General features: G+C 48.1%; 43 protein-coding genes and 2 pseudogenes (1 of these 45 running past the window's edge). 6 read left to right on the top strand and 39 right to left on the bottom strand.

Annotation, left to right across the window (positions count from 1 at the left end; translation table 11 throughout):
• On the bottom strand, window positions 1–376 hold the 5' portion of the coding sequence (locus ACJHWR_RS20735; protein WP_000085934.1) for a flavin reductase family protein. 194 nt of this gene lie to the left of the window's left edge; 376 of the gene's 570 nt are visible here — the first part of the coding sequence; its start codon is at window positions 374–376; its stop codon lies beyond the left edge, outside the window.
• Between the two features lie 174 nt (window positions 377–550).
• Here ACJHWR_RS20735 and nhoA point away from each other — a divergent pair, with 174 nt between their 5' ends.
• The gene (gene nhoA / locus ACJHWR_RS20730; RefSeq protein WP_000187886.1) at window positions 551–1,396 is read left to right on the top strand and encodes an N-hydroxyarylamine O-acetyltransferase; all 846 of its coding nucleotides are present in this window, start codon (window positions 551–553) and stop codon (window positions 1,394–1,396) included.
• A gap of 95 nt (window positions 1,397–1,491) precedes the next feature.
• On the opposite strand, the gene ACJHWR_RS20725 is transcribed toward nhoA, so the two are convergent.
• The 10 genes and pseudogenes from ACJHWR_RS20725 to yddG all read right to left on the bottom strand — a co-directional run bounded on the left by ACJHWR_RS20725 (window position 1,492) and on the right by yddG (window position 15,898).
• Window positions 1,492–2,385, bottom strand: a complete 894-nt coding sequence (locus ACJHWR_RS20725; protein WP_000804420.1) for a PhzF family isomerase — start codon at window positions 2,383–2,385, stop codon at window positions 1,492–1,494.
• Window positions 2,386–2,464: 79 nt separating this feature from the next.
• Window positions 2,465–3,145 carry a respiratory nitrate reductase subunit gamma gene (gene narI, locus ACJHWR_RS20720; RefSeq protein WP_000617121.1) on the bottom strand — a complete coding sequence of 227 codons (681 nt, stop codon included), beginning with the start codon at window positions 3,143–3,145 and terminating at the stop codon, window positions 2,465–2,467.
• Window positions 3,142–3,837, bottom strand: coding sequence for a nitrate reductase molybdenum cofactor assembly chaperone (narW, locus tag ACJHWR_RS20715; protein WP_001166367.1), 696 nt, complete (start codon window positions 3,835–3,837; stop codon window positions 3,142–3,144). Before narW ends, narI begins: the two co-directional genes overlap by 4 nt.
• Entirely contained in the window at window positions 3,837–5,381 is a 1,545-nt protein-coding gene (narH, locus tag ACJHWR_RS20710; protein WP_000702551.1) for a nitrate reductase subunit beta, read from the bottom strand. Before narH ends, narW begins: the two co-directional genes overlap by 1 nt.
• The gene (gene narZ, locus ACJHWR_RS20705) at window positions 5,378–9,118 is read right to left on the bottom strand and encodes a nitrate reductase Z subunit alpha (protein ID WP_012311848.1); all 3,741 of its coding nucleotides are present in this window, start codon (window positions 9,116–9,118) and stop codon (window positions 5,378–5,380) included. The genes narH and narZ overlap by 4 nt, the downstream gene beginning before the upstream one ends.
• 94 nt (window positions 9,119–9,212) lie before the next feature.
• Window positions 9,213–10,601, bottom strand: a complete 1,389-nt coding sequence (gene narU / locus ACJHWR_RS20700; RefSeq protein WP_001207900.1) for a nitrate/nitrite transporter NarU — start codon at window positions 10,599–10,601, stop codon at window positions 9,213–9,215.
• A gap of 309 nt (window positions 10,602–10,910) precedes the next feature.
• Window positions 10,911–12,167, bottom strand: a complete 1,257-nt coding sequence (locus tag ACJHWR_RS20695) for a leucine-rich repeat domain-containing protein (protein WP_000671670.1) — start codon at window positions 12,165–12,167, stop codon at window positions 10,911–10,913.
• 443 nt (window positions 12,168–12,610) lie between these two features.
• Window positions 12,611–12,898, bottom strand: a pseudogene (locus tag ACJHWR_RS20690) (leucine Rich Repeat family protein); the annotation flags it as partial.
• Between the two features lie 760 nt (window positions 12,899–13,658).
• Window positions 13,659–14,759, bottom strand: a complete 1,101-nt coding sequence (gene ompC, locus ACJHWR_RS20685) for a porin OmpC (protein ID WP_000768393.1) — start codon at window positions 14,757–14,759, stop codon at window positions 13,659–13,661.
• Window positions 14,760–15,016: 257 nt separating this feature from the next.
• Window positions 15,017–15,898 carry an aromatic amino acid efflux DMT transporter YddG gene (gene yddG / locus ACJHWR_RS20680; protein ID WP_000198203.1) on the bottom strand — a complete coding sequence of 294 codons (882 nt, stop codon included), beginning with the start codon at window positions 15,896–15,898 and terminating at the stop codon, window positions 15,017–15,019.
• A gap of 231 nt (window positions 15,899–16,129) precedes the next feature.
• Between yddG and fdnG the strand changes: the two genes are divergently transcribed.
• From fdnG to fdnI, 3 genes are read left to right on the top strand one after another with little or no spacing between them, the layout of a single operon-like run.
• Entirely contained in the window at window positions 16,130–19,177 is a 3,048-nt protein-coding gene (gene fdnG, locus ACJHWR_RS20675) for a formate dehydrogenase-N subunit alpha (RefSeq protein WP_012311994.1), read from the top strand.
• A gap of 12 nt (window positions 19,178–19,189) precedes the next feature.
• Window positions 19,190–20,074 (top strand): formate dehydrogenase N subunit beta, encoded by an 885-nt coding sequence (gene fdnH / locus ACJHWR_RS20670; RefSeq protein WP_001240581.1) that lies wholly within the window; start codon window positions 19,190–19,192, stop codon window positions 20,072–20,074.
• A complete protein-coding gene (fdnI, locus tag ACJHWR_RS20665; RefSeq protein WP_000045648.1) occupies window positions 20,067–20,720 on the top strand; it encodes a formate dehydrogenase-N subunit gamma in 654 nt (217 codons plus the stop codon). The genes fdnH and fdnI overlap by 8 nt, the downstream gene beginning before the upstream one ends.
• Before the next feature lie 50 nt (window positions 20,721–20,770).
• Here fdnI and ACJHWR_RS20660 read toward each other — a convergent pair whose 3' ends face one another.
• From ACJHWR_RS20660 to bdm, 5 genes are all read right to left on the bottom strand, one after another.
• A complete protein-coding gene (locus ACJHWR_RS20660) occupies window positions 20,771–21,055 on the bottom strand; it encodes a HigA family addiction module antitoxin (protein WP_000781370.1) in 285 nt (94 codons plus the stop codon).
• A 145-nt stretch (window positions 21,056–21,200) separates the two neighbouring features.
• Complete coding sequence (gene adhP, locus ACJHWR_RS20655) at window positions 21,201–22,211, bottom strand: alcohol dehydrogenase AdhP (RefSeq protein WP_000642407.1); 1,011 nt, start codon at window positions 22,209–22,211, stop codon at window positions 21,201–21,203.
• Between the two features lie 133 nt (window positions 22,212–22,344).
• The gene (maeA, locus tag ACJHWR_RS20650) at window positions 22,345–24,042 is read right to left on the bottom strand and encodes a malate dehydrogenase (RefSeq protein WP_000433471.1); all 1,698 of its coding nucleotides are present in this window, start codon (window positions 24,040–24,042) and stop codon (window positions 22,345–22,347) included.
• Between the two features lie 156 nt (window positions 24,043–24,198).
• Window positions 24,199–24,336 (bottom strand): stationary-phase-induced ribosome-associated protein, encoded by a 138-nt coding sequence (gene sra, locus ACJHWR_RS20645; RefSeq protein WP_000841554.1) that lies wholly within the window; start codon window positions 24,334–24,336, stop codon window positions 24,199–24,201.
• Window positions 24,337–24,437: 101 nt separating this feature from the next.
• A complete protein-coding gene (bdm, locus tag ACJHWR_RS20640; protein ID WP_000495766.1) occupies window positions 24,438–24,653 on the bottom strand; it encodes a biofilm-dependent modulation protein in 216 nt (71 codons plus the stop codon).
• Window positions 24,654–24,997: 344 nt separating this feature from the next.
• Between bdm and osmC the strand changes: the two genes are divergently transcribed.
• Complete coding sequence (gene osmC / locus ACJHWR_RS20635) at window positions 24,998–25,429, top strand: peroxiredoxin OsmC (protein ID WP_000152305.1); 432 nt, start codon at window positions 24,998–25,000, stop codon at window positions 25,427–25,429.
• A gap of 55 nt (window positions 25,430–25,484) precedes the next feature.
• On the opposite strand, the gene ACJHWR_RS20630 is transcribed toward osmC, so the two are convergent.
• The 14 genes from ACJHWR_RS20630 to ACJHWR_RS20565 form a co-directional block, all read right to left on the bottom strand.
• On the bottom strand, window positions 25,485–26,411 hold the full coding sequence (locus tag ACJHWR_RS20630) for an ABC transporter ATP-binding protein (RefSeq protein WP_001285547.1): 927 nt from the start codon (window positions 26,409–26,411) through the stop codon (window positions 25,485–25,487).
• Window positions 26,404–27,390 (bottom strand): ABC transporter ATP-binding protein, encoded by a 987-nt coding sequence (locus ACJHWR_RS20625; RefSeq protein ID WP_000193515.1) that lies wholly within the window; start codon window positions 27,388–27,390, stop codon window positions 26,404–26,406. The genes ACJHWR_RS20630 and ACJHWR_RS20625 overlap by 8 nt, the downstream gene beginning before the upstream one ends.
• Window positions 27,387–28,283: a D,D-dipeptide ABC transporter permease gene (gene ddpC / locus ACJHWR_RS20620; protein WP_000979593.1), complete on the bottom strand. Its 897-nt coding sequence runs from the start codon at window positions 28,281–28,283 to the stop codon at window positions 27,387–27,389. The genes ACJHWR_RS20625 and ddpC overlap by 4 nt, the downstream gene beginning before the upstream one ends.
• Window positions 28,280–29,302: an ABC transporter permease gene (locus ACJHWR_RS20615; protein WP_000145126.1), complete on the bottom strand. Its 1,023-nt coding sequence runs from the start codon at window positions 29,300–29,302 to the stop codon at window positions 28,280–28,282. The genes ddpC and ACJHWR_RS20615 overlap by 4 nt, the downstream gene beginning before the upstream one ends.
• Window position 29,303: 1 nt before the next feature.
• Window positions 29,304–30,854 (bottom strand): ABC transporter substrate-binding protein, encoded by a 1,551-nt coding sequence (locus ACJHWR_RS20610; protein WP_000830499.1) that lies wholly within the window; start codon window positions 30,852–30,854, stop codon window positions 29,304–29,306.
• 13 nt (window positions 30,855–30,867) lie between these two features.
• Window positions 30,868–31,449: a D-alanyl-D-alanine dipeptidase gene (gene ddpX / locus ACJHWR_RS20605; RefSeq protein ID WP_001285858.1), complete on the bottom strand. Its 582-nt coding sequence runs from the start codon at window positions 31,447–31,449 to the stop codon at window positions 30,868–30,870.
• A gap of 257 nt (window positions 31,450–31,706) precedes the next feature.
• Window positions 31,707–34,106 (bottom strand): oxygen-sensing cyclic-di-GMP phosphodiesterase DosP, encoded by a 2,400-nt coding sequence (gene dosP, locus ACJHWR_RS20600; RefSeq protein ID WP_024175807.1) that lies wholly within the window; start codon window positions 34,104–34,106, stop codon window positions 31,707–31,709.
• Window positions 34,107–34,130: 24 nt separating this feature from the next.
• A complete protein-coding gene (dosC, locus tag ACJHWR_RS20595; RefSeq protein ID WP_000426277.1) occupies window positions 34,131–35,513 on the bottom strand; it encodes a diguanylate cyclase DosC in 1,383 nt (460 codons plus the stop codon).
• A gap of 375 nt (window positions 35,514–35,888) precedes the next feature.
• The gene (locus ACJHWR_RS20590) at window positions 35,889–37,208 is read right to left on the bottom strand and encodes a family 10 glycosylhydrolase (protein WP_000350360.1); all 1,320 of its coding nucleotides are present in this window, start codon (window positions 37,206–37,208) and stop codon (window positions 35,889–35,891) included.
• Between the two features lie 130 nt (window positions 37,209–37,338).
• Entirely contained in the window at window positions 37,339–38,874 is a 1,536-nt protein-coding gene (gadC, locus tag ACJHWR_RS20585; protein ID WP_000246009.1) for an acid resistance gamma-aminobutyrate antiporter GadC, read from the bottom strand.
• A gap of 155 nt (window positions 38,875–39,029) precedes the next feature.
• Window positions 39,030–40,430, bottom strand: a complete 1,401-nt coding sequence (locus ACJHWR_RS20580; protein ID WP_000358930.1) for a glutamate decarboxylase — start codon at window positions 40,428–40,430, stop codon at window positions 39,030–39,032.
• A gap of 361 nt (window positions 40,431–40,791) precedes the next feature.
• Window positions 40,792–43,575 carry a M16 family metallopeptidase gene (locus ACJHWR_RS20575; protein ID WP_012311699.1) on the bottom strand — a complete coding sequence of 928 codons (2,784 nt, stop codon included), beginning with the start codon at window positions 43,573–43,575 and terminating at the stop codon, window positions 40,792–40,794.
• A 56-nt stretch (window positions 43,576–43,631) separates the two neighbouring features.
• Complete coding sequence (locus tag ACJHWR_RS20570) at window positions 43,632–46,004, bottom strand: TonB-dependent receptor plug domain-containing protein (protein ID WP_000832492.1); 2,373 nt, start codon at window positions 46,002–46,004, stop codon at window positions 43,632–43,634.
• 37 nt (window positions 46,005–46,041) lie between these two features.
• A complete protein-coding gene (locus ACJHWR_RS20565; protein ID WP_012311807.1) occupies window positions 46,042–47,727 on the bottom strand; it encodes an ABC transporter ATP-binding protein/permease in 1,686 nt (561 codons plus the stop codon).
• A gap of 199 nt (window positions 47,728–47,926) precedes the next feature.
• Here ACJHWR_RS20565 and ACJHWR_RS20560 point away from each other — a divergent pair, with 199 nt between their 5' ends.
• Window positions 47,927–48,052 carry a hypothetical protein gene (locus ACJHWR_RS20560; RefSeq protein WP_122083086.1) on the top strand — a complete coding sequence of 42 codons (126 nt, stop codon included), beginning with the start codon at window positions 47,927–47,929 and terminating at the stop codon, window positions 48,050–48,052.
• Here ACJHWR_RS20560 and ACJHWR_RS20555 read toward each other — a convergent pair.
• From ACJHWR_RS20555 to ACJHWR_RS20515, 9 genes and pseudogenes are all read right to left on the bottom strand, one after another.
• Window positions 48,018–49,175, bottom strand: a complete 1,158-nt coding sequence (locus ACJHWR_RS20555; RefSeq protein WP_012311810.1) for an anaerobic sulfatase maturase — start codon at window positions 49,173–49,175, stop codon at window positions 48,018–48,020. The two genes, ACJHWR_RS20560 and ACJHWR_RS20555, sit on opposite strands and share 35 nt — an antisense overlap.
• Window positions 49,176–49,226: 51 nt before the next feature.
• A complete protein-coding gene (locus ACJHWR_RS20550; RefSeq protein ID WP_001303114.1) occupies window positions 49,227–50,909 on the bottom strand; it encodes a sulfatase-like hydrolase/transferase in 1,683 nt (560 codons plus the stop codon).
• Between the two features lie 400 nt (window positions 50,910–51,309).
• Window positions 51,310–52,071: an acid stress response transcriptional regulator YdeO gene (ydeO, locus tag ACJHWR_RS20545; RefSeq protein WP_000060474.1), complete on the bottom strand. Its 762-nt coding sequence runs from the start codon at window positions 52,069–52,071 to the stop codon at window positions 51,310–51,312.
• A 74-nt stretch (window positions 52,072–52,145) separates the two neighbouring features.
• Window positions 52,146–52,343 carry a two-component system connector SafA gene (gene safA, locus ACJHWR_RS20540; protein WP_000543380.1) on the bottom strand — a complete coding sequence of 66 codons (198 nt, stop codon included), beginning with the start codon at window positions 52,341–52,343 and terminating at the stop codon, window positions 52,146–52,148.
• Window positions 52,344–52,590: 247 nt separating this feature from the next.
• Window positions 52,591–54,870 carry an acid resistance putative oxidoreductase YdeP gene (gene ydeP / locus ACJHWR_RS20535; RefSeq protein WP_000726712.1) on the bottom strand — a complete coding sequence of 760 codons (2,280 nt, stop codon included), beginning with the start codon at window positions 54,868–54,870 and terminating at the stop codon, window positions 52,591–52,593.
• 338 nt (window positions 54,871–55,208) lie between these two features.
• A complete protein-coding gene (locus tag ACJHWR_RS20530) occupies window positions 55,209–56,123 on the bottom strand; it encodes a fimbrial protein (protein ID WP_000520696.1) in 915 nt (304 codons plus the stop codon).
• 59 nt (window positions 56,124–56,182) lie between these two features.
• Complete coding sequence (locus ACJHWR_RS20525; RefSeq protein WP_000825443.1) at window positions 56,183–56,686, bottom strand: fimbrial protein; 504 nt, start codon at window positions 56,684–56,686, stop codon at window positions 56,183–56,185.
• 12 nt (window positions 56,687–56,698) lie between these two features.
• Window positions 56,699–57,229 carry a fimbrial protein gene (locus ACJHWR_RS20520; RefSeq protein WP_000876785.1) on the bottom strand — a complete coding sequence of 177 codons (531 nt, stop codon included), beginning with the start codon at window positions 57,227–57,229 and terminating at the stop codon, window positions 56,699–56,701.
• 13 nt (window positions 57,230–57,242) lie between these two features.
• Window positions 57,243–57,563, bottom strand: a pseudogene (locus ACJHWR_RS20515) (FimD/PapC C-terminal domain-containing protein); the annotation flags it as partial.
• Window positions 57,564–57,671: the final 108 nt, after the last annotated feature.

Below are 57,671 nucleotides of genomic sequence, written 5' to 3'. Positions count from 1 at the left end.
CCATCCACGCCAGACATTTTTCCTCGACCAGCGGCAAACCAAGCACCGGGCCTTTCACAACCGGAATACCATAGCAATTAAACTTATCTTCATCACGCCCCGACACACTTCCCACCGCCCACGTCCAGTTAGTTGCTGCAACGCCCGGGATAACGATGCCAAATTTACCGTTACGTTCAATCAACTCCCTGGTCCATGTCGATTTATCTACCACAATCGCGACGCGTGGCGGTTCAAACTCCACCGGCATTGACCAGGCTGCAGCCATAATGTTACGCCGCTGGGATTGCTCATCGAAACTGGTGATCATGACAGTTGGGCCATGATTTAACAGACGGCTGGCATGGTGTAATTCGACGGGGATGAATCGGCTCACGGTATCGCCTCGCTAAGAAGGGTGTTTTAAAAGCGTAGCTCGTAACGCTATAAGTAACGAAATTAACGGGATTGGCGATTTGCGAACGTGATGCATGTCCGCGATCGCACAAAATAGCCGGTGCAGCGTCTATTCCAGGTTATAAGTTGAGAAAACCACTAAGGGAAACGCCTGATGACGCCCATTCTGAATCATTATTTTGCCCGTATTAACTGGTCGGGAGCTGCTGCGGCCAATATTGATACGCTGCGTGCATTGCACCTGAAACACAATTGCACCATTCCATTTGAAAACCTCGACGTTTTGCTGCCAAGGGAAATACAGCTTGATGATCAATCGCTGGAAGAGAAACTGGTGACAGCCCGTCGTGGCGGTTACTGTTTTGAGCAGAATGGCGTGTTTGAGCGTGTGTTACGCGAGCTGGGGTTTAACGTTCGCAGCTTGTTAGGGCGCGTAGTGTTATCAAATCCGCCAGCATTACCGCCGCGCACCCATCGTTTGTTGTTGGTGGAACTGGAAGGGGAAAAATGGATTGCTGATGTCGGTTTCGGTGGACAGACGCTAACCGCGCCGATTCGGTTAGTTCCCGAGCTCGTGCAGACCACGCCACACGGAGAGTATCGGTTGTTGCAGGAGGGTGATGATTGGGTGTTGCAGTTTAATCATCATCAGCACTGGCAGTCGATGTACCGTTTTGATCTCTGCGAGCAGCAACAAAGCGATTATGTGATGGGCAATTTCTGGTCGGCGCATTGGCCGCAGTCGCATTTTCGCCATCATTTGCTGATGTGCCGCCATTTACCGGACGGCGGCAAGCTGACACTGACCAATTTTCATTTTACCCATTATGAAAATGGGCACGCAGTTGAGCAGCGAAATCTACCAGATGTGGCGTCGTTATATGCCGTGATGCAGGAACAGTTTGGTCTGGGCGTAGATGATGCGAAACATGGCTTTACTGTGGATGAGTTAGCGCTGGTGATGGCGGCGTTTGATACGCACCCGGAGGCGGGAAAATAATTTATGTCAGGTTGCCGGATGTGGCGTAAATGCCTAATCCGGCATACATTAGTCCGGTTGTAGGCCTGATAAGCGAAGCGCATCAGGCAACGGTTTCAGAGTTTAATTGCCCATTCGGCATGAAACAAAATCACCGCCGTGCCAGAAATGGTGACTTTCTCCGGTTGGTTATCACGAATTGTCACCGTCACTTCAATCACGCCGTCACGCCCTAATGCGCGCCCCTGATGGCCTTTAACACGCAACACGTTGCCATCGTGTGGCAATACGTTGTGATGTACTAACCATGCACCCATCGGGCCATTGGCATTGCCAGTCACCGGATCTTCCACAATACCAATCGCAGGCGAGAACATGCGACCATCGGTTTCGTTTTTGCCTGGGCGGATCTGGAACGGGAAGAAACCATTGCAGCCAATCTGTTTGCTGATTGTGGTCAGCGCAGCAAGGTCAGGCGAAAGGGCGTCGATATCCACTTCCGGCTTCAGTGGAATCATCACTTTTGAGTGTCCTGTGGTAGCCACCTGGATTGGCAAGCCTTGCAAAATATCGTCTTCAGTGAGATGAAGCGCGTTGATAATCGCTGCACGTGTTTCACCTTCCAGCGGTGGTTCAAAGCCCGGCGTACCTTGCTCCAGCGAAATACGATAATCATCATTTTGCTTTTCGATAGTCACACGATGTTTTCCTGCCAGCGACGTTTGCCAGACGGTGCAATTTCCTAAACCTAACACCTTTGCACGTACATAGTGCGCAGCTACTGTCGCGTGACCACAAATCGGAACTTCAACCGTTGGCGTAAAGTAGCGGATGCGCACATCGCTGTCGTCGCTGTGCAGCAGAAAAGCAGTTTCCGAATGACCTAACTCGCGGGCGATAAGCTGCATTTGCGCTTCGCTAAGATTATCGGCGGGGAAAACAACACCGGCAGAATTGCCGCGAAACGGTTGAGAGGTAAAAGCATCGACGTGGTAAACCTGCGGTTTCATTAATGTTCTCCTGTGGCTGGAGAACTATCATAGCCTGCAAGTGGCCGGAGAGCGAAGAGCTATCCGGCCCGCGAGAGAATTAACGCCGCGAACGCACAATCTGATACCGACGAGTAAAGTACTCAAACGGCGCGCTCCAGACATGCACCAGTCGGGTGAACGGGAAGAGCAGAAAGATGGTCATTCCAAGCACCAGATGAACGCGGAATATAAAGGCGACACCATCAAGATGCGTAGATGCACCGCCCTGGAAAGTGACAATGCTTTGCGCCCAGCCCACCAGCTTCATCATTTCACTGCCGTCCGGATGTTGTGCTGAAAAAGGAATGGTGGTTAACCCAAGAATGCACTGAATTAACAAAATGGCGAGGATCAGGATATCCGCACCAGAAGACGTCGCCCTGATACGCGGATTTGTTAAACGACGCACCAGTAGCCCCGCACCGCCAATCAGCGTCAATACCCCGCATATTCCGCCGAGGATCATCGCCATCTGCTGTTTTACCGCCACCGGCAGAAACCACGCGTACATCCAGTGCGGTGTTAACATGCCGAACAGGTGCCCGAAGAAAATCCCCAAAATGCCAATATGGAACAGATTCGACCATATCACCATCCCGCGTTTATCGAGCATTTGACTTGAGGAGGCGCGCCAGGTGTACTGCCCGTAGTCATAGCGCAGCCAGCTGCCAAGGAAAAACACCGTCGCACAAATGTACGGGTAGATATCGTAAAAAAAGACGTTCAGATACTGAATCATTTCCCACCTCCCGCACTGATGTCGACATATTGCGGCGCGACATCCTGGCTAAAGCGTCGCTGATATTGATTAAGCGGCGAGCTGTCACACGCCGTGGCGTTATCTTCAATAAACTTCACCTGTTCCTCTTCCCACACCGCATCCAGTGCCTGGCGGGTGTCATCGCGCTCCTCACTGTTCACCTGTTTTGTGACACTGTCACTTGAAAGTGTACTTCCTGCCAGTTGCAACAGGGTGTCAAATAACGCGTACCACGGTGCCTCGCGTTGTTTTAAGCGTCCGCCAAGCAGGGCGAGGATCGGCGCAACGTTGAGCAAGCCTTCTTTCGCCTGATCGTCCGGCAGTACGCTTAAGTACTCCAGATACAGCGGTAGATAATCGGGCAGTTCTCGACAATCCAACTGCAGGCCGACCTTTTCATACTCCGCCAGCAGGTCCACCATTGCCTGGCCGCGATCGCGGGACTCGGCATGAACATGTTCGAACAGCAGCAGCGATGTGGTACGTCCACGGTCAAACACTTCGCACCATTCGGCCTGTTTATCCAGCAGCGGCGCGTTAAGCAGGTTGCGGGTAAAATCCGTAAGCATCGGTGCGTCGCGGCGGATCAACGCCAGCGCGTCCTCCTTACATTCCCACAACAGCTCGTCCGGATACTCCATCAACAGGCCGATCACTTTGAGGATCTGCATTATTCGCCCTCCGCTTTGTCGCGCACTTCGGTGATGTTGATGGCATCGATACGGCTACTGTTGAACAGGTTGAATTTGCTGTCCGAGCCGTGGCAACCGTCGCCAAAGGTAAAACCGCAGCCGTTGCGTTCTGCGAAGGCATCGCCCGCCATTTCCCGATGGCTTGTCGGGATGACAAAACGGTCTTCATAGTTGGCAATGGCGAGGTAACGATACATCTCTTCGACCTGGGCGACGCTCAGACCTACTTCGTCGATGGCACGAGTATCAGTAACGCCTTCCACGGTTTGTGAACGCATATAGTGGCGCATCGCCATCATCCGTTTCAGCGCCCGCAGTACCGGACCGGTATCACCGGCACTCAACATATTGGCGAGATATTGCACCGGAATACGCAGGCTTTCGATGGCGGGCAGCACGCCTTCGCTTTTCGGCAAACCTCCCGCATCAGCGTAGGACTGAATCGGTGACAGCGGCGGAACGTACCAGACCATCGGCAGGGTGCGGTATTCAGGGTGCAGCGGTAGCGCCAGTTTCCAGTCCATTGCCATTTTGTAGACTGGCGAACGCTGGGCAGCGTCAATCACGTTTTGTGGAATACCTTGTTTCAGGGCTTCCTCGATCACCGAGGGATCGTGCGGATCGAGGAACACTTCGCACTGGCGTTCATAGAGGTCAACTTCGCGCTCGGTGCTCGCCGCTTCCTCGATGCGGTCGGCGTCGTAAAGCAGCACGCCCAGATATCGGATGCGACCCACGCAGGTTTCTGAGCACACGGTGGGTTGGCCTGACTCAATTCGTGGGTAACAGAAGATGCATTTTTCTGACTTGCCGCTTTTCCAGTTGAAGTAGATTTTTTTGTACGGACAACCGCTAATGCACAAACGCCAGCCACGGCATTTATCCTGATCAATCAGCACAATGCCGTCTTCTTCACGTTTGTAGATAGCACCGCTTGGGCAGGTCGCCACGCAGCTGGGATTGAGGCAGTGTTCGCACAGGCGCGGCAGGTACATCATGAACGTGTTTTCAAACTGCCCGTACATCTCCTTTTGCATGGCCTCGAAGTTGCGGTCGCGGGCGCGTTTTTCAAATTCGCCGCCCAACAATTCTTCCCAGTTTGGCCCCCAGATCACTTTGTCCATCCGTTTGCCGTCAATCAGTGAACGCGGGCGCGCAGTAGGAATATGTTTACCTTCTGGCGCGCTATGCAAATGTTCGTAGTCGAAGGTGAAAGGTTCGTAGTAATCATCAATCTGCGGCACCACCGGGTTGGCGAAGATTTTGGTAATCACGCCCATCTTGCTGCCCAGACGCGGGCGGATCTTGCCATTCACATCACGCACCCAGCCGCCTTGCCACTCTTCCTGATCTTCCCAGTTTTTCGGATAACCAATGCCCGGTTTGGTTTCGACGTTGTTAAACCATGCGTACTCCATGCCTTCGCGTCCGGTCCAGACGTTTTTACAGGTCACCGAACAGGTATGGCAGCCGATACATTTATCGAGGTTAAGCACCATGCCGACTTGCGAACGTATTTTCATTTTTTCGCCTCCTGAACCTGATCGCGACCTTCATCATCCAGCCAGTTAACGTTCTTCATCTTGCGGATCATGATGAATTCGTCGCGGTTCGAGCCGACGGTGCCGTAGTAGTTAAAGCCCCAGGCCAGCTGCGCGTAACCGCCAATCATATGCGTTGGTTTCGGACAAACGCGGGTGACCGAGTTATGAATGCCGCCGCGCATGCCAGTTACTTCCGAACCAGGAATATTCATAATGCGTTCCTGGGCGTGATACATCATGGTCATACCCGGCGGTACACGTTGGCTGACCACCGCGCGGGCAGTCAGCGCGCCGTTGGCGTTAAACACTTCCACCCAGTCGTTATCGACAATGGTCAGTTCACGGGCATCGGTTTCGCTGATCCAGACAATTGGTCCACCGCGAGAGAGCGTCAGCATTAGCAGGTTTTCACTGTAGGTTGAGTGAATGCCCCATTTCTGGTGCGGCGTCAGGAAGTTAAGTGCTTTTTCCGGGAAGCCGTTTGGCGGTATCTGGCGCATTTCACTGACGCTACGGGTGTCGATAGGCGGGCGATAAGCCACCAGGCTTTCACCAAAAGCACGCATCCACGGATGATCCTGATAGAGCTGCTGGCGTCCCGACAGCGTGCGCCACGGAATTAACTCATGAACGTTGGTGTATCCCGCGTTATAGGAAACGTGATCGCTTTCCAGACCGGACCATGTGGGGCTGGAGATAATTTTACGTGGCTGCGCCTGAATATCGCGAAAGCGAATCTTCTCGTCCTCTTTGTGCAGCGCCAGATGGGTATGTTCGCGTCCGGTGATCTCGCCCAGCGCCTGCCACGCTTTGACTGCAACATGACCGTTGGTTTCCGGTGCCAGCGCCAGAATCACTTCTGATGCGTCAATGGCGGTGTCAATCAGCGGACGCCCCTGTGCCGGGCCTTCACGCTTGGTGTAGTTGAGTTTGCCGAGGAAATCGATTTCATCCTGGGTATTCCACGAAATCCCTTTACCGCCGTTGCCAAGTTTGTCCATCAATGGCCCGAGCGAGGTAAAGCGTTCATAGGTAGCAGGGTAGTCGCGTTCCACCGCCACAATATTGGGCGCGGTTTTACCCGGGATCAGATCGCATTCGCCTTTGCGCCAGTCGAGCACTTCACACGGCTGGGAGAGTTCTGCCGGAGAGTCATGTAGCAGTGGTTGTAATACCACGTCGGTTTCTTTGCCAAGATGACCCACGCACAGTTGCGAAAATGCTTTGGCGATACCTTTGTAGATTTCCCAGTCGCTGCGTGATTCCCACGCCGGATCGACCGCCGCAGAAAGCGGATGAATAAACGGATGCATATCCGAGGTGTTCATATCGTCTTTTTCGTACCAGGTGGCGGTGGGCAGAACGATATCGGAGAACAGGCAGGTACTGGACATACGGAAGTCGAGCGTCACCAGCAGGTCGAGCTTGCCTTCAATCGCCGCAGTTTGCCACTCGACTTCTTCCGGTTTGATCCCGTCGCTGGCACCGAGTTCCTCGCCCTGAATCCCGCTTTCGGTCCCCAGCAGATACTTCTGCATATACTCGTGGCCTTTGCCGGAGGAACCAAGCAGGTTAGAACGCCAGACAAACAAATTACGCGGATGATTGCTGCCGCTATCGGGTTGTTCGCAGGCCATACGTAAATCGCCCGATTTCAACGCCTGGGCGGTGAATTCTGTGGGAGATAATCCGGCCTTGTCGGCTTCAGCTTTAATCCCGAGCGGATTACGCCCCAACTGCGGCGCAGAAGGTAGCCAGCCCATACGTTCGGCGCGAACGTTGAAATCAATCAGATGACCGCTGTACTTACTGGCATCGGCAAGCGGTGAAAGTAACTCCTGAGCAGAGACTTTTTCATAGCGCCATTGGCTGGAATGATTGTAGAAAAACGAGGTGCTGTTCATCTGGCGCGGTGGTCGGTTCCAGTCGAGCGCAAAGGCCAGAGGCAGCCAGCCGGTTTGCGGGCGCAGTTTTTCCTGACCGACATAGTGTGCCCAGCCGCCACCGCTTTGCCCGACACAACCGCAGAAGATCAGCATGTTGATCATCCCACGGTAGTTCATGTCCATGTGATACCAATGGTTGACGCCAGCACCGAGGATAATCATCGAACGCCCATGCGTTTTATGGGCGGTATCGGCAAATTCACGGGCGATGGTTTCAATATACTGGCGCGGCACGCCGGTAATTTGCTCACCCCAGGCTGGGGTGTACGGTTTGATTTCAGCGTAATCTTTCGCGCTGTTTTCATCTTCCAGCCCGCGATCGAGGCCATAATTCGCCAGTACCAAATCATAAACGCTGACGACCGGACAGGTGTTGCCATCGGCTAATGTCAGGTTTTTAACGGGCAATTGGCGCACCAGGACCGGATTGTGTTTTACGCGGCGAAAATGCGGATTTTCAATGCCGCCAAAGTAGGGGAAGGCCACGCCTGCAACGGCATCATGTTGACCGAGCAGAGTTAACGACAATTCGGTTTCCGTACCGGCGGCAATGGATTCCAGATTCCATTTGCCTTTTTCTCCCCAGCGAAAACCAATCGAACCGTTCGGCACCACCAGTTCACCTGCGGTATTAACTGCCACGGTTTTCCACTGCGGATTATTGCTTTCGCCCAGTCCATCCACCAGGTCAGATGCGCGGACCATGCGCCCGGGAACGTAGCTGCCGTCGTCGCGAGGTTCCAGCATTACCAGCATCGGCATGTCGCTGTAGCGGCGGCAGTAGTTGATAAAGTAGTCGCTGGGATTATCGAGATGAAACTCTTTTAAAATGACATGGCCCATTGCCATTGCCAGGGCACTATCAGTGCCTTGTTTCGGTGCCAGCCACTGGTCGCACAATTTGGCCACTTCAGAGTAGTCAGGGGTAATGGCGATGGTTTTAGTGCCTTTGTAGCGTACTTCGGTAAAGAAATGGGCGTCCGGCGTACGTGTCTGCGGTACGTTAGACCCCCAGGCGATGATGTAACTGGAGTTATACCAGTCGGCAGATTCCGGTACGTCGGTTTGCTCGCCCCAGGTCATCGGCGAGGCGGGCGGCAGGTCGCAATACCAGTCGTAGAAGCTTAAACAGGTGCCACCTAACAGCGACAGATAACGTGTTCCGGCGGCGTAAGAAACCATCGACATCGCCGGGATCGGCGAGAAACCGGCAACGCGATCCGGGCCGTAAGTTTTGATGGTCCAGACGTTAGCAGCGGCAATCAGCTGGTTTAGCTCCTGCCAGTTGGAGCGGATAAAGCCGCCGCGTCCACGTACTTGTTTGTAGCTCAGGCACTTTTGCGGATCGTTCATAATTGATGCCCACGCCAGTACCGGATCGCTGTGTTGCTTGAGGGCTTCGCGCCACAGTTCAATCAGTCGTTTACGAATGAGCGGGTATTTCAGGCGGTTAGCGCTGTAGAGATACCAGGAGTAACTTGCGCCACGCGGGCAGCCGCGAGGTTCGTGATTTGGCAGGTCAGGGCGAGTGCGCGGGTAGTCGGTCTGTTGGATTTCCCAGGTCACCAGACCATTTTTAACGTAGATTTTCCAGCTACAGGAGCCTGTACAGTTAACACCGTGGGTGGAACGCACGATTTTGTCGAACTGCCAACGCTGGCGATAGCTGTCCTCCCAGTCGCGGTTGCTATGCATCACCTGTCCGTGACCATCGGCAAAGGTATCGCCCTTTTGTTTGAAGTAGCGAAAGCGATCCAAAAGTTTACTCATGACATAACTCCTGCTCCAGGAATGAATTGGGATCTGATGCTTTGTCGGGTGCGACACGGTTGTAGCCTGATAAGACGTGTCAGGCATCGATCTCTTATTTTTGGCTGAACTTCCGCCGACCATAAACCAGCCAGGTCAGCAGCACACAAACGATGTAGAAGATTAAAAACACTTTCATCGCGCCCACCGGAGAGCCGGTCATATTGAGCGACATGCCAAACGCCTGCGGAATAAAAAAGCCGCCCACTGCGCCAATGGCTGAGATAAAGCCCAGAGCGGCTGCCGTTTCGGTGACGGCTTCTCTTTGAGCTTGCTCATCACTACCGCCTTTCATCTTCACCCGATAAATGGTTATCTGGCGAAAGATGACGGCGATCATCTGGAAAGTAGAACCACTTCCCAGACCCGCGGTCAGAAACAGCCCCATAAATACGGCGTAAAATGCGATGAAATTACCGGAGCCTGTGCCCGGTAAGGTAAGGAACAGCAGGGCGCTGAAAATCGCCATAAAAATGAAGTTGATCAACGTCACCCGCACGCCGCCGAATTTATCGGAAATAGCACCACCAAGCGATCGCGCGATGGCACCGATAAATGGGCCAAAGAACGCCAGGCGCAGAATATTCACATCCGGGAACTGAGTTTTCGCCAGCATGGCAAAACCCGCAGAAAAACCGATAAACGAACCGAAGGTGGCAAGGTAAAGCAGGCTCAGCAGCCAGAGATGCAGGCGTTGTAACACTGGCAGCTGGTCGGCAATTGACGCGCGTGAACTGGCGATATCATTCATCCCTGACCAGGCGGCGATCGTGGCAATCGCCAGTAATGGCACCCAAATCCATGCGGCATTCGCCAGCGACATTACCGAACCGTCGGCCTGCGGTACGCCATTGACGCCGAGAAAGGCAAATACGGGTACAAAAATGACCAGCGGTGCAACCAGCTGCATCACACTTACACCTAAGTTTCCTAATCCGCCATTAATCCCAAGTGCGCTCCCTTGTTTGGCTTTTGGGAAGAAGAAACTGATATTGCCCATGCTCGAAGCAAAGTTCGCACCTGCAAAACCGCATAGCAAAGCGATAACGATAAATATCCCAAAAGGAGTATTCGGATTCTGCACGGCAATTCCGAGCCAGACGCAAGGAATAATCAGGATTGCAGTACTAAAAACCGTCCATCGGCGTCCACCGAATATAGGCACCATAAAGGAGTAGGGGACACGCAATAATGCGCCAGAAACGGAGGGTAATGCGGTTAATAAAAAGAGTTGATCGGTAGTGAAATTAAAACCGATTTTATTGAGATTAACAGTAACTGCGCTAAATAGCATCCAGACACAGAAGGCAAGAAGTAGACAACTGACTGATATCCAGAGGTTTCTTCGTGCAATATGTTTTCCTTTATTTTCCCAGAAGGCCGGATTTTCTGGTTTCCAGTCGCGTAAAAGATAACGACTATTTTTCTCATTTTGCAGTGCCATATTGTTCCTCACATGCACACATTGGTAATGAAAAAAAGACAAAACAGGAGGTAAGGCGCAATAGCCAGTTATTAGAATTAAGGATGAATCAGGTGAAGTGCTGATTAGAAGAATAGATAAGAAAGCGTAACTGCGGGGGCAGAATGTGGATTAGACAGACAGATATGTGTTACTAAATGTAACCATTAAACGGGGGTTAATCTTTGAACGTATGTCATGTTTCAACCCTTCAGATCGTGAATCTAAAGGGTTGCATATTAACTATATTCTCAACAAGACCAGACACTTATAGAATTAGTGATGATTTATTCACTGAAAAGGCCATGAGCTGGAGGAAAACGATCTGCCCAGAAAGTCTATCGGTTCCTCTCTTATCGCCTCATTGTAATAATCGTTATTACAGTAAGTATTGTTTATTTCATCTAATGTCATATTTTTAATTTTTATATTCATCTGATTTACAACTTCTTCTGTTTTATAAGTGTGTATATTATATGGGGTATATGCTTCTTTAATAGTATAGTGAAACAATTCGTTATCCACATCTACTCCGTCAGAGTGAACTTCAAATGCACCAGGCGAAAGAATTGCCAGGCCAGTATTAAGCTTAAGTGCTGGGGAAAATAAATTAAATAACATGAGCTGCATAGTAGGGCAATTGTTCTTCCCAGAAACATTTAAAAAATTTAAGTTTTTGCTCTGTTTTATTATGGGGAATAAAGTTCCAATATCGGATGTATTCTTAGTGTCAATGCGGGTTATTTTATTATTGTCCAGCCTTAAACTTTTGATAGATGAAAGATAAGTCAGGAAATGAAGGTTTATTTTTTCCAACTGATTGTTCGCAGCGTTTAATGTCTGAACATTGCAGAAGTTGCTAAAGAATATTTTAATTTCAGAAAGCAAGTTGTTGTTGATAAGTAACGTATTCAAGTTGGGGAATAAGGCATTATGTAAACTTGTTAGTTTATTATGGGATAGATCCAGTAGTAAAAGTTCATCTTTATTTTCTGCCACAATATCAGTTAATTGATTGTGGCTGAGATTCAGGTACTGCAGCCTTTCGCAACATTCTAATTGCACAAACTCTAGTTGATTATGTGCCGCACTAAAATAAGTAATTGATGAAAGCCGATCTATATCAATATTTCTGAGAGAATTATTATTCATAGATATATGTGTAATGCTTACATTTCTACCTTGAGGAAAATTTATTGACTCAAGAGCATTACTATTCAGACTAAGCTTTACGAGTCTATCGTAGGTGGTTGTATCAAAATGTGTGAGTTGGTTATTATCAAGATTGATAGAGGTGAAGTTTTGCAGCCCTGGTGGTTGGGTAGTTAAATTAAGTCCTGATAAATCAATATCATTCTGTTTCGACAAAAAAGCACAATTTATCCTTTTAGCGGCTTCGTTTCGGCATTCCGGACGATGGATTTCACCTGTAAGTATGCGTTCTGCTTTCCATTGATTTAATTCGAGCATCCAGTTAAGTTCATTTTTTTCTGGATGTTGCTGTATGGATTGTGGATTTATTTTATTAAATATTAAAGGGAATTTCATAACTGCTCCGTAGTAATGCTTTATTTTAATGATTTATTACCCTTGATAAATCAGGATGTGTTTTATAACTCTGTTGTAAAGGATTGGCTTAACCAATTATTGGATGTTGGACCAAAACCTAAGGAAGGTTTATCCTCATTATGAATATAATAACAGACGGGTGTGCCCGTTGGGTCCTTTAGCCCCGAGTGTGAGGGTAGAGAAGAGGAATTTGACTTATAGTCACCAACCCCGTACATGCGACGCATAGGCAGAATAGCTTTTAGTTCTGCGTCAGAAAATATTGTTTCTTCTTCTATTAAGGCGTACTCTCTGGAATAATATTTTGATCTATAACGAATAGACATTGAGTCATTTTCTTTTATATGATTTCCTTCGGAATTCTCGCTTACTTCTACAAGATGTTCATCGCTGGTATCGATATTTGTGATTGCCAGGTTATAAGATAAATCAATGGTCACTTCATTAGTGTCATCAATTATATTTCTTACTGCAGTCCAGTACTGCATTTGGGCAAGTGGATCATTGTTGATGCCGTTAACTAATACATGCCAAAGATGTTTTGATGATATTAATTGATCAATGTCATCTGTTGGCAATAAATTGTTATTGCTTAAGTTTAAATATTCCAGTTTTGTAGTGGTTTTCGCGTTTAAATGTGCAATATGGTTGTCGTTTAAAGTGATTTTCTCCACTATGGGGTGATTGTGTAATATAAGGTCATTGATCATGTTGTGATGGGCACTTAACTCAATCAGAGATTCTTGCCGGGAGAGATCCAGCGATGCTAGTTTGTTATAATCAAGATTAAGAAATTTCAGTTTATAACTATCAGAAATATTAATTTTTGTCAGGTTGTTATTTTGCGCTTCCAGGTTAACCAATGAAAGCTGATTTTTTAAATCCAAATTTTCCAGATTATTGTGATCAATATAAATATTTTCCAGTTTTGATTGATTTGGAAAGGTTATCGTTTTAATTTTATTAAAGCTGAGGTTGATATTGACGAGGCTGGCATTGTCAGTAAAGTCAAGACAAGTGAGACAATTGTTTTCCAGATTTAACGTGTTAACTGTCGAGGGGATAGGGGGTAACTCACTCAAATCAAGATATGACAAATCAAGAGATGCCATGTTCGAATTGTAAGCTTCTTTAATTCGCTCCACGGCAATTGCTCTTTCTTCACCATTATTAAGCGACTTATTACCCCATTGTGCCAGTCGTTCACAAAAATTGCTGGAGATGGTTTCTTTGTTAGGTAATGCGTTATTTAATTGATAACTGGCATTATTTTTTACACAAGCTGTATTAATATTGGTCATAATCACTCATCAATAAATATTATAGTAAGATGTCCCCGGAGGGTATGGAATAATATTAATTGAGGTGAATGACCAGATATATCAAAAATTGCTCATTTTTACTTAAGGAGTCATACAGCAGCACTTAAATCAAAAACCAGCCCAGAGAAGGGCTGGTCAGGAGAGGATGTTAGAACTGATAGGTAATTCCCGTTGCGACGATGTTATCGGTGCGAATATCTACGGCACGGGTAAAGTCGCTTTCATCAATCAGGTTGATTTTATAATCAACATAGGTCGACATATTTTTGTTGAAGAAATACGTCGCACCAACGTCGATATACTCAATCATGTCCTGGTCGCCGTAGCGGCCCAGATCTCTGCCTTTCGATTTCAGGTAAGCGAGTGATGGGCGCAAGCCGAAGTCGAATTGATATTGTGCCACTACTTCAAAACTTTGTGCTTTGTTAGAGATATAACCATCGCCATAGGTGGTCATGTTTAATGTTTCAGCGTAATTAGCTGCAAAGTAGATGTTGTTGGCATCATATTTTATACCTGTAGCCCACAGTTCTGCATTCTTACCGGAGGCATTGAGAGGATTAGCAGCGGCTCTTTCCTGCGCATTTGTCCGATCGGATTTGGTATACACCGCACCGATACCAAAGCCATCATAAACATAAGTTGAGGAGATACCGAAACCGTCACCATTGGCACGCGTGTAGTCAGCACCATAAAGATGACCATTGTCAGTGCGTTCATTTTTGCCTTGATATTGCGCGGCAAAGTTCAGACCTTCAATTAAGCCGAAGAAATCGTAGTTGCGATAGGTTGCCACACCGGTAGTACGGTATGTCATGAAGACATCTTTCTGACTCCAGGTATCGCCACCAAATTCTGGCAACATATCGGTCCATGAACCAATGTCATAGCCGACACCGTAGTTACGACCATAGTCCAGAGAGCCAAATTCACTAATTTTTAAACCTGCATAGGCCAGACGGGTCTTGTTACCGCGCGAGCCGTTGGCTTCATCGTTATAGCCTTTAAAATCATATTCCCAGTGACCAAAACCAATCATTTGATCATTGATTTGCGTTTCTCCTTTAAAGCCGAGACGGGCATAAGTTTTATCACCATCGTCACGCTTATCATCAGTAAAATAACGTAGAGCGGTAACCTTGCCATAAAGGTCGAGTTTATTACCATCCTTGTTATAGACTTCGGCAGCGTGTGCTACGTTCGCAGCTAACAAACCAGTTACAACCACCGCAACTATTTTTAATTTCATTTAACAGAATCCTTTTAATTATCGTTAAACGTATTTTCTAAACGAATTTTAAACGACGTCATTTATAAATGACATACTGTTTTTAAAATGGAATGGTGATTAAACACAATGAGAAAAATAGATGAAATAATATTATTTATCGATATGTGATCGAAGTCGAAATGAAATATAAGGTGAACTACTGGTATTTGAAATTTATTTTTTATATTGTCGGAATTTATCTGATTAACTGCCGGGCCGTAGACCCGACAATTATTTTAGCCACGACGTGTCGCCAGCCAGCAGAGCAGGGAACCGCCGCAGACCATTAGCGCGCCTTGCCAGAACGAGAACGACAGCGGGGCGCTGAGCAGCACGGCTGCAAGCGCTGAGGAAAGGACGGGCGTAAAATACGAACCTACCGCCATAATGGTGACGTTGCCATGTAATATACCGACGTTCCATGCAGCATAAGCAAATCCTAAGGTAAATGCCGCAGAGATGAGTTTAATCATGACTGGCGTGCTAAATACCATTTCTGGTTGTGGCGTGAGAAAATAGTAAACCCACAGACTTGCTCCCGTTAGCAGGACAAAAACGGTAATTCCGTTAAATCCGCGTGCGTATTTATTCGTTACTGTGCAATAGGCTGCCCAGATAAACGCACCAATAAACGCCAGGAAATAACTCAATGGGCTGGTGGTGATATTATTGATGATTTCATCATAATGTAACCCATTGTCACCACCTAACACCCAGCAGACGCCAACCAGGGCTAATAATAATCCTGGTACAATCAGCCAGTTGGTTTTCTGACCATTAAACAGAATGGCAAAGAGAATTGTCAGGCTGGGCCACAGATAGTTCACCATACCCACTTCAATCGCCTGATGACGGGTCGCCGCATATCCTAAGGAAAGCGCCAGACAGATTTCATAGCTGACGAATAACAGACACCCGGCGAGTAAATAGCCTTTCGGGATCTGCCGAATACGCGGAAATCCAACCGTGAAGATTAACAGCAGCCCGCTTAATGAATAGATAGCAGCTGCGCCGCCGACCGGGCCGAGCCCCTCACTGACACCGCGAATCAATCCTACCATCGTGCTCCACAGGACGATCGCTATTAGCCCTATGAGCGTTGCTTTTTGTCGTGTCATGCTCGCTGTTTTGTCTCTCTAGCCGTTAAAAATTAAGCTGAATTTTATAGCATTTTTTTAACTGGCCTGTCAGGCAGTGGTGCGTTTTTCTACCGCTATTGAGGTAGGTCAATTTGCGCAGGCGGATTATTTTGTGGCAAACACGTGTTCTTTTTGATTTCGCGCAAAAAGATTCAGAATTTTACTGTTAGTTTCCTCGCGCAGTAATACCCCTGAAAAAAGAGGAAAGCAATGGACGTCAGTCGCAGACAATTTTTTAAAATCTGCGCGGGCGGTATGGCTGGAACAACAGTAGCGGCATTGGGCTTTGCCCCAAAGCAAGCACTGGCTCAGGCGCGAAACTACAAATTATTACGCGCTAAAGAGATCCGTAACACCTGCACATACTGTTCCGTAGGTTGCGGGCTATTGATGTATAGCCTGGGTGATGGCGCGAAAAACGCCAGAGAAGCGATTTATCACATTGAAGGTGACCCGGATCATCCGGTAAGCCGTGGTGCGCTGTGCCCGAAAGGGGCCGGTTTGCTGGATTACGTCAACAGCGAAAACCGTCTGCGCTACCCGGAATATCGTGCGCCAGGTTCTGATAAATGGCAGCGTATTAGCTGGGATGAAGCATTCTCCCGTATTGCGAAGCTGATGAAAGCTGACCGTGACGCTAACTTTATTGAAAAGAACGAGCAGGGCGTAACGGTAAACCGTTGGCTTTCTACCGGTATGCTGTGTGCCTCCGGTGCCAGCAACGAAACCGGGATGCTGACTCAAAAATTTGCCCGCTCCCTCGGGATGCTGGCGGTAGACAACCAGGCGCGCGTCTGACACGGACCAACGGTAGCAAGTCTTGCTCCAACATTTGGTCGCGGTGCGATGACCAACCACTGGGTGGATATCAAAAACGCTAACGTCGTGATGGTGATGGGCGGTAACGCTGCTGAAGCACATCCCGTCGGTTTCCGCTGGGCGATGGAAGCGAAAAACAACAACGATGCAACCTTGATCGTTGTCGATCCCCGTTTTACGCGTACCGCTTCTGTGGCGGATATTTACGCACCTATTCGTTCCGGTACGGACATTACGTTCCTGTCTGGCGTTTTGCGCTACCTGATCGAAAACAACAAAATCAACGCCGAATATGTTAAGCATTACACCAACGCCAGCCTGCTGGTGCGTGATGATTTTGCTTTCGAAGACGGTCTGTTCAGCGGCTACGACGCTGAAAAACGGCAATACGATAAATCGTCCTGGAACTATCAGTTCGATGAAAACGGCTATGCGAAACGCGATGAAACACTGACTCATCCGCGCTGTGTGTGGAACCTGCTGAAAGCGCACGTTTCCCGCTACACGCCGGACGTAGTAGAAAACATTTGCGGTACGCCAAAAGCCGACTTCCTGAAAGTGTGTGAAGTGCTGGCCTCCACCAGCGCACCGGATCGCACAACCACCTTCCTGTACGCGCTGGGCTGGACGCAGCACACCGTGGGTGCGCAGAACATCCGTACGATGGCGATGATCCAGTTGCTGCTCGGTAACATGGGTATGGCCGGTGGCGGCGTGAACGCATTGCGTGGTCACTCCAACATTCAGGGCCTGACTGACTTAGGCCTGCTCTCTACCAGCCTGCCAGGTTATCTGACGCTACCGTCAGAAAAACAGGTTGATTTGCAGTCGTATCTGGAAGCGAATACGCCGAAAGCGACGCTGGCTGATCAGGTGAACTACTGGAGCAACTATCCGAAGTTCTTCGTTAGCCTGATGAAATCTTTCTACGGCGATGCCGCGCAGAAAGAGAACAACTGGGGCTACGACTGGCTGCCGAAGTGGGACCAGACCTACGACGTCATCAAGTATTTCAACATGATGGACGAAGGCAAAGTCACCGGTTATTTCTGCCAGGGCTTTAACCCGGTTGCGTCCTTCCCGGACAAAAACAAAGTGGTGAGCTGCCTGAGCAAGCTGAAGTACATGGTGGTAATCGATCCGCTGGTGACTGAAACTTCTACCTTCTGGCAGAACCACGGCGAGTCGAACGATGTCGATCCGGCGTCTATTCAGACTGAAGTATTCCGTCTGCCTTCGACCTGCTTTGCTGAAGAAGATGGTTCTATCGCTAACTCCGGTCGCTGGTTGCAGTGGCACTGGAAAGGTCAGGACGCGCCGGGCGAAGCGCGTAACGACGGCGAAATTCTGGCGGGTATCTACCATCATCTGCGCGAGCTGTACCAGGCCGAAGGTGGTAAAGGCGTAGAACCGCTGATGAAGATGAGCTGGAACTACAAGCAGCCGCACGAACCGCAATCTGACGAAGTAGCTAAAGAGAACAACGGCTACGCGCTGGAAGATCTCTATGATGCCAATGGCGTGCTGATTGCGAAGAAAGGTCAGTTGCTGAGTAGCTTTGCGCATCTGCGTGATGACGGTACAACCGCATCGTCTTGCTGGATCTACACCGGTAGCTGGACAGAGCAGGGCAACCAGATGGCTAACCGCGATAACTCCGACCCATCTGGTCTGGGGAATACGCTGGGATGGGCCTGGGCGTGGCCGCTCAACCGTCGCGTACTCTACAACCGTGCTTCGGCGGATATCAACGGTAAACCGTGGGATCCGAAACGGATGCTGATCCAGTGGAACGGCAGCAAGTGGACGGGTAACGATATTCCGGACTTCGGCAATGCCGCGCCAGGTACACCAACCGGACCGTTTATCATGCAGCCGGAAGGGATGGGACGCCTGTTTGCCATCAACAAAATGGCGGAAGGTCCGTTCCCGGAACACTACGAGCCAATCGAAACGCCGCTGGGCACTAACCCGCTGCATCCGAACGTGGTGTCTAACCCGGTCGTTCGTCTGTATGAACAAGACGCGCTGCGGATGGGTAAAAAAGAGCAGTTCCCGTATGTGGGTACGACCTATCGTCTGACCGAGCACTTCCACACATGGACCAAGCACGCGTTGCTCAACGCAATTGCTCAGCCGGAACAGTTTGTGGAAATCAGCGAAACGCTGGCGGCGGCGAAAGGCATTAATAATGGCGATCGTGTCACTGTCTCAAGCAAGCGTGGCTTTATCCGCGCGGTGGCGGTGGTAACGCGCCGTCTGAAACCGCTGAATGTAAACGGTCAGCAGGTTGAAACGGTGGGTATTCCGATCCACTGGGGCTTTGAGGGTGTCGCGCGTAAAGGTTATATCGCTAACACTCTGACGCCGAATGTCGGTGATGCAAACTCGCAAACGCCGGAATATAAAGCGTTCTTAGTCAACATCGAGAAGGCGTAAGGGGGCGAACAGATGGCTATGGAAACGCAGGACATTATCAAAAGGTCCGCAACTAACTCCATCACGCCGCCTTCTCAGGTGCGTGATTACAAAGCAGAAGTCGCGAAACTTATCGACGTTTCCACCTGTATCGGTTGTAAAGCCTGTCAGGTGGCGTGTTCGGAGTGGAACGACATCCGTGATGAAGTGGGGCACTGCGTCGGGGTTTACGATAACCCCGCCGATCTGAGCGCCAAGTCCTGGACTGTGATGCGCTTTAGCGAAACCGAACAGAACGGCAAGCTGGAGTGGCTGATCCGTAAAGACGGCTGTATGCACTGTGAAGATCCGGGCTGCCTGAAGGCGTGCCCGTCTGCTGGTGCAATCATTCAGTACGCTAACGGGATTGTCGATTTCCAGTCGGAAAACTGCATCGGCTGTGGTTACTGCATTGCCGGGTGTCCGTTTAATATTCCGCGCCTCAACAAAGAGGATAACCGGGTATATAAATGCACGCTCTGCGTCGATCGCGTCAGCGTCGGCCAGGAACCGGCTTGTGTGAAAACCTGTCCGACCGGGGCTATCCACTTCGGCACCAAGAAGGAGATGCTGGAGCTGGCGGAACAGCGCGTGGCGAAACTGAAAGCGCGTGGTTACGAACATGCTGGCGTCTACAACCCGGAAGGGGTCGGTGGTACGCACGTCATGTACGTGTTGCATCACGCCGATCAGCCGGAGCTGTATCACGGTCTGCCGAAAGATCCGAAGATCGACACATCGGTGAACTTGTGGAAAGGCGCGTTGAAACCGCTGGCAGCGGCTGGCTTTATCGCCACTTTTGCCGGGTTGATTTTCCACTACATCGGTATTGGCCCGAATAAGGAAGTGGACGATGACGAGGAGGAGCATCATGAGTAAGTCGAAAATGATTGTGCGCACCAAGTTTATTGATCGCGCCTGTCACTGGACCGTGGTGATTTGCTTCTTCCTGGTGGCGCTGTCCGGGATTTCGTTCTTCTTCCCGACGCTGCAATGGCTGACGCAAACCTTCGGTACGCCGCAGATGGGACGCATTTTGCACCCGTTCTTCGGCATTGCGATTTTCGTCGCGCTGATGTTTATGTTTGTGCGTTTTGTGCATCACAACATCCCGGATAAGAAAGATATTCCGTGGCTGTTGAACATTGTCGAAGTATTAAAAGGCAATGAGCACAAAGTGGCGGATGTTGGTAAGTACAACGCCGGGCAGAAGATGATGTTCTGGTCGATCATGAGCATGATTTTCGTGCTGCTGGTGACCGGGGTGATTATCTGGCGTCCGTACTTTGCGCAGTACTTCCCGATGCAGGTTGTTCGCTACAGCCTGCTGATTCACGCGGCTGCGGGTATCATCCTGATCCACGCCATCCTGATCCATATGTATATGGCATTCTGGGTGAAAGGATCGATTAAAGGGATGATCGAAGGGAAGGTGAGCCGTCGCTGGGCGAAGAAACACCATCCGCGCTGGTATCGTGAAATCGAGAAGGCAGAAGCGAAAAAAGAGAGTGAAGAAGGGATATAATCTCTTTTGAACTTTAAGCTGAAAATGGCGCTTTAAGAAGCGCCATTTTTTTATTGCGTAACCAGACGGCGCAGTCGCGACACATCCACCGTTTTTTCAGCCTCTGCCAGGCTCCAGGCGTTTTGCAGATTCAGCCACATTTGCGGCGAACTGCCGATCACCACGGAAAGTTTAATTGCCATTTCTGGCGTCAAAGCTGCTTTTCCGGTCAGCAATCGGCTTGCCGTTGAGGGAGCAATTTCCATTGCTCTGGCAAACTCGCGCAGGCTGACATTAAGTTCGTCCAGTGATTCCTGAATAATGTCCCCCGGGCGGGGATGATTGGCCATTTTCATCAGTGTCTTTACTCTCAGTAGCGTTCCTTCACCAGGAGCACTATCATTATTGTTCCTTCCTACGCAACAATAATCCACTTAGCCATTTCATGTTGGAGAGTGTGCGATGCTGCGACCCGAACATGGCAGTCGCAGCAAAGGCCTCTTAGCGGCGGAAATCAATCACCATACGGCCACGGATTTTGCCTTCTTCCATCTCAGTAAAGATTGTGTTGATGTCCGCTAACGGACGCAGGGCGACCTTCGGTACCACTTTGCCTTCGGCGGCAAACTGGAAGGCTTCAGTTAAATCCTGGCGCGTGCCGACCAGCGAACCGACCACTTCAATACCATCCAGCACAAGGCGTGGGATATCCAGGCTCATAGACTCCGGCGGCAGACCGACTGCCACAACACGCCCGCCTGCACGGACAGCATCAACTGCCGAGTTAAACGCAGCTTTAGCTACCGCTGTCACCACCGCAGCGTGAGCGCCACCGGTTTTTTCCTGCACAATTTTGGCGGCGTCTTCGGTGCGTGAGTTAATCGCTAAATCAGCGCCCATTTCGGTTGCCAGTTTTAACTGCTCATCATTGACATCAATGGCGATCACTTTGGCGTTAAAGACATTCTTCGCGTATTGCAGGGCGAGGTTACCCAGACCGCCAAGACCGTAGATAGCAATCCACTGCCCTGGACGAATTTTTGACAGCTTAACGGCTTTGTAGGTGGTGACCCCCGCACAGGTAATGCTGCTGGCCGCCGCCGAGTCCAGGCCATCCGGCACTTTAACCGCGTAATCGGCGACCACGATGCATTCTTCAGCCATCCCGCCATCAACGCTGTATCCGGCATTTTTTACTGAACGGCAGAGCGTTTCGTTACCACTGTTACAGTATTCGCAATGACCGCATCCTTCATAGAACCACGCCACGCTGGCACGATCGCCTGGTTTTAATGAAGTGACACCTGGGCCAACTTCTGCCACCACACCAATACCTTCGTGTCCCAGAATCACGCCGGTTTTGTCACCAAAATCGCCATTCTTAACATGAAGATCGGTATGACATACACCACAACACTCCATTTTCAGCAGGGCTTCGCCATGTTTCAGTGAGCGCAGTGTTTTATCCGTAACGTCAACATGATGATCCTTCGTAACAACTGCAGCCTTCATAGTTCCTCCTTTTCGGATGATGTTCTGCATAGCAGGTGAGGCAAATGAGATTTATTCGCCACTACCCAGTATGGATGAGATCTGAAAAAGGGAGAGGGAAATTGCCCGGTAGCCTTCACTACCGGGCGCAGGCTTAGATGGAGGTACGGCGGTAGTCGCGGTATTCGGCTTGCCAGAAATTATCATCAATGGCCTGTTGCAGAGCTTCGGCGGAGGTTTTCACCGCCACGCCTTGCTGCTGCGCCATTTTGCCAACCGCAAACGCAATTGCGCGGGAGACTTTCTGTATATCTTTCAGTTCCGGTAGTACCAGACCTTCGCCGTTCAGGACCAGCGGCGAATACTGAGCAAGCGTTTCACTTGCCGACATCAGCATTTCATCGGTGATACGTGACGCGCCGGAAGCAATAACACCCAGCCCGATGCCCGGGAAAATAAAGGCGTTATTACACTGGGCGATAGGGTAGATTTTATCTTTCCATACCACTGGATTAAATGGACTGCCAGTGGCGACCAGCGCGTTACCTTCAGTCCAGGCGATAATGTCCTGCGGTGTTGCTTCGACGCGTGAAGTCGGGTTAGACAGCGGCATCACGATCGGACGCGGACAGTGTTTATGCATCTCACGGATGATCTCTTCCGTAAACAGCCCGGTCTGTCCTGAGACGCCAATCAGAATATCTGGTTTTACATTGCGCACCACATCCAGCAGTGACAGCACATCGCTGTCGGTATCCCAGTCACTGAGGTTTTCGCGTTTCTGCACCAGTTTGGTCTGGAAAGGCAGCAGGTTCGGCATCTTGTCGGTCAGCAGGCCAAAGCGATCGACCATAAAGACTTTCTGCCGCGCCGTTTCCTCGCTTAATCCTTCACGCTGAGTCTGGGCAATGATCATTTCGGCAATCCCGCACCCCGCAGAGCCTGCGCCGAGGAAGACAATCTTTTTCTCGCTCAGTTGACCACCCGCCGCGCGGCTGGCTGCGATCAGTGTGCCGACCGTTACCGCCGCGGTGCCCTGAATGTCATCGTTAAAAGAACAAATTTCATTGCGATAGCGGTTAAGTAACGGCATCGCATTTTTTTGTGCGAAGTCTTCAAACTGCAACAGTACGTCCGGCCAGCGTTGTTTCACAGCCTGGATAAATTCATCAACGAATTCATAGTATTCGTCGTCAGTGATACGCGGATTACGCCAGCCCATATACAGCGGATCGTTAAGCAGCTGTTGGTTGTTCGTCCCGACATCCAGCACCACCGGAAGGGTATACGCCGGGCTGATGCCGCCACAGGCGGTATAGAGTGACAGTTTACCGATCGGAATGCCCATCCCTCCGATGCCCTGGTCACCAAGCCCCAGAATACGTTCGCCGTCAGTCACCACAATCACTTTGATATTATGGTTTGGTACGTTTTGCAGAATATCGTCCATATTGTGGCGGTTCTGGTAAGAGATAAACACACCGCGTGAACGGCGGTAGATCTCAGAAAAACGCTCACAGGCTGCGCCGACGGTTGGGGTGTAAATGACTGGCATCATCTCATCAAGATGATTGTTTACCAGACGGTAGAAGAGGGTTTCGTTAGTGTCCTGGATGTTACGCAGGTAGATGTGTTTGTCGATTTCGGTTTTGAATCCCTGATACTGGATCCATGCTCGTTCCGCTTGTTCTTCGATGGTTTCGACCACTTCCGGCAGTAACCCCAGCAGGTTGAAGTTACGGCGTTCTTCCATGCTGAAGGCGCTGCCTTTATTCAACAACGGAAATTCCAGCAATACAGGGCCAGCGTAAGGGATATAAAGCGAACGCTGTTTTTTTGTTTTTGGTTCCATGTCACTCACTCTTTTTTGAATATCCATCCCTGGCACGCTTTTATCGTCTTTGCTTTACCGCCAGGGCGTCGGCCCCAAGTATAAAGCAGATAAAAACAAAAACACCATTGCGCAGGCAATGGTGTTTAATCGTCATTGAGGACTGATGGTTATGAATTACTTTTCAGCGGGGCGTTTTCTGCCGGTTGGGTTATTTACCACGCTGGATTTGTCACCTTCAGTAACTATTTTGCGCTGGTTAGATATTTTATGGTCCAGTCCAAGAATATGACGTGCCTGACGGTTCGATTTCATTTTAACTCCTCAATCCTGTTGCTAGTTTTAAGGACAACATCGCCGTAGCGAAGAAACACGTGCTAAACCCCTAAATTAGGTTGCCGATCAAGCATAGCACCTTAAAGTGTAGGGTGCTGGCCACTGACCACATAATTGATCGTTTGCTGGTAGATATCACTGAGGATGTCGTTATCAGAAGCTTCCACCCATTTGGTCAGCTCCATGAGAATGTCATCTTCAGTGACAACACCGTGCTCTGCCCGAAGGCCTTGCTCAATGGCATTAACCAGAGCGGGTTCTGCTGTTGAATTTTCTGCCTGATAATAAGTAAACATAGTGATTCTCCGTGTCTGTGTATTTATGGTGTCTGCTACGGATCGCAGATTTATAAAGCACATTCAGCATGGCAAATATTTGCCGCTTCGTTGTTAAGATTAGTCCTGGTTGATAATTTTTATATTTTAACCCCATGATATTGATAGGTATTATTATTGTGGTGAGTTGAATGATATTGATGCAATATCTCTTGATATATATATTCCCGGTAATCTATTGTGGGAATTTAATTTAAGTGCAGAAGTAATATTTTCGCCGGATTTTATTCGGAATAACCTGCTTATCCTCGTGCGGTTTCTCACGTAGTCTATAATTTCCTTTTTAAGCCCACAGGAGAGCAACAATGACAATCCATAAGAAAGGTCAGGCACACTGGGAAGGCGATATCAAACGCGGGAAGGGAACTGTATCCACCGAGAGCGGCGTGCTGAACCAACAGCCGTATGGATTTAACACGCGTTTTGAAGGCGAAAAAGGAACCAACCCTGAAGAACTGATTGGCGCAGCGCATGCCGCATGTTTCTCAATGGCGCTTTCATTAATGCTGGGGGAAGCGGGATTCACGCCAACATCGATTGATACCACCGCCGATGTGTCGCTGGATAAAGTGGATGCCGGTTTTGCGATTACTAAAATCGCACTGAAAAGCGAAGTTGCGGTGCCGGGTATTGATGCCTCTACTTTTGACGGCATTATCCAGAAAGCAAAAGCAGGATGCCCGGTTTCTCAGGTACTGAAAGCTGAAATTACGCTTGATTACCAGTTGAAATCATAAAGCGTTGCCGTATGACGCGTCAGGCGCGTGATTGCCTGATGCGTTGTTAGCGTCTCTACAGCGCCCGCCAGCACCGGATCTCACGTCCGTCCTCCCTTATTGTTAATGATTGCCGGACTTCACACCCGTGGGTTGCCAGAGGGCAACGTTCGCAGAAAAAACAGCCTTGTGGCAACGTGCGGTTTCCTGGTAGATCCGTTTTACGTAATGCCCATTCTTCCTCCAGCGGTTTATCAATGGCGGGGAGGGAATCCAGCAATAATCGGGTGTATGGATGTGCCGGAGCTGTCAGCACCTGTTGCGCGTCTCCTAATTCCACAATCTGTCCGAGATACATCACCGCCACCCGATCGCTCATATGACGTATCACGGAGACATTGTGTGAAATCAGCACATAAGTCAGCTCGCGATTTTCCTGTAGCGTTACCAGTAAATTGAGGATCTGCGCCTGCACGGAGATATCCAGCGCCGAGGTTGGTTCATCAAGCACAATCACGTCAGGCTGCGAAGAGAGTGCTCTGGCAATGGCGATACGTTGCCGCTGCCCGCCTGAGAACGCATGAGGCAAGCGATCGAGATACTCCGGACGAATACCCACCTGCACAGCCAGCTCCTCTGCCAACGCTCGCCGCTGTTGTTCACTACTACGCTTAGCAATCCAGAGCGGTTCCGTGATGATGCGCCACACCGGTAAGCGCGGATTAAGCGAAGAGAGCGGGTCCTGAAACACCATCTGCATAATGCGTTGTGATCCTGAACGGATGTACTGCCCGTGGCTCGGTTGCAGCATACCCATTAAAAGCTGTGCGAGGGTGCTTTTGCCGCAGCCTGACTCACCGACGATCCCTAAGGTTTCACCACGACGGATCTGTAAATCAATACCATTGATGGCATGAACATGTTCCGTAGTTTTACCAAGCCAGTTTTTTCGGGCAGGGAAATTGATATGGACGTCGCGTAACGTTAATAACGTATCAGACACTAATGACCTCCTGCTGCGGATACCAACAGGCGCAGCGGTGGTTGTTGTCACCACACGCTGTCAGCGCCGGGACGTTTTCACACTGTGTACCTGCCGCATAGCAACGATCGCGAAAAGCGCAGCCGTCAGGCAAATGGGTGAGGTTTGGTACCGTCCCCGGAATAGCGGGTAATGGCTGGCGCGGTATTCCATGTTCCGGTGCGCATTGCAGCAAACCAATGGTATACGGATGCCGGGGATGATGGATAACGTCTGCCGTCACGCCGCTCTCAATCACGCTTCCGGCATACATCACGTAAACGCTATCGCACAGTTGCGACACCACGGCCATATCATGGCTGATGAACAGTACCGCAGTTCCACTGGCGCGGGCTTTATGTTTAAGCAGACGCAGTACCTGCAACTGTACCGTGACGTCCAGCGCCGTAGTCGGTTCGTCGGCAATAATCAATTGCGGCTCGCAGGAGAATGCCAGCGCAATCATTACCCGCTGGCGCATACCACCTGAAAGCTCAAACGGATAGCGCGACATAACTTCCACGGCATCCGGGATTTGCATCTCTTCCAGCAGGGCAATCGCTTTAGCTCTGGCTTCCCGACGACTTATTGGTTGATGATGGCGGATCACGTCCATCATCTGAAGACCTATTCGACGTGTCGGATTGAGGGCGGTCATCGGTTCCTGAAAGATCATCGCCACTCGTGCGCCGCGCCACTGACGAAGCTGCTTTTCCCGAGCGTTAAGAACATCTTCTCCCAGCAGTGAAATATGTCCCCGATGTACGCAATAACTGCCCGTCGGTAGCAGACGCATAATCAACATTGCAGTGACTGATTTACCCGAGCCGGATTCTCCCACCAGACCGACAATTTCACCGCGGTTGATTTTCAATGACACATTGTTGAGCGCGTGAACGTCGCCGTTAAAACCGGGGAAACTCAAATGCAGTTGTTGAATGTCCAGAACGGGTTGAGTCATGACTGCTTTCCTCCTGCTTTCGGGTCAAGCAGATCGCGAATACCATCGCCAAAGAGATTAAACCCGACGGCGGTAAGCAAAATCGCTGCCCCCGGAAATGCGCAATACCACCATTGATCGAGCACATAGTTGCGACCATTCGCCACCATCGCCCCCCATTCAGCACTCGGTTGTTGAGCACCAAGGCCAATAAATCCCAACGTGGCGGCCATTAAAATCGCGCTACCGATATCCAGCGATGCCTGCACAATCAGCGGCGGCAGGGAGTTACGTAAAATATGCCAGTTGATCAGATGCCAACGCGACGCACCAAAGGTTTTCGCCGCCTGAACATAGGTATACTGGCGAACAACTAATGTTTGCCCCCGCGCCAGGCGCACATAAAAGGGAATTCGTACAATAGCAATCGCCAGCATGGCGTTAAACAAACTCGGCCCGAGAGCGGCTGCCAGTGCCATTGTCAGTACCAGCGAAGGAATCGACAGCATAATGTCCATGATGCGCATGATAATCGCGTCTGCGCGTCCGCCAAGCACACCGGATAGACACCCGAGTAGCGACCCCATCATACCTGCAATGGCGACCACCACTAATCCGGCGAGAATTGATTGCTGACTGCCGACCAGTACGCGGCTGAACAGATCGCGTCCCACTTCATCGGTGCCAAACCAGTGCGCCGCAGAAGGCGGCAAAAGGCGGGCGGTTAAATCAATGGCGTTGGGATCATGCGTCGCCAGCCACGGTGAAAAAATCATCATCAATAGCATTAATACAATGATGACTGCGCCGGTCACGGTGAGCGGGCTGCCTTTCAGCATCCATACCAGTTTTGCACCGTTAAATCGCGTTTGTTTTGGTGGGCGCACGGCTGACGTTTCCTCGCTTAGCATCATTCACCACCTCCACGTCCGATACGCGGATCAATCCACAAATAGAGCAAATCCACCACCAGGTTCACCAGCACATAAGCAAACGAAACCACGACGGCAAAGCCCATCACTGCCGGGAAGTCGAGCGCCTGTATTGATGTTACTACCCATGCACCCATTCCGGGCCAGGCAAAAACGGTTTCGGTGAGCACTGCGCCATACAACAAATCGCCCAGTGCCAGTCCCAATACGGTAATCGAGGGGATCAACGCATTGGGTAGCGCATAACATAAAACGATATACCAGCCGGGCAAGCCGCTGGCCCGGGCGGTACGAATGTAGTCTTCACTCAATTGTTCCAGCATCGCTGAGCGGATCTGGCGGGCGACAATCCCCAGGTGAACGAACGCCAGCGTTAATGCCGGTAAGATAAGATGTTGCAACGCATTGAAGAAGACCTCACCGTTGCCTTCAAGCAGCGCATCGAGCAGATAAAAGCCGGTAACGTGCGTTGGTGGATCCAGCCAGTCATCAAGCCTTCCGCCGCCGGGAAGAATTTGCAGATGTCCATAAAACAGCACAATGACGCCCAGCCCAAGCCAGAACGCAGGTGTGGAGATTCCGGTAATGGCCATTATTCGCACCAGATGATCCAGCCAGCGATTTCGCCAGACTGCAGAGAGTATGCCCAGCGGGATGCCAATCAGAAGTGCCAGCAGCAGGGCACAAAAAGCCAGTTCCAGCGTCGCCGGGAAAAATATACGCAACTCTTCCAGCACCGGACGCCCGGTACGAATGGATGTTCCCAGATCACCCTGAAACAGATCGCTGACGTAGCGGTAAAACTGTACGTACAGTGGCTGGTCCAGCCCCAGTTGCTGGCGAATATTTTCCACGATGGCATCGCTGGCGCGGTCGCCAGCCAGCAACCGCGCCGGATCGCCGGGGATAAGATGCGAGATAATAAACGTAATTACGCAGACGCCCGCCACCACGAGCACCAGCCCCCAGCAGCGTTGGCGTAAAATGCTCCAGAAGGTCACGTTATTTACTCATGGTATTGATATTGAAGACCTGTTCCAGCATGGGATTGAACACAAAGCCTTTCACCTCTTTGTTCATCGCCAGTTGGTAGTTTTTCTGGAACAGATACACATAAGCAGCGTCATCAATGACGATTTTCTGTGCCTGCTGGTAGTCCCGGGTACGCTGCGTCTGGTCGGTGGTCGCTAGCGCATTGCGCAGTAACTTATCGACCTCACTGTTTTCATAGAACGAGCGGTTACCCGGCAGACCTTTTTTGTCGGACTCAAACCAGTAATTCATAAACATATACGGGTCGGCAAAATCCGGACTCCAGTTGCCAATCGCGATGTCGTAATCACCTTTACCCACTCTGTCGCGCATGGTGGCGTTCGCCAGCTTTTCCAGCTTCACATTGATGCCCAGCTTGTTGAGACTGGATTGTGTCGCCAGAGCAATAGGCTCCCAGTTCGGATCATTATCAGAATAGAGAAACGTCAGGCTGGTGGGTTTGCTCGTCACTTTATCCCATTCGGCTTTGGCTTTCGTTTCGTCATGGTTGTATTGCATTGCCGTCGCATCGTATCCCCACATGCCTTCCGGAATCGGGCCGCGCATTTGTTTTCCGTTACCACTCAGAATGCCGTTAACCATACCCTGATAATCGGTAGACCAGGAAATGGCCCGACGCAGATCCGCCTGATTAAGTGGCGCTTTGCTGTTATTCAGATACAGATAGGTGACGCGCAGTGACGGATACTCTGCCACATTGACTTTGTTTTCCTGCTTCAGTGCGTTGAGTTGATCCACCGGCAGCGCATCGGCAATGTCAATGTCGCCACGGGAGAGCTGCAGGCGACGGGAAGCACTTTCACCGATAATTTTTACCGATACCCGTTTGAAATTCGGTTTATTGCCGGGGTAATGCGGATTTGGCACCAGAACTAATTGCTGACCTTTTTGCCAGCTTTTCAGCATAAACGGTCCGGAGCCAGCGGTATTTTGCGCGAGGAAACCACGGGCATCATCCGCCGCATGCTCCTTTAAGACCGCCGGATTGATAATGGATGCACCGTCATTCGCCAGCGTGTAGAGGAACGGTGCGAATGGCTGGCTAAGGGTAAACCTCACTGTATGTTCGTCGGGAGCATCAATCTTTAAATCTTTGGGAAATGCTTCTGCTGGCCCCTGGCCGATTTTTAGTAACCGCTCAAAAGAGAGTTTTACTGCTTCGGCAGTGACAGGTGTGCCATCGGCAAATTTAGCGTCGTTTTTCAGGGTGAACGTCCACTCTTTTTGATCGTCAGACGCTTTCCAGCTACTTGCCAGATCGCCTTCAACGTCGGTTGAGCCTTTATCACCGTCCGTTTTGTACTGAACCAGTCGCTGATAAGACGGGTAGGTCACTGTCCAGTCGTTATTATCAATTGTCACCGCTGGGTCGAGGGTTTGTGGGTCGGCAGCTTTACCGATCACCAGCATATCTTTCGGTACGGCGGCGTGCGCAACCGGCATTGTTGTGGCAAGGACGATCGCGAGCAATGTAGGACGAAACAAAATCGATCTCTTCATGACAGTTTCCTGATTAACTGGCGTGCTGTGTGCCAGGGGATATAAAACAGGTGAATTGATCAGCGAGTAGTGGGTAACTCGCTGCCTGGGGTAATTCGAAGTGCCACCATTCGCTCGGGATACCGACAAAGCCACCGCCAGTCATAATCGCATTCAGCAACAGCCGATTGCGCTGAGCGGCTGGCGGGACGGAAGGGTGATAAGCATGGGAACGTTCGTGCATTTCATCGAACTCTGCACCCATATCCAGTATGTTCCCGTGCTCATCACGAAGCGTCAGGTCGATCGCCGTGCCACGGCTGTGATTAGAACCGACCGCCACATCAACAACATATTGCGGGTCTGGGCAGGCTTGCCACAACATCGCCTGTGCTTGTTGTGGGCGATACGCATCGTAAATCACCAGTTGTAAGCCTGACAGCTGGGCGATACTGATACTTTTCGCCAGCGCGGTAATCGCATCCTTGTGTAACAGACAACGCGCTTGCTGATAAATAGCTTTACCTGTGATGTTATCAGCGCAGGCGTATTTCAGTTCGATCTCCAGATCAGGGAAGGTCACGGCTAAATCAACCAGTTCGGTGGTATCCGACATAAACGGTTCCTGTATAAGACAAAAATTGCTGCGCTTTCCGCTTATGCAGATCTCATGCCATGCCGGGATAAGCGCCAGAATGCTGGCTTAAAGTTATATTTTTTAACTTTTGATCAACATTTGTGCAGCGTAGTGCAGTTTTGGTGCAAGAGGGGAAGTTAAGGAAGGAATCTCCCGGAATCGTAGCTGAAATCACAGTATTTAAGTGACAGTGTCACGTTAAAAGAAAACCCGCGAGTGCGGGCGAGAGGAAAATGTCAGATTTTCAGCGGTAACACGCTGCTCATCCAGCCTGGAATTTCTTCGGCGGGTAGGGGGCGGGAAAAGAAATATCCCTGAATAACGCGACAGTGGATCTTGCGTAGCATCTCAAATTGCTCTTTGGTTTCGACGCCTTCCGCCACGACGGTTAAATTAAGGCTTTGCCCAATGCTGGTAATGGCTTCAAGTAAGGCAAGGATGCGTTTTTCGGTCAGACAACGATCGACAAAACTTTTGTCAATTTTGATTTCCGTTACTGGAAGACTGACTAAGCGGGATAATCCGGAAAAGCCCGTGCCAAAATCATCTACCGATAAACCCACGCCCATATCGCGCAGGATCTGAATGCGCTTAAAGATTTCGGTATCGTGTTCCATCATCATGCTTTCCGTGATTTCTACCGTCAGCTGGTGGCCGTCAATACCCCAGGCTTGCATTGCATCAGACACCTGATTAGGCAGCTGATTACTGCGAAAGTGCAGCGCCGACAAGTTCACGGATAACGCCGGGATATGAATATTCTGGCTACGCCATTCTGCTAACTGACGGCAAGCTTCCGCGATGACCCAGCGTCCAATATTTTCGATTTCACCGATCTCTTCTGCGAGAGGAATAAACCGTGAAGGGGGCACATGACCATGCAGGGGATCGTGCCAGCGAGCAAGGGCTTCGATGCCGTACAGTTCACCCGTTTCTGCGAAGATTTGTGGCTGGTAAACCAGTTTCAGTTGGTTATTGCTAATTGCTTCTTTCAGCGCCGCGCCTAAAACCAAACGCTCTTTTACCATTTCGTTCATCGCCGGGCTGAAGAACTGCCAGCCGTTACCGCCATTTTTGCGAATAAAATCCATTGCATTGTGAGCAGTGGAGAGCAGGTAATCGCGGTTTTTACCCACGTCGTAGCTGATGCCAATGCTCAAGGTGAGCGGGAATGGTTTATCGTCAATCATTATCGGCTTGCTGACCACATTCCGTAGCTCATCGGCGATCTGCGTAATGTTACTGACGTCGTTTTCGAGGCTCACGAGGACAAACTGCGTACCTTCGATACGACAGAGATATTGATCCGGTTTGAGTTTTTCACGAAAGCGATTGACCACTTCCAGCAATGCCTGATCGGCCCACGCATAGCCAAGGCTATCAATCACATCCTGAATATGGTCAACACCGATGAGATACACCACTGGAGAGACGGCTTTGTCGACCAGGTCATCGAGGTAATTGTGCAGGTTATTGCGATTTGGCAGACCGGTCATCGGATCAAATTGGATGAGTTGTTCAATATGCTGACGGCTTTTTTCCTGTTCCAGCGCCAGCGCGGCCATATGCTGGCTGATATCTGCCACGCGTTCGATAAAGGCGCTGGTTTCTGCTCCTGACGAGGTTTTAATTTGCAGGATCCCCGCCGGCGCGCCATCACGCTGACGAATGGTCGCTGACCAGCTTTGCGCATTTTGAACTTCTGTACCGTGCGAAGATGACGCCCAGTGTATCGGCATCCCGTTGCGCAGCGCGTACAGCGAAACATGCGATTCGTTGAGTACAGATTCGATGTTACGACAAATGATTTCCCCCATTTCATGAAATGGCGGGCTGCTGCACATGGCGGCGAGAATATTGCCTTCAAGCTGGCGGATTTGCCGTTCTTCGGTGATATCCGAGAAGGTCATTACCAGGTTCTGCAGATGCGCGAGCACGTCATAAACCGGGCTGATAGAGGCTTTAATCCAGATTTTTTCACCGGTGCGCGTCAACAGCAGAAATTCATCCTGATCGCGGGCGGTTTTCCATAGCAACTGTTGTAAACGAATGCGGTTATCGGCAGGGAATTCAGGAATGTTAAGGAGTGAATCGGGCTGCATACCGCTGGCTTCGCTAATGCAGTAACCAAACATTTCGGTAAATGCGCGATTGCACTGCACAATATGGCGTTCCGGATCGAGGACAATCACCGGTCGGTCGAGATGGTCAACGGCAATAATCAATTGTCGGGTCTGTTCTTTTTGCGCCATTTCTACGCTGGCATCCCGTACCAGCGCCAGGTAATAAACTTTCCCCTCGGCGCTCACTTTCGATAGCGCAAAACGGGTCCAGATTTTACTGCCGTCTTTTTTCTCCAGCTGCAGCTCCCGACTCATCCCCTCGACGCGCGCTTTACCGCCTTCACGGTTATGACGAATGTATTCAGGATGCGCAGGACGCAAATCCCGCGGAATCAGCATATCAATGTTATTGCCAATGACTTCTTCACGTTTGTACCCCCAGAGCTTCTCTGCGGCGGGGTTGAAAAACATCACTTCATCATTTTCGTTAATTAACACCGCACCCATCATATTTTGCTCAAGGGCGGGGAAAAAAATGCCATCGGCGGCATTATCCGCATCGGTTAGCTTCATAATTACCTCTGCATCCTGACGCATCTAAAGACTGGCTTTCCAGAGTTCAACACGGTTTCTACCTCGTCTTTTGGCGATATACAGAGCTTCATCGGCTATTTGAATGAGGCGCTCATAGTCAGGATGACCATTAAACATGGCGGCACCGATGGAAAGTGAGAGGGCAATATCCTCGCCGTTTGCGGCTTTCAGTTTGGTTTTCTCCACCCGACTGCGAATACGTTCTGCGGTACGTAACGTTTCGTTTTCCGAAGCTTCAGTCAAAACAATGATAAATTCATCGCCCCCGTAGCGGAAAACATAATCACTACTGCGGACGTTGTCATAAAAGGCCTGAGAGACTTTACGCAGAATTTCATCGCCAGTGTTATGGCCCCACGTATCGTTAATCTCTTTGAATTTATCAACGTCAATAATCAGCACTGACAGCGGTGTACCGGTCCGGTTGGCATGGGCAATTTCGCGTTTGAAGATCGTCGGCAGGAAACGGCGGTTAAGTAATTTCGTCAGTACATCCATACCGACTTCGTGGCGCGATACTTCTTCAAACAATTCACGCAACAAGGTAATAATTTGCGATACGGTATTTCTTATCTGTAATAAAAATTTCACCCGTAAACTTCTGTTATTCAAATTCCTGGTGTTACGCATGGTTTGATTGAAAATACCGTCGAAATCCTGAATCAGACGGGAGATATGGCCCACTTCGGCTATGCCGCTAAAATAATGTCGACCTTTATGGTTAAACCACAGGCCAAAATCAGCCTGGCTTAAAGGCAAACTACTGCCTAAATCAGAATCCAGCAGGACTTTATAGATAATATCTATTTCCCATGAAAGTATTGAGGCTATTTGCCGTTCTTTTTCTTCTTCGGCATTTTCCAGTAACGAGAAGATACGATAGTTTTCATCTTCCTTTGAGGCACTACTGTCACTAAAGGTAAACGCGCGGGTCATCACTTCCATAGCGATATCAATACTGTTAATCGAGAAATGGTAGACCTGAAGTTTTTCCGCGGCGGAATAATCCGAAGAGAAGATGACCGGATAGAGGATTTTTTTCAGCACCCGAAACCCCATCTCGACAATTTCTACCGGAATTCCTATGCGGGCATGCACTTCCGCGACGGTATGCTGGATTTGTATTAGCCTTTCGACATCGTCAACCTGGGCAGAAAGCACGTTAATAATCCAGCGTTCCATCGCACTTTTCAACTGCCGCTCAACTTGTTCATTACTCAAGAATTCTTCGGCATGCGGGTCGATACGGACAATTCGGTAAAACTCAATACTCAGATAATGGGCATGCGCAACGGCAATTTCCGCGGCTTTAGCACGAATGAGCGGATCTGCTTGTTCGACAAGCCCGGTCCACTCATCTTTCATTCTTTTAAAATACATCTCCATAATTCACACCCTTATAAGGCTGGGAAAGCAGACGGAATCAAAACGAAACGCAACGTGCGAGATCGACTAACTGCACCATACTCTCCTGAAATATGAAGATATACTGAAAACAAATAAGCGACTTAGGACAGTTTCAATCTACGCTACTGTTCTTCAGAAGAGTATAGCCCATCGTAATTATTTTTCGGTGACAGCGAATATCGTATGTTTTTTCATGTTCATACATTTTTATTAGGGGATTTATGACTGTTTAACTAAGTGTGGTTAATTGCGTAGTTAATTTGACTTAAGTAAGCATGATTACTAGTGGGATATTTCAAGAGGGTAACAAGCCGGGGGGAAAGCACCGGCTTGTTACAAAGTAAGAATGGGAGTTTAACTGCCCCAACGACTTTGCAGATAGCTGACCGCTTGTTGAGTCTGTGGCTTATTCAGATAGTCCTCACGGAACAAGATTGTGCCGCTAATTTCTGGCACGGCATCGTTAAGATCGAGCTGCTTTTTCAGTTCCGGTACGCCGCCGTTAATTATCCAGTCTGGCTCTATCTTTGAAGGTTCACCCACTTTATAGAAGGCGATACCGATATACAGGCGGGTCCTGGTCGGTTTAACGACATCCGCCCACCATTTTGCCAACACGTCATAACGCGCGGCACTCCGTGAGAATGGCCAGTAAATTTGGGGAGCAATGTAATCCAGCAACCCTTGTTCCACCCATCGACGGGTATCAGCGTAGGATTCGTCATAGGCTGCCGCGCCTCGGGTATCGGAACCGAGCGGATCGTGTGATCGGTTACGCCACACGCCTGCCGGGCTAACGCCAAATTCGACTTCCGGCTTAATGCTTTTAATGGTGTGCGATACCTTCGCAATTAACTGCTGAGTATTGTTGCGCCGCCAGTCTGCTTTTGACGCAAATGCGCCGCCGTATTTGCGGTACGTTTCATTATCATTTAGCCGTGAACCTGGCGACTCAGTATAGAAATAGTCGTCAAACTGCACGCCATCTACCGGATAGCGGGAAACCACTTCTGCAACTATTGATGTGATCCAGTCCTGAACCTCAGGTATGCCCGGGTCGAGGACAAAGCGATCGCCGGACGTTCTGATCCAGTCGCGGTGTTGCACATAGACGCTCGCCGGTTGTTGAGACAGGGTGCTATTCAGTTCCCTGATAGTACCGGGCTTCGTATTAACCGATACGCGATAGGGGTTAAACCAGACGTGTACTTTCATCCCACGCTTGTGGGCTTCGTCGAGCATGAATTGCAGCGGATCGTAACCCGGATTTTCACCAATCTTACCGGTCATAAGATCGGACCACGGCAAAATTTTCGATGGCCACAGGGCGGTACCGTCTGGCTTGACCTGGAAAAAGACCGTGTTTATGCCGAGACGTTGCAGATGATCCAGTTTGTCGATCATCGCCTGTTGTTGTACACGGGCCCGGCTGGTGGGGTTACTAATGTTAACCGAGGAAACCGGTGGCCAGTCGAGGCGAGACACCGTGGCCAGCCAGATGCCACGCATCGGTTGTGACGATTGTTGCGTCGTGGCTGGTGGCTTTGAACCCGCTGGTGGTGTCACCATGGACTCTGGAGGCGTGCTTTTACAACTACACAGTAAAAGTGCCAGTGCAACCAGTATCGCTGGTCTTCTAATCGCTAATTTCTCGTTTCGGGAGCAGATATCCATATGTGCTGGTTTCCGGTAAACAGATGTGCGCTCATTCTCGTACTTATCCCGGTTAAGTCAATACGACAGCAAGCACGAAAAAGGGAGCGATGAATTATCGCTCCCTTGTCTTATAACCATTCAGACATGGTTAGTGTTTCTTGTCATTCATCACAATATAGTGTGGTGAACGTGCACGCGGGTGCAGGAAGAAGTGACCTTTTGGTGCGTTCTGACTGTTGATTGGCTCCAGAGTAACGCCGGTATTCCCTTTGCCTTTACGATCATGAACAGCATAGAGAATAAAGGGCAGGGCAAGTACCACCAGGAAACTCACGACCAGTAATTCAACATACATATCGGTAGAGTCACCCTGGATGTTATCCGGCGGCAGGAAGGAAACAATAAACGCCATAATTGAAGTCAGCAGACCGACAATAGCCACGACCAGTTTCACCCCTTTACCACCAGGGATATTAAATGTGCGTTTTAAGTCAGGATGTTTAAGAACCAACACAATGTAGCCAATAAACAGCATGAAATAAGCACACAGATAAATCACCACCGTCAGTGCCAGTGCGATCAGGAAGGACATGTTGTTACCGCCACCGGTATTGGTGAGGATGATCAACGCGATAGAAGTAATCACCAGCTGCGAAATGACCAGCGTTACCGGTACGCCATTTTTGTTCATTTTAGCGAATGCTGCTGGCAGCAGGTTTTTCTGCGCTGTGACATACATCCCGCGAGAAGGACCAACAATCCAGGAAGCGATTTCCGCCAGAACACCCAGCAACAGCAGTGCGGAGATCACGCGAACCGTCCACTCAATTTCCGGTGCCACATGTGACATCAGAACGGTAAAGGTTTGCATTACCCCTGCGGAGAGGTTGATTTCATTACCCGGAATGACCATCGCAATAGACAAACCGCCAACAGAGCTTAAGCAGATTGCCGCTACCATCAGCAGTAACATAGCCAGTGGATAGTCGCGCCCGGGGTTGCTCATTTCATTGACGTGGGTTGCGGAAGCTTCAACGCCCATATAACTCAAAATGAAGGCAACAAATACAACCAGGGTGCCCACTTTAGAGAAGTCAGGGAAGAAGGTCTTCGCATCCATTTCGATAGCAACGGGGGCACCGGAGTGCAGATAAATAGCCGCTAATGCGATCAAAATAAATGCAGGTAACAGGATACCGGCGAAGAAGCCAACTTTAGCAATGCGCGCCGTGTATTTCGTGCCACCAAACTGCGTTAATGCCAGCGCCCAAAGAATGATGAGTGCTGCAATAGTTTTGGTAATGGGGTCTTCATTCAGCGCTGGCCATTTCAGGATGTAGGAGAGTGCCCCTAACACGAAATAGAGCATCGGAATAAAACCAATGGCGATTTGCAGATAACCAAATGAGATCGCTGCAAATCCCCATCTCGGCCCCAAAGTATTTGATACCCAGGCGAAGACGCCACCTTCTTCCCAGCCGTCGACGGTAGCCATTTCCGCAGCACAAAGTCCCACGGGAATAAACCATAAAATCCCGCCTAATAGCAGGAAGAAGACTAATGAAAAGCCCGATGTTGCGAAGGTAGGGTATTCATAAACAGCCATTACCATCGATGCCGTTATGGCAAAGAATCCGAGTAATGTGAGCTGCTTAGCTTTACCTGTCTGTACTGATGTAGCCATATTATCCCCCTAAAACGGTATTCCTGTCGGAACCGCACCTGTTTTGTTCTGAAGCGTATTCAGAACAATATTTTCCGTTGCTAATGCCAGTGAACAGACTTTGGAAATTGTCCCGAAACGGGTGTGTTTCGGGACACCGTTACCGTTAAACGTTATCAGGTATGTTTAAAGCTGTTCTGCTGGGCAATACCCTGCAGTTTCGGGTGATCGCTGAGATATTTCAGGGAGGCTTTGTAGTCTTCCAGCAACAGTTCAGCAAAGTCCATTTCGAAGCCGCGACGACACATAATGCGCATCACCACGATGTCAGTGGCTTCACCGCCGAGAGTGAAGGCCGGAACCTGCCAGCCGCGCAGACGCAGACGTTCAGAGAGGTCGTAGAGGGTGTATCCCGGATCTTCACCATCTTTCAGTTTGAAGCAAACCGCCGGGATGCCTTCGTCCGGGCGACCGGTACAGATAAACTCATACGGTCCCAGTTTGGCGATTTCATCCGCCAGATAAGCGGCAACCTGGTAGGAAGCGTTCTGTACTTTGGTATAGCCTTCACGACCGAGGCGCAGGAATTCATAGTACTGTGCAATCACCTGACCCGCCGGGCGGGAGAAGTTGATGGCGAAAGTCCCAATCTGACCGCCGAGGTAGTCAACGTTGAACACCAGTTCCTGCGGCAGCGCTTCTTCATCACGCCAGATAACCCAGCCGCAGCCCAGCGGAGCCAGACCGAATTTATGGCCTGAAGCACTGATCGATTTCACACGCGGCAGGCGGAAGTCCCAGACGATATCCGGGGCGACGAACGGTGCCAGGAAGCCACCGCTGGCGGCGTCGATGTGCATGTCGATGTCGATACCGGTGTCGGCCTGGAATTTATCCAGCGCATCGTGCAGCGGCTGCGGGAACTCATAGTTACCGGTGTAGGTCACGCCGAAAGTCGGCACCACGCCGATGGTATTTTCGTCGCAGGCTTCAATCATGCGTTTCGGGTCCATAAACAACTGACCGGGGCGCATAGGGATCTCACGCAACTCCACATCCCAGTAGCGGGCGAATTTATGCCAGCAGATTTGCACCGGACCGCACACCAGGTTTGGTTTATCCGTTGGTTTGCCTGCAGCTTCCATACGCTTGCGCCAACGCCATTTCATCGCCATCCCGCCAAGCATACAGGCCTCGGAAGAACCAATGGTGTTGGTGCCAACGGCCTGACCATTTTTCGGCGCAGGCGCATGCCACAGATCGGCAACCATGTTTACGCAACGCAGGTCGATGGCTGCGGATTGCGGATATTCTTCTTTGTCGATCCAGTTTTTGTTAATGGATAAATCCATCAACTTGTGGACGTTTTCGTCGTCCCAGGTCTGGCAGAAAGTGGCCAGGTTCTGACGAGCGTTGCCATCAAGATATAATTCGTCATTGATAATCTGAAATGCGACATCGTCGCGCATTTCGTGCAGCGGAAAACGTTTTGATTCTGCGATAGTGGAAATAGACTTTGCACCAAAACGTGAATCGAGTAGTTCCGACCTTAAATCCGTTACTTGCTTCTTATCCATTTTAAACTCCTTAAAATGATTGGATCGCATTAAAAAAGTAGGATTTATCGATAAAGTAAGCAAGTGCAAAGGACTCGTGTTTAAATAACAAAATCCTAATGTTATTTATCGCGAGATATTATGCGAATTATATTTTATCATTGAAAATCAATATATTATTGAATTCTTGGGTGGTGGCAAGGTGTTTTATGCTGTTATTTTTATGCACTTTCTACGCCTCCTGAATTATCACGTAAAAATCAGACCTTAAAATATCACTATTAGCACTCGGCTATTATTTTGAACGCATTTATAAAATTATTACATAAAAATGGCGAATATTGCTAAAATCCCCGCCAACGAGGTGTTGACGGGGCTGTTATTATTTTGGCAATAATACTCCGGTATAGGTATTCACCGGATGAGAAAGATATTGTTTAACGGCAGTGTTAACATTCTCTACCGTCATTTGTTTCAATAATTGCTCCTGCTCAGTCCATGCTGCAGGATCGTCATATTGAATAAGACTATTTACAATGGTGTTCGCTAATTGTTGAACGCTACGCTGTTGGATATCGAGGCTGCGCTGAACGTTTTGCTGGTATTCATTCAGTTCTTGCTCACTGATCCCTTTAGCCAGGCGCTTAACCATCACTTCATTCGCTAACGTTAACAGTTCATCATGTCGTTCTGGTTGACAAGTAAAAGCCAGCAAATGACTGATATCTTTGGCCTGAGGATCAACCGAGAGGCGAGAAGAAACGCTGTATGCTCCAGATGCCTGTTCACGAATATTAACGCGTAGATCTTTTGCCAGTGCGACGTTAAAAGCATCGAGCGCCATACGCGTCTCCAGATTTACAGGTGTCCGGGAATCATAACGCTTCCACTGTGAAACCTGTGCCACAGGTTCATTTTGTTCTTTTACAGTAACCGATGCGTTGTCCGTCGCGCGAGTTAATGGTTTACCTGCGGCTAATGGCGAATCAGAGTGTTTGATTGATCCTAAGTAACGCGTAATTAACGCCACGAGTTTGTCTTCTGCGACATTACCGACAATGACAAAGGTGATATCCGCTGGAGATGAAAACAACTGGCGATCGGCAGCCAGCGCATCTGCGGCAGTAAACTGTGCAATCTGATTTTCTTGCAGTAATTTCGTGCGGTCATCAGCATAGCGCGTCTCATACATCTGCTGGGCGAATTTCTCCGCTGGACGCTGGTCGAGCGTTTTCAACGCCTGAATTTGAGCATTTTGTAGCGATGCCCAAATATTATCGTTAATCGTGCTGTGGGTGATTCGCTGGTTAATCAACTGGAAACCAGGTTCAGGGTTATTAGTCCGCGCGCTAACAGAGAGCAATGTATTCATGCCACTGACTTTACTGCTCATGGTTACCGAGTTTTCCGCACTCCAGCGTTTCAGGCTGGAAGAGGAGAGTTCACCAACGCCGCTTCCGCTTACTGCTTTATTTGCCAGCGCGATAAGTGATTTTTGCTGCGCAGGGAAACTTAAATCGCCTTTATTAGATACGGCAGTAATTTGTAGCTTTTGCTCTTCACCCGCGGATTTTGCCAGAATAACCCTGGCACCATTGGAAAGTGTTAATGATGTCAGATTCTCAGCCAGCGTTTCTTTGCTGCTAATTTCCGCCTGTGGGTCAGCGTCTACTGTTAACGATAAATTTCTGCCTGGGAAGATGTAAGCCGCCAGCTTTTTGTTGGCGTACTCTTTTTCCAGCGCCAGGATAGCCGCAGGAGACAATGCTTTTTTGGCGGCAACCTCATTGTTTACCATTTGCTCCCAAAATGCGTCCTGGTTCTTTCTTAACTGCTGCCATTTTTCCGCCAGACTTTGCACGGTAATTTGCTGCCACAGACGTTTCGAAAGTTGATATGTCTCTTCCGGCGACAAGAACGGCGTATTATTTAATGAGCTGGATGCCAGGCGACTGGTCAGCATACGTAAATCACGCTCAGCTTGCTGATCAACCGCATTTTTCAGCCAGGTAAGGCGGGTAGATTTAACATCATCGAGTTCTTCAGCAGAAAAGCCATGCTGATCAATGGTTGCCAACTCTGCCATTAATGCATTCGCAGCATCCTGCATATTATCGTCTTGTGCATTTACACGGAAAAACAGCGACTGATAATCGGGTGCAATTTTGACGCTGCGCGCAGTGCCGCCAGAAATAGTCTTCAACTCGCCCGACTGTATGCGTTCTTGCAGACGTTGGTTGAACAGCTGAACTAACATGCTCCATTCAGCTTGTTCGATAAAGCTTTGCTCATCGCTCACTTGCACCATTGGCAGGCGATAATAGAGTGCGATGCCGTTCACCCGGTTTTCTTTATCATTGATGATATTAAAGCGCAGGTGGTTTTCGGCTTTTGTCGGCCAGACGCGATTTTCAGCTGCTTTGTTAGCCGGAAGCTTACTTAAATTATCCTTTATCAGCGCCAGCGCTTCTTTACTGTCGATATCGCCGACCACAATAAAGGTCATATTATTTGGTTGATACCAGCGTTGATAAAATTGGCGCAATTGTGCCGGTGTGACCGTGGCGACGGTATCCATCAGGCCGATAGGTTCACGGTCTAAATTACGGGTATTTGCCAGCAGGAAAGGGCGGCGCGCCTGAGAGGTGCGCCATTTTGCATCCTGATGGGCACGCCATTCCTCAGTAATTACGCCACGTTCAGCGTCTACTTCGAGTTTTTCAAAGGTTGCGGCATTACTCCATTCACTGAAGATTGCCATCACTTGTTGCAGATTTTGTTTCTGCGTAGTCGGCAAACTCACCTGATACACTGTTTCGTCATAGCTGGTATAGGCATTAACATCGCGACCAAAACGAAGGCCCATTGACTCAAATGTTTCGATGACTTTATTACCCGGCCATGTTTTTGTGCCGTTAAACATCATATGTTCTACAAAATGAGCCACGCCGCGCTCATTGTCCTCTTCCTGCAATGAACCGGTATGAATTTGCAGCCATAAATTTACCTGATCCTTTGGTTGAGCATGCGGATAAATCAGATATCGCAAGCCATTGTCCAGTTGCCCGGTAATTAACTTTTCATCCTGCGGTAAGGCGGCGGCAATCAGTCGCCCGGGGAGCAACAGAGTTGCCACTAACGTCAGTAAGAAACAGAGGTTTCTCATAATTATCTCCATGCGAAAACCGGGCGAATTTACCCGGTTAAGTAAAATCCGAACTATTAAAATTTCATGCTGACATCAAGCCAGAAAGTACGGCCACTGGCGTAGGTCGCCACACCGGTATTCGTTGTATCAACAGCGGTTTTGCTATCCAGTACATTGAGAATATCGGCACTGAACGTCAGGTTTTGTTGTTTCAGAAATTGTGGCGTCCAGGACAAGCGGGTGTCCCAGGTCAGGCTGCTATCCAGTTTTTCGTCAACATACTGCTTGTAATCTGAATATTCGCTGATGTATTGCGCATTCGTCTTACCCAGGATAATGCGAGCTTTACGCGCTTCTTGCCAGGTCAGCGTATTCGCCCACACCAACCCGCTCGGTTGATGCGTGAAATCCATGTTTAAGGAGATCTTTAATGGATTATTAAAATCCGCCACTGGAACGCTATCGTAAGAGACCAGATTACCGTTATAAACCACCTGGTTATCACCGGTATTGCTCTCCTCATAACCATTGTTTAACGACAAGTTGCCCTTGCTCTTGATATAGCTAAAGACAATTTGCGGGTTAATATCTACCTGGCTGATATGCAGGGGTTCGGCCAGTTCAAAACTGAGGTTGAACGAATGCGTTTTGGTTTTACCGTCGTTGTTATATTCAGTAATGGTGGTTTTAGTCGCGCTGTCGGTACGACTGCTTTTACTGATTTGATCATGCGCTTCACGGTAAACATAGTTTGCACGCGCAATAACGTTCTTACCGATTTTCTGCTGCAACCCCATTGCCAGTTCATCGTTATAAGGCGTTTTCAAATCCTGATAACGCGTCAGGGTTTTATTGCCTGATACCGATTCCGTCCAGCTATTGCGGATATCACGTAATCCCATATCAAGAATATTCCCGCCATAGTAACGGTTATAACCTGCGGTAATCATTGAGGTTTGATCAGCAAAAATATCCCATTCCGTCATAAAGCGCGGGGAGATATTGTGGTTTGACAGATAGTTGTCATAGTCATACCGCACGCCGGGCATTAATGACACATTACGCCAGCTAATGCGATCCGCCATATACAGCGTGTAGTTGTCAATTCCCAGGCTGCCTTTACCTTTATGGTAAATGGTATGGTTAGTTTTCTTTCCGGCAGCATTAATCACATAGGATTCAGACTGGTTATGGCGTTCAGTCCATGCATCGGAATAGATGTATTCCGCGCCGAAGTAGGGTTGATGCGAAACATTACCCACGGTGAATTTTTGCCAGTCCAGGCGTGTTTTGAAGGTGTAATTATCTACAGCCTGGGAAATGTGTCCTAATCCGCCACGGGTGCAACGCCCTGTAATATCACCATATGTACATGAAAGTTCGGTGTACCAGATGTCATGATCGTGACGGGTATAATCACTAATATGATCCCAACCAACGGTGGTACGCAGTTTGGCCCATGCGAGCTGGGTATCCATATCCCATGCCAGACCATAGGATTTATTACCCATTTCGCGATCAGACTCCGGGAAGGTGCTGGTATTATAATCACGGCTGGAGCCGGTATATTTTAAGGTTAAATCGTGGGTAAAGCGGTCGCTGGCAAACCAGGTAAATTTGCTCAATGCAGTATCGATAACGTTTTTATACTGTGCCCGGCCGGCGACAATGCCGTCATTCGAAACATAATCCGCGCGGGTGATATCAGACTGGCGGCGCGATAAACCGGCGGTAACGCCAAAGTTATCAGCGAGTTCCTGATTAAACGACAAGGTATAAAAGTTCTTTTTAAAATCTGGAGAGTAATAAGTACTTCCTGAAGAACCTTGATTAAATGCGCTCTTGTTATTCTCATCGATATGCGATGTTAACCAGTCCGAACGCGTAGTGCGATAACCCAGTTTCACGCTGCTATCATCAGCGTTGAAGCGTTTGATCTTTGCATCAATTACCCCGCCATTGAAGCGACCGAATTCAACCGGCACAAAACTGTCATAAAGCGTCACATTGTCCAGTAAGCTGACATCAAGATAATACCCCTGTGACATCCCGCTAATATTGGTTGCACTACTGGCATCGGACTCATTCGCTGGGTTCAGGTTATTCGTTGCACTAATACCGTCAATCAAATAGGCATTCTGGTAGGGCGACGCACCGTGAATAGAGATTTTCTCCGGGCGAATATCTCCCTGGTTCAATGAGGTACTTTGCGTTGAATCCATGCGTACCGCAGGGTTGGTTCTCAGCAGATCGCTGATATTGCCATTCCCGGTCGGTAAACGCTCGATGCTTTCACTGGTGTAATGCGTGTTGCCGTTTACGGGTACAGGGACAGGAGCATAGACCGTCATCTCTTCAAAAACATGCATGTACATATTTTTGTCATCGACGGCCTGCGCTACATCAGCGCCACATAAAATGACGCCAGGAATAAGAACTCGCTTCATTTATTTATATCTCCGTACAGCAGGGCTTTTATTGTTTTTATAAAACCGCGCTAATGTCACAAATATCATCGGCCAGGTTCCAGACACCGGGTTGATGTGTAACCATAATGACGCCGCTTGTGGGGAGTTTTTCTCGCACTAAACGCAGTAAGCGGATTGCCTCTTGTTCCTCAAGATGAGAGGTAGTTTCGTCAAGAAATATCCATTTCGGACGTCGTAAAATTAATCGAGCCAGGGCGATACGTTGTTTTTCGCCGCTGGAAAGAATATCTCCCCAGCGATCGTGGTCATGAATACGCGTAGCCAATTTCCCCAGCCCAACCTGATGCAGTACTTCACTCAACGATTTATCGTCTACGGACAGGGGAAGTGCTTTACAAATAATCTCTTTCAGTAAGCCGGTTTTGATTAACGGTGTTTGTGACACATACCAACTGTCAGCAGGAGAAGAAATATCACCTTTAAACCACGGCCAGCAGTGGGATAATGTTTTAAGCAGTGTGGTTTTTCCCGTACCAGAGTAACCTTTCAGCAATAGCCATTTGCCTGGCAAAACATGAAAGTTCAGGTTCTCTAATATGATCTTATTATCAGGAGTACGAATACTCGCGTCAGCCACTTGTACCGCATGTTGGCAATTTTTAGGCTTATTCGTAGGGCGCTGTTCGGTGAGTTGATGGAACTCATACAAGCGATCGATAACCGCAGCCAGTACAGCAAGTTCATCATATTTATAAATAAACCAGCTTAAATTGTTCGATACCAGCATAAATGCCTGGCGCGATTTCATCAGTCCGCCCAGATTGATCTGTCCGCTAATAAACTGCGGCAATAACAGAAAGTAGGGAAGAACGCTAAGCGAGCGCGAATAAATATTCTGCCAGTAATCAAGCCACCGCTGACGATTCATTAAACGATGCCAGTTCTCTTTAATGGTATGAAAATTTTCGCTCAACTCCTGGCGTTGTAGAGACTCAGCATTGCTTAGCGCAATCAGTTCTGCCTGCTTATTATGCTGCACAAGATTAGTTCGAAATGTCGCTTCGCTACGTTGTTTTTCCACATTAAGCGGACGAATACGTTTACCAACCTTATGGGTAAATAAAGTTCCACCGATCACAATGAGCACGACGGTATAGACCATATACCCCTGGATATTCCATTCAGTTCCACCAACAGTGAATGAGAGCGTACCCGCGCTTTGCCAAAGAATAACGGTAAAGGTGATCAGCATGCTAAGTGACTGGATGAAGCCAAATGAAAGACTGAGCGTTTTGCTGATCAGTAAGAGAATGTCTTCAGCGATACGTTGGTCAGGGTTATCTGTATTTTTATGCTCGCCGTAGATCTGCGTGAAGTAGTAGTTTTTATCTGCAAACCAGCGATTAAGGTAGTAATCTGTTAACCATTCGCGCCAGCGAATAGTCAGTAGTTTAATTAACCATGTTTTGTTTACGGATATTAATACAAAGATCCCCAGCAGGGCAGGGAACCAAAGGACAAGCTGCCAAAGCTTATCAGTTTCTTTCTGGCTTAGCGCATTGAAAAAATCATTATTCCAGTCGTTTAACCAGACCTGAATTTTAACCACGCCAAGGATCATGGCGAGGATAATAATGATTAACAACACTGAAGTTTTATTATTCTTACGCAGCCAAAAGGGCTTCAGCAGACAGAGATACTTTGCTATCAACATACAAAACGTAATGGGAATGGTTATCATTAGCGAAAATTTATTGTGCCATCCAATGATTATCTATGGCAATGATATACTGATGAAATTTATTTAAGTATCATTTAACAATATGAAATATAAAGAAATATTTTATTTTCAGTGGTTATGGTTATGCTATTGATAATCAAGGGTATTGCTAATGCCCTGACGCATACCTCGTAAGCCAGGATTTTCGCAAAGGAAGATGATGAAGACGAAACACCCGACAGGAATTTATGTCGGGTGCCTTGTTAAGGTCATAAGAAGGAGGCTAAGAATGGAGCTAAGGGGGAGCGTTATTAATTATTCTCCATTTGTTTTGCAACATCCATAATGTGGTAAAGCGGTACTCTGTTCTTAGCTAACTCCACCATGGCGTTCATATAAGGTACCATGGTTGAAAAAAGGATTTTATAACCTTCGCAAAAATAGGAAACAGTCTCATTGTTTACTTTAGTAATACGATGCTTAGGGCAACCACCATTGCAGATAGGTTTATATGCACATTGCTGACATTTCGCTGAAATCCGTTTTTTTTGCGCTGTCAGTTGAACACTGTTCATCGTTTTGAGTTCAGATTTATTAATGTTTCCAATTTTGTACTGTGGATAGACAAAATGGTCGCATTCGTAAATGTCTCCATTACTTTCAACAACCAGATTATCCTTGCAGGACGCCTGGAAAATACAACTGGTATGCCCATTCCCCAAAAAACGGCTGACAAAGCTTTCAAACTGACGGATGAAAATTTCACCCACATCGTTTTTAACCCATTGCATAAAAATGGTTGACATAAACTTGCCATAAGCCGTAGGAGGCACAGAAAAATCAATGATACGGAATGTGTTCTCACTATGACCACTGAAATCAATATTCGGCGTCCCGGTTTCGAGCAATTCGATAAATTGCATATGTTTACTGCCGATAGATTTTAAAAAATGATAAACCTCAAGAGGGTAATGGACATTAACGTTATTAATGACGGTTAACGTATTAAACTCTACTTGATATGATTTCAGACGCTCGATGGCTGCTATCACTTTTGCAAAAGTACCGTTACCTGAATTACTGCGTCTGTAACGGTCATGTAGCTCCTGGGGTCCATCGATCGAGATACCAACCAGAAACTCATGTTCTTTGAGAAAGGCACACCATTCATTATTCAATAAAATGCCATTCGTTTGTAATGCATTAAAAATACGTTTTTGGCCTGCATAGCGTTGTTGATAGTGAATAACTTTACGGAAAAAATCCAGGCCAGCCAGAGTGGGTTCACCGCCTTGCCAGGTAAAATAGACCTGATTGCCAGACGCTGCGATATATTGTTTGATGAACTCTTTCAGAGTGCTGTCATCCATCCATTTTTCATGAGTAAACTGCGACTCTTTTTCAAGGTAAAAACAGTAATCACATTTGAGATTACATTGAAAACTGGAGGGCTTGGCTGTAACGTGCATCGCTATCTCGCTCAATAAGGCGGCGGAAAAATCCGCCGCATGAAGGTTTAGTTATTTCGCTTCGCTTAGTGCTTTCTTGATATTGTTAAACTTCTCCTGATTTACCTCGCTAAGTGGTGGTTGGCTGCTGTCGATAAACTCTCTTACCACGCCTTGCATCTCTTTAACGACCTGCGGATTGGCGGCGGCAAGGTTATCTTTTTGCTGTAGATCCGTCAGTTTGTATAGACCTAACTGATTGTTTTCTACTGTATAGACAAGCGAATAATCGTTATTTCTTACCGTATAAGAGAATTGGCTTAAATCCTCGGTGTTGGGGTTATGCGGGTAATCGTCTGACTGATGGCGGACAAATTTGTGGTAATTATCCCAGAATGGAATATTTTCCTCGTCAAACCAGTGAGAATAAGAGGTTATCCAGGTCAGATTTTTATGTGGCTCGCCTTGTTTCTTATCTTGCAACCACGGCAGCAAGGAAACGCCATCCAGCTTAAGGTCTTTTGGAATGCTGATATCGGCTGCATCAAGAGCTGTCGGGTAGAAATCCATTGCGGAAATCAGCTTGTCATAATTACCGGGTTGAAGTTTTCCTTTCCACCACATAAACATTGGGGTGTGAGTACCGCCAGGATAGGTCTGACTCTTATAGCCTTTTTGCGCCCCGTTCAGCGGCAGAGGACCATCGATAACCGCACCATTATCGGAGGTAAAGAGAATAATAGTATTGTCATACTGTCCGTTTTTCTTCAGTTGTTCGAGAATGCGTTTTACACCCTGATCAACAGAATAAACGGAAGCGTAGTAGTTATCTGCTGTTTGACTACCGGTATTAAATTGCTTCTGATATTGCTCCGGTGCAGGATTATCATTTGGCAGGTGCGGAGCATTATAAGCCAGGTAAAGCATAAAAGGCTGGTCAAGTGTTTTGGCACGATCAACAACGCCAATTGCCTCATCGGTTAACTGATCGCTGATATAACCTTTTGCGGGGACGCGTTCACGGTTTTTGAACAGTGAAGGGGAGTTGTAATATGCCGTTCCTGCAGCGTGGAATCCCATAAAGTAATCAAAGCCACGGTTTTGAGGTTGCCATTCTTCCGCAGAAAATGTGGTGAAGTTGTCATGATAGTCACGCGTTTGTTTATCTTCCGGTACCGGCACATTACTGATTTTTGACAAGTGCCATTTACCTACTGCTGCAGTGTAATAACCATGATTCTGGAATAATTCAGGCAAGAAAGTTTCTGTTAGCGGAATACCATCCTGAGCATCGGTATTGGAATAGACACCAAAGCGGGCGGGCGCTCGACCGGTCATTATTGCAGCGCGGGAGGGGCCGGAAACACCGTGCGCCACATAGCCGTTAGTAAAACGCACGCCTTCATCCATTAATGAAAGGAGCGTCGGCGTTGATTTTTGCGCAGCTTCAATGGCTTTATCTATCCCTATTTTGTAGGTATCGACAACTTCACGATTTTCCATTGTTTTTGGGTCAAAAGATCCCTTATCAAAAGGAAGTTGTCCATAACCAAGATCATCCATGGTCAGTACGATAATATTTGGCTTTCCTTTGGTACTGTATTCAGTCGGCGTAAAGTCTGAGAAAGCAACGTTTGTTTTGGTTGCTTTCAGCTTTACATCATCTGCCGCATGAGCAGCAAATGCAGCCATACCAGATGCCAGTATCAAAGATATCGAGGTACTTACGACACTTTTCTTTAATGCAGACTTCATAAATGTTCCTCTTCTTATTGTACTTAATTCCAAAGTAATTTTACGAAGAGAAATAAGTGGATGTAAGTGAAGTGAGTCACATAAAGAGATAGCAGATTTAGCTAAAAAAGGGAAATAACAGTCCATAAAGCGTTGACATTACTTTCTGTTCTACTAAGTAATTTCTCGCCGATAAACAACTAATCTATTGATATTTAATAAATTATTGCATTTTAATGACAAAATGCCGAATTGAGATCATAAATAATCATGCAACAGGTTATGCAAATGCATAAATATGTGATGAATGTCACTTATTTATTTCAAGAAATATATCGCCTAAAAACAACGCGGGGCAGGAAATGGCTGCCCCATTTAATTCTTACGTAGCGTGTGTGGTTGACTACTCGTTAGCAAATAATCAAATAGCTAAAGCACTCATCGTGTTGTCCGTGTTCATACCGGTGTGCCTTTGACAACGGTACTCCTTCGAAACTCTCTTCGGACTGTTGCCGAAATGTTTGCGGAACGCATAAATAAAATAAGATGTACTCGCATAACCACATTGTTCGGCAATTTTATTGACTGAACCTTCTACGCGTATCAAATTTTTTGCGTGCTGCATTCTGGCATCTAAAAGAATCTGTGAGAATGTCGTTTGCTCTTGCTTTAGTTTTTTCTTCAACAGGCTTTCACTGATGTACAGGCAGTCACAAATATCTTTCAGCTTCCATGGGTGCGCCAGCTTCATGTTGACAATATTTCTCACTTTCCCGGAAACGGATAGCACACCGTTAGTTAATAGTGTAATGAAACCTTTGCATGCGGCAAAAATAGACAGGCAAGAAAAAAGCAAAAGTTCTGAAAAGTTATGATGATTGCGTTCTTCCGAGTTGAGATAAGCAATCATTTCATTAAGCAATCCCGTCGGTACATTTGAAGCACGTAAAAACTTCGCAGGAACAGGCACCGTCACTGTCTGGATGTTAGTGCATTGTAGATATTTTTTAATGGTGTTTTCATTAAATCCGATTTCTTTGAAATGCCGCTCATAAGGTTCAAAATGCGTACGAACAGCGTTATCTACCATCAGGATCTCGCCGTCAGAGAAGGCGTAATCTTTATCTAAAATGTTAGCGTTGAAGGCATGATGAATAAATATAACAGAACAAACGAGCGACATTTTATCTCCTTAAAACAATAAAGTTTTTATCGATACTTTTTTAACATTTCACATTTATAATTTGCTGTTTATTTTCAGTCTTGCAAACTATTGATAATGAAATGTGTAAGATCTCTTGCCATGCGACCCATTTCTGAAATGCCCTGCTGATCAATTGCCGAAAAAATGGCTATCAACGTAAGTGTCAGCAACAAGACAACCACAATTACAGACATGATTTCTTTATAGTTGTCTCTTTGCATGATTTTGTTTTTCACTGTGGTCGCATGCATTTCAAATGTGTTTATTTAGCGGATAACGTTAAAAATCGTTAATCAGTATGATTAATATAACAGGCTGGATAAAAGAGGAAATAGGACTGGCACTTCAGTACTGAGCGGAGTTTCTTACAACTGTAGGCAGAGGTTTATATCTTATAGTGTGTAGTTTAATTTAATCCATGTGAGCAAATTGCGCGATAATAGTCAATGAGGAATTCTTCTGCTGTGCGGATGACAGCAGAAGAAATGAGGAGGCGAATTAATTTGATGGCTCTAATTCAACAGGAATACTTTTATAGCCAGGAATGCCACTTAATGGATCGTGGTTATCAAGTGTTAGCATGTGATTCGATTCTGGAAAATAGGTCACCAGTGAGCGGTCAGCCATAGGGTAAATGACCACTTTTAATCTATCCATGCGTCGTGAGCTACGTTTACCGTCTGGCGTGAGTGCAATAAGATTAACTCTTTCGCCGTTTTTTACACGGCAAATTTTAGCTTGTTTAGCACTCATAAAGACCACATCTCGTTGACCGAATACACCTCGATAGCGATCATCCATACCATAAATCGTCGTGTTGTACTGATCGTGGCTGCGTACTGTCGCCATGACCAGTTTACTGTTAAACGCTGAAGAGGGATCTTCTAACAGCCCTTTGCTGGTAATGAAATTAGCCTTACCTGACGGCGTCATCCAGCGCCTTTCAGCAGCTGCGTTTATCAGGTGAAAACCACCAGGATGACGGATGCGCTGGTTATAGTCGGCAAACTCTGGCAGCACAGCTTCAATGTCATTGCGAATGCGATCATAATCTTCCACCAGATACTCCCAGGCTACCACGCTCTGGGGTAGTGCTGCCTGCGCGATTCCCGCGACCACTGCACACTCTGATTTCAGCATTACACCGGCGGGTTTTAACACACCACGCGAGGCATGAATCATCGACATTGAATCTTCAACGGTTACCGCCTGCGCACCGCTTTTTTGCATGTCAATCTCGCTACGTCCCAGAACCGGCAGAATATAGCTATGCCGTGCGGTCAGCAGATGAGAGCGGTTAAGCTTAGTGGCTACGTGTACCGCCAAATCTAATTGCGTTAACGGTACAGCGCTCGCTTCCCGATCTGGCATTGCCAGCGCAAAGTTGCCCCCCATGCAGATCAATGCTCGAGCTTGCCCCGTACATATTGCTTGCATGCTGGCAATTGCAGCATGTCCAGGTGCATGAGGTGGGGTGAAGCCATAGCGCTCACCCAGGCGATCCAGAAACTCTGCAGACGGTTTCTCGGTGATACCGACGGTTCGGTCGCCCTGTACATTAGAGTGACCTCGTAGTGGGCAGATACCCGCACCAGGCTTGCCAATGTTACCTTTCATCAACAGCAGATTGACCAGTTGCTGTACGTTCTGGGTACCATGTTCGTGCTGAGTGATCCCCATTCCGTAACAGATAATGGTTCGTTCGGCAGCGGCATATGCATCAGCAAGTTCGGCGATTTGTGTCTGACTTAGTCCAGATATACGTTCGATATCTTTCCACTCGGAATTGAGCACGTCACGGCGTAGCTCGTCAAAGCCGACGGTATGCGTTTGAATAAATTCATCATCCAGCAATGAGGGCCGACCTGCGGCGCTTGCAGCATCATCGCGCTCAATTAACAGGCGCATCATTCCCTTGAGCAACGCCATATCACCACCAATGCGCACGTTGTAGTAGGCACTGGCCAACTGAGTCTCAGAGTTCGTCAGCATTTCAAACGGGTTTTGCGGTGCGGTAAATCGCTCCAGGCCACGTTCCTGTAGAGGATTGATGGCGATCATTTTCGCTCCCCGTTTCACTAAAGCGCGCAACGAAGTCAACATGCGAGGGTGGTTTGTACCAGGGTTATGCCCAATGCAAATGACTAAATCGCATTTCTCAAAGTCTTCCAGCAACACGGTCCCTTTACCTACACCGATACTCGCTGCCAAACCCACACTGGTCGGTTCATGGCACATGTTGGAGCAGTCGGGGAAGTTATTGCTCCCGTATTCACGGGCAAAAAGCTGATAAAGAAAGGCAGCTTCATTGGAAGTGCGGCCCGAAGTATAGAATTCAACCTGATTGGGATCACTATAGCTTTGAAGGCGTTCGCCAATTTCGTCGAAAGCTTGTTGCCAGCTTAATGGCTTGTAACAGTCGCTGACGGCATCATATTTCAAAGGCTGGGTGAGACGCCCCGCAGCCTCAAGCTCGTGATCTCCCCAGGTAAGTAATGATTGAACCGTATTCTCAGCAAAGAAAGAGGCATTTACCTGCTTATCCGTGACTTCCCAGGCGATTGCTTTTGCGCCGTTTTCACAAATGTCGAATGACGCACTGTGCTTAGGATCTGGCCATGCACAACCCGGACAGTCAAAGCCCTCTGGCTTATTCATGTCAAACATGGCAATAACATCCTGGCGTATATCCATCTGCTTACGTACTGCATTCGCTACGGATTTAACAGCACCCCAACCACCGGCAGCCCCCTGGTAGGATTCAATTTTTTTCTTCATCTACTTATCCTGTGTCGAAATGAATTATTAGGATTTGAAATAGCGATGATGCACAGTATATACAAAGGGATTATCGTCAATATGGATATATAAGAGTAGGGGACTACTCTCTTTCTATTTTTAATCTATTATCGTTAAATAATAGAATGGTATAAATACGATAAGTTAAGCATCATCTCTCATAGTGTTTAAATTAACATGTTTTTCAATATAAAAAATAAGACTCTGGCGTTAATTGTGCGCGGATTTTCTTACAGGTGTAGGATAATAGCCTTCACAAAATAATTATCCGCGCAATTTTCGCGAATGGAGCGCATAGACTAAGGTCAAAATCACAATTATTCATAGATAAAAGTGACACCAATGACTGACTGGACGGTTCCGGCTGCAACCTTGTTTCCTGTTTGTCCATAGGTTGCGCTTAAACCCAGAGGTACTTTGCTTTTATTTACTGTCCCCAGGGAGACGTTTTCTCCCGTAGCCAGTATTTTTCCATTACGCATCAGAGAGACACCCACTCCCGATGCTTTTGTTGCATCTGGTGCTGTGTTAGCAAACACTTGTCTGGCACTGTCAGTGGTAGCACCCGAAAGATAAAATGAGAGCTTTTGTTCACTTGAGCAATATACGCCAAGGGGGATTTCTGCGCTTCCAGGAAAGTCCGGGAGATTCACATTGACATTACGACTATCAACGGTGCAGCCGCCTGTTGGCATAACAACACTGTTATTTGAAATAATATTCCACGTAAAATTACGCGGATTTCCGCTTCCTAACGTGGCAATTTTATACATATGAATACGGGCAATAACTTCCCCGGCTTTTATGACAACTCCACCGGCCGCACCGACTGGGGTAATATAGAGTTTTAACGGTAATGGCATCGGTGTCTTATCACCAATATCTAATACATTAGTATTTGTCGTCAACGGGAAGGGGTAGGTCACATTATTCCAGTACAGCGATCCTTTATATGACTGTAGAGAGCCTGCGAAAGCTGATCCTTGTACCAGGTTTATATGATCAGTGTCGTACCAGCCGCCGTAATCATTCCAGCAACTTATATGCTGAGACAAGTCTACAACCAGATTCTGGCCCGGTTGTATTACAGGGTCGAGATTAACATAAACAGAGGTTGTACCTGCTCCAATACTTGACCCGCCATCGACATTACAACTGAAGGCAAAAACTTTGCCTGCCATTAATAGAAGATAAATACCGAACAGAAGCTTCATACTTATTGTTTTACCCATGATATATCCTAAGATTAAAAAATTGATTTAAAAAGGAGGCTAAGAAAATCGAATCGACGTTATTGCCAGGTGTAGATCACATTGATTAGCGCCTCGATCGTTCCCTGGCTTGCGTTTCCATTCACCGTGATAGCTCTTGCCTTAAGTGGAAACTGTGCATTACGAGTGATCTCATCAACAATAACCGTTTTGCTATCACCATTTTTTAACGTCGCATCCTGGTCATCCCTTAGCTCTATCTGAATATTTTCGGCAGTACCTTCATTTTTGTAATAACCCGTATTGTCAGTTGAACCTGTCACGATTGCCGTCACTGCACTTGTTTCAACCGGACAATCGGTTAATGACAAAGTAATATTGTGCCAGCCTGATGCAGAACCAGGTTGTTGCAGATTGCGCGTATAAAGATCCCCGAGATTAACGTTAGCTTCTTTGGTTTGAATAGTGCAGGGTTTAGCGACTACCCGACCAATAACAGTGATAGTGACATCGGCGGCCTGGAGAGTTGCTGTGAATAACGCGCAAAACGTAGCTAACAGGAACCTCTTGTGAAGTCTTTTCATATCTGACTCTGATTATTGAAATTCAAGGGTAAAGGTTGCCGAAGCGCTCACCAGTCCAGGATTGACGGACTTCTGAGTTGACTTCAAACGAGCGGAGTAAGGCAAAATATTGTTCTGTTCTGGTACCAATGGGATCCACTGCATCCCGGCATGAAGGTCATTCAATTTCACCGGACGCATATTTCCGTCCAGTATTTCTATACCCAAACCGGAGGCCGTATTGCTTCCTTCATCCAGTTTCAACAGAGTATTATTTTCTGCATCCTCAATACCGTTAAATGCAACCCGAACTCCCGTTGTCCCTTTGCTGCATTCACTTAATGTAATCTGAAAAGGGACGGCTGGACTTGTGCTACCGGTCGTTGGAAATTGTCTGGCACTGTTTTTTTGGAGATCTACGGTAAAATTAAGCGAATCCGATGAGACTGTGCAGCCATAATCGAGAACGCGCCCGCTAATTTTAATAACGCTATCTGCGGATAAAGCAGAATAGGTGGTTAACCCCAGACATAAACCGAGGAAAATAACGTTATTGTATTTCATAATCTATTGTTCCTTAGCGACAGATTGCTGTCTGCTGGTTCAGCAAGGTTCCAGGAGAGACTGCAGGAAGCTTGTAATCGACAATACAGTTTGAGTTTTTATCATTGCCCCATGAAACCTGTAATTTCCCTGACTGTGGAAGTCCAGTCAGATAAACCTGACCATTTTCCGCGACAATGCTGCCATTTTTATTCTCTCCGTGAGTGACAATTGCACCGAATGGAACGCTTTTATTACCGTACTTCAACGTCATTAATACTTTCCCGCCGATTTGTGCATTAAATGTTGCTCTGGCAATAGCACCGTGAGTTGGGATGACAGTGACTACGGTTTTGGATTTGCCCCTATATTTCCAGACACCTGTTATCACTTAACCCATTACTGGCCTGCTGCCGCAGATATTCCCGTGGCGAGCGATAACCCAGTGCACTATGCGGATGCC

The organism is Escherichia sp. WS568, from assembly GCF_046486085.1.
Classification (GTDB): Bacteria; Pseudomonadota; Gammaproteobacteria; order Enterobacterales; family Enterobacteriaceae; genus Escherichia; species Escherichia coli.
The sequence above is the reverse complement of the archived record's forward strand: the minus strand, read 5'-3'. Positions and strand labels throughout refer to the sequence as shown.

Coding starts and splice junctions, on each gene's coding strand:
- ACJHWR_RS20560 (WP_122083086.1), top strand. CDS start 47,927: ATGAAGACGAAACACCCGACAGGAATTTATGTCGGGTGCCTTGTTAAG.
- ACJHWR_RS20610 (WP_000830499.1), bottom strand. CDS start 30,854: ATGAAGAGATCGATTTTGTTTCGTCCTACATTGCTCGCGATCGTCCTT.
- narH (WP_000702551.1), bottom strand. CDS start 5,381: ATGAAAATACGTTCGCAAGTCGGCATGGTGCTTAACCTCGATAAATGT.
- ompC (WP_000768393.1), bottom strand. CDS start 14,759: ATGAAATTAAAAATAGTTGCGGTGGTTGTAACTGGTTTGTTAGCTGCG.
- ACJHWR_RS20580 (WP_000358930.1), bottom strand. CDS start 40,430: ATGGATAAGAAGCAAGTAACGGATTTAAGGTCGGAACTACTCGATTCA.
- narI (WP_000617121.1), bottom strand. CDS start 3,145: ATGATTCAGTATCTGAACGTCTTTTTTTACGATATCTACCCGTACATT.
- ddpC (WP_000979593.1), bottom strand. CDS start 28,283: ATGATGCTAAGCGAGGAAACGTCAGCCGTGCGCCCACCAAAACAAACG.
- narZ (WP_012311848.1), bottom strand. CDS start 9,118: ATGAGTAAACTTTTGGATCGCTTTCGCTACTTCAAACAAAAGGGCGAT.
- adhP (WP_000642407.1), bottom strand. CDS start 22,211: ATGAAGGCTGCAGTTGTTACGAAGGATCATCATGTTGACGTTACGGAT.
- safA (WP_000543380.1), bottom strand. CDS start 52,343: ATGCATGCGACCACAGTGAAAAACAAAATCATGCAAAGAGACAACTAT.
- gadC (WP_000246009.1), bottom strand. CDS start 38,874: ATGGCTACATCAGTACAGACAGGTAAAGCTAAGCAGCTCACATTACTC.
- ACJHWR_RS20520 (WP_000876785.1), bottom strand. CDS start 57,229: ATGAAATACAATAACGTTATTTTCCTCGGTTTATGTCTGGGGTTAACC.
- dosC (WP_000426277.1), bottom strand. CDS start 35,513: ATGGAGATGTATTTTAAAAGAATGAAAGATGAGTGGACCGGGCTTGTC.
- ACJHWR_RS20565 (WP_012311807.1), bottom strand. CDS start 47,727: ATGATAACCATTCCCATTACGTTTTGTATGTTGATAGCAAAGTATCTC.
- ydeO (WP_000060474.1), bottom strand. CDS start 52,071: ATGTCGCTCGTTTGTTCTGTTATATTTATTCATCATGCCTTCAACGCT.
- ACJHWR_RS20575 (WP_012311699.1), bottom strand. CDS start 43,575: ATGAGAAACCTCTGTTTCTTACTGACGTTAGTGGCAACTCTGTTGCTC.
- yddG (WP_000198203.1), bottom strand. CDS start 15,898: ATGACACGACAAAAAGCAACGCTCATAGGGCTAATAGCGATCGTCCTG.
- narW (WP_001166367.1), bottom strand. CDS start 3,837: ATGCAGATCCTCAAAGTGATCGGCCTGTTGATGGAGTATCCGGACGAG.
- nhoA (WP_000187886.1), top strand. CDS start 551: ATGACGCCCATTCTGAATCATTATTTTGCCCGTATTAACTGGTCGGGA.
- narU (WP_001207900.1), bottom strand. CDS start 10,601: ATGGCACTGCAAAATGAGAAAAATAGTCGTTATCTTTTACGCGACTGG.
- ydeP (WP_000726712.1), bottom strand. CDS start 54,870: ATGAAGAAAAAAATTGAATCCTACCAGGGGGCTGCCGGTGGTTGGGGT.
- osmC (WP_000152305.1), top strand. CDS start 24,998: ATGACAATCCATAAGAAAGGTCAGGCACACTGGGAAGGCGATATCAAA.
- ACJHWR_RS20660 (WP_000781370.1), bottom strand. CDS start 21,055: ATGAAAATGGCCAATCATCCCCGCCCGGGGGACATTATTCAGGAATCA.
- ACJHWR_RS20725 (WP_000804420.1), bottom strand. CDS start 2,385: ATGAAACCGCAGGTTTACCACGTCGATGCTTTTACCTCTCAACCGTTT.
- fdnI (WP_000045648.1), top strand. CDS start 20,067: ATGAGTAAGTCGAAAATGATTGTGCGCACCAAGTTTATTGATCGCGCC.
- dosP (WP_024175807.1), bottom strand. CDS start 34,106: ATGAAGCTAACCGATGCGGATAATGCCGCCGATGGCATTTTTTTCCCC.
- ACJHWR_RS20550 (WP_001303114.1), bottom strand. CDS start 50,909: ATGAAGTCTGCATTAAAGAAAAGTGTCGTAAGTACCTCGATATCTTTG.
- ACJHWR_RS20570 (WP_000832492.1), bottom strand. CDS start 46,004: ATGAAGCGAGTTCTTATTCCTGGCGTCATTTTATGTGGCGCTGATGTA.
- ACJHWR_RS20555 (WP_012311810.1), bottom strand. CDS start 49,175: ATGCACGTTACAGCCAAGCCCTCCAGTTTTCAATGTAATCTCAAATGT.
- ACJHWR_RS20625 (WP_000193515.1), bottom strand. CDS start 27,390: ATGACTCAACCCGTTCTGGACATTCAACAACTGCATTTGAGTTTCCCC.
- sra (WP_000841554.1), bottom strand. CDS start 24,336: ATGAAATCGAACCGTCAGGCACGTCATATTCTTGGACTGGACCATAAA.
- maeA (WP_000433471.1), bottom strand. CDS start 24,042: ATGGAACCAAAAACAAAAAAACAGCGTTCGCTTTATATCCCTTACGCT.
- ACJHWR_RS20590 (WP_000350360.1), bottom strand. CDS start 37,208: ATGGATATCTGCTCCCGAAACGAGAAATTAGCGATTAGAAGACCAGCG.
- ACJHWR_RS20525 (WP_000825443.1), bottom strand. CDS start 56,686: ATGAAAAGACTTCACAAGAGGTTCCTGTTAGCTACGTTTTGCGCGTTA.
- ddpX (WP_001285858.1), bottom strand. CDS start 31,449: ATGTCGGATACCACCGAACTGGTTGATTTAGCCGTGACCTTCCCTGAT.
- ACJHWR_RS20530 (WP_000520696.1), bottom strand. CDS start 56,123: ATGGGTAAAACAATAAGTATGAAGCTTCTGTTCGGTATTTATCTTCTA.
- bdm (WP_000495766.1), bottom strand. CDS start 24,653: ATGTTTACTTATTATCAGGCAGAAAATTCAACAGCAGAACCCGCTCTG.
- fdnH (WP_001240581.1), top strand. CDS start 19,190: ATGGCTATGGAAACGCAGGACATTATCAAAAGGTCCGCAACTAACTCC.
- ACJHWR_RS20695 (WP_000671670.1), bottom strand. CDS start 12,167: ATGAAATTCCCTTTAATATTTAATAAAATAAATCCACAATCCATACAG.